Source organism: Olsenella profusa (assembly GCF_016900315.1).
Classification (GTDB): Bacteria; Actinomycetota; Coriobacteriia; order Coriobacteriales; family Atopobiaceae; genus Thermophilibacter; species Thermophilibacter profusus_A.
The window spans coordinates 56,960-114,630 of record NZ_JACSNQ010000004.1 but is presented as its reverse complement, the minus strand read 5'-3'; the positions used below and the strand labels follow the sequence as shown (position 1 = coordinate 114,630).

53 protein-coding genes (2 of these 53 running past the window's edge) are annotated in these 57,671 nt (G+C 65.5%); 35 read left to right on the top strand and 18 right to left on the bottom strand.

Features of this window, described 5'->3' with window-relative positions; genetic code table 11:
- The 16 genes from secY to H9X80_RS03535 form a co-directional block, all read left to right on the top strand.
- A protein-coding gene (secY, locus tag H9X80_RS03610) for a preprotein translocase subunit SecY (RefSeq protein ID WP_204792985.1) crosses the window boundary here: on the top strand, positions 1-654 show its 3' portion. 624 nt of this gene lie to the left of the window's left edge; the window shows 654 of its 1,278 coding nt (coding positions 625-1,278); its start codon lies off the left edge, out of view; its stop codon occupies positions 652-654.
- 49 nt (positions 655-703) lie between these two features.
- On the top strand, positions 704-1,330 hold the full coding sequence (locus H9X80_RS03605; protein WP_204792984.1) for an adenylate kinase: 627 nt from the start codon (positions 704-706) through the stop codon (positions 1,328-1,330).
- The gene (map, locus tag H9X80_RS03600; protein ID WP_204792983.1) at positions 1,327-2,118 is read left to right on the top strand and encodes a type I methionyl aminopeptidase; all 792 of its coding nucleotides are present in this window, start codon (positions 1,327-1,329) and stop codon (positions 2,116-2,118) included. The genes H9X80_RS03605 and map overlap by 4 nt, the downstream gene beginning before the upstream one ends.
- Before the next feature lie 96 nt (positions 2,119-2,214).
- A complete protein-coding gene (infA, locus tag H9X80_RS03595; protein ID WP_075575875.1) occupies positions 2,215-2,433 on the top strand; it encodes a translation initiation factor IF-1 in 219 nt (72 codons plus the stop codon).
- A gap of 91 nt (positions 2,434-2,524) precedes the next feature.
- The gene (gene rpmJ / locus H9X80_RS03590; protein WP_013252436.1) at positions 2,525-2,638 is read left to right on the top strand and encodes a 50S ribosomal protein L36; all 114 of its coding nucleotides are present in this window, start codon (positions 2,525-2,527) and stop codon (positions 2,636-2,638) included.
- 15 nt (positions 2,639-2,653) lie between these two features.
- Positions 2,654-3,025: a 30S ribosomal protein S13 gene (rpsM, locus tag H9X80_RS03585; RefSeq protein WP_204792982.1), complete on the top strand. Its 372-nt coding sequence runs from the start codon at positions 2,654-2,656 to the stop codon at positions 3,023-3,025.
- A gap of 10 nt (positions 3,026-3,035) precedes the next feature.
- Positions 3,036-3,437 (top strand): 30S ribosomal protein S11, encoded by a 402-nt coding sequence (rpsK, locus tag H9X80_RS03580; protein WP_075279274.1) that lies wholly within the window; start codon positions 3,036-3,038, stop codon positions 3,435-3,437.
- A 15-nt stretch (positions 3,438-3,452) separates the two neighbouring features.
- A complete protein-coding gene (gene rpsD, locus H9X80_RS03575; RefSeq protein WP_204792981.1) occupies positions 3,453-4,046 on the top strand; it encodes a 30S ribosomal protein S4 in 594 nt (197 codons plus the stop codon).
- 24 nt (positions 4,047-4,070) lie between these two features.
- The gene (locus tag H9X80_RS03570; RefSeq protein WP_204792980.1) at positions 4,071-5,012 is read left to right on the top strand and encodes a DNA-directed RNA polymerase subunit alpha; all 942 of its coding nucleotides are present in this window, start codon (positions 4,071-4,073) and stop codon (positions 5,010-5,012) included.
- Positions 5,013-5,042: 30 nt separating this feature from the next.
- Complete coding sequence (rplQ, locus tag H9X80_RS03565) at positions 5,043-5,558, top strand: 50S ribosomal protein L17 (protein WP_204792979.1); 516 nt, start codon at positions 5,043-5,045, stop codon at positions 5,556-5,558.
- A 68-nt stretch (positions 5,559-5,626) separates the two neighbouring features.
- On the top strand, positions 5,627-7,225 hold the full coding sequence (locus H9X80_RS03560) for an ATP-binding cassette domain-containing protein (RefSeq protein ID WP_204792978.1): 1,599 nt from the start codon (positions 5,627-5,629) through the stop codon (positions 7,223-7,225).
- Complete coding sequence (locus H9X80_RS03555; RefSeq protein WP_204792977.1) at positions 7,218-7,976, top strand: energy-coupling factor transporter transmembrane component T family protein; 759 nt, start codon at positions 7,218-7,220, stop codon at positions 7,974-7,976. Before H9X80_RS03560 ends, H9X80_RS03555 begins: the two co-directional genes overlap by 8 nt.
- 146 nt (positions 7,977-8,122) lie before the next feature.
- Positions 8,123-8,914 (top strand): tRNA pseudouridine(38-40) synthase TruA, encoded by a 792-nt coding sequence (truA, locus tag H9X80_RS03550; protein ID WP_204792976.1) that lies wholly within the window; start codon positions 8,123-8,125, stop codon positions 8,912-8,914.
- Between the two features lie 32 nt (positions 8,915-8,946).
- Positions 8,947-9,933: a putative manganese transporter gene (locus H9X80_RS03545; protein ID WP_204792975.1), complete on the top strand. Its 987-nt coding sequence runs from the start codon at positions 8,947-8,949 to the stop codon at positions 9,931-9,933.
- A 65-nt stretch (positions 9,934-9,998) separates the two neighbouring features.
- Positions 9,999-10,784, top strand: coding sequence for a hypothetical protein (locus H9X80_RS03540; protein ID WP_204792974.1), 786 nt, complete (start codon positions 9,999-10,001; stop codon positions 10,782-10,784).
- 192 nt (positions 10,785-10,976) lie between these two features.
- Positions 10,977-12,056 (top strand): glycosyltransferase family 2 protein, encoded by a 1,080-nt coding sequence (locus H9X80_RS03535; protein ID WP_204792973.1) that lies wholly within the window; start codon positions 10,977-10,979, stop codon positions 12,054-12,056.
- A gap of 85 nt (positions 12,057-12,141) precedes the next feature.
- Here H9X80_RS03535 and H9X80_RS03530 read toward each other — a convergent pair whose 3' ends face one another.
- Positions 12,142-13,263 (bottom strand): glycosyltransferase, encoded by a 1,122-nt coding sequence (locus tag H9X80_RS03530; protein WP_204792972.1) that lies wholly within the window; start codon positions 13,261-13,263, stop codon positions 12,142-12,144.
- Between the two features lie 174 nt (positions 13,264-13,437).
- Here H9X80_RS03530 and H9X80_RS03525 point away from each other — a divergent pair, with 174 nt between their 5' ends.
- From H9X80_RS03525 to H9X80_RS03510, 4 genes are all read left to right on the top strand, one after another.
- Positions 13,438-14,430, top strand: coding sequence for a glycosyltransferase (locus H9X80_RS03525; RefSeq protein ID WP_204792971.1), 993 nt, complete (start codon positions 13,438-13,440; stop codon positions 14,428-14,430).
- 333 nt (positions 14,431-14,763) lie between these two features.
- Positions 14,764-16,098 (top strand): 4Fe-4S dicluster domain-containing protein, encoded by a 1,335-nt coding sequence (locus H9X80_RS03520; protein ID WP_204792970.1) that lies wholly within the window; start codon positions 14,764-14,766, stop codon positions 16,096-16,098.
- Positions 16,099-16,108: 10 nt separating this feature from the next.
- Positions 16,109-17,185 (top strand): redox-regulated ATPase YchF, encoded by a 1,077-nt coding sequence (gene ychF / locus H9X80_RS03515; RefSeq protein WP_204792969.1) that lies wholly within the window; start codon positions 16,109-16,111, stop codon positions 17,183-17,185.
- 43 nt (positions 17,186-17,228) lie between these two features.
- Positions 17,229-17,906, top strand: a complete 678-nt coding sequence (locus H9X80_RS03510; protein WP_204792968.1) for a YdcF family protein — start codon at positions 17,229-17,231, stop codon at positions 17,904-17,906.
- A 433-nt stretch (positions 17,907-18,339) separates the two neighbouring features.
- Here the strand turns inward: H9X80_RS03510 and H9X80_RS03505 are convergent, their stop codons facing one another.
- Entirely contained in the window at positions 18,340-19,872 is a 1,533-nt protein-coding gene (locus H9X80_RS03505; protein WP_204792967.1) for an LCP family protein, read from the bottom strand.
- Between the two features lie 242 nt (positions 19,873-20,114).
- Here H9X80_RS03505 and guaA point away from each other — a divergent pair, with 242 nt between their 5' ends.
- The 4 genes from guaA to H9X80_RS03485 all read left to right on the top strand — a co-directional run bounded on the left by guaA (position 20,115) and on the right by H9X80_RS03485 (position 27,739).
- Positions 20,115-21,716 carry a glutamine-hydrolyzing GMP synthase gene (guaA, locus tag H9X80_RS03500; protein WP_204792966.1) on the top strand — a complete coding sequence of 534 codons (1,602 nt, stop codon included), beginning with the start codon at positions 20,115-20,117 and terminating at the stop codon, positions 21,714-21,716.
- 98 nt (positions 21,717-21,814) lie between these two features.
- Positions 21,815-23,116: an ATP-binding protein gene (locus H9X80_RS03495; protein ID WP_204792965.1), complete on the top strand. Its 1,302-nt coding sequence runs from the start codon at positions 21,815-21,817 to the stop codon at positions 23,114-23,116.
- A gap of 52 nt (positions 23,117-23,168) precedes the next feature.
- On the top strand, positions 23,169-25,181 hold the full coding sequence (locus H9X80_RS03490) for a hypothetical protein (protein WP_204792964.1): 2,013 nt from the start codon (positions 23,169-23,171) through the stop codon (positions 25,179-25,181).
- A 1,283-nt stretch (positions 25,182-26,464) separates the two neighbouring features.
- The gene (locus tag H9X80_RS03485) at positions 26,465-27,739 is read left to right on the top strand and encodes an AAA family ATPase (protein ID WP_204792963.1); all 1,275 of its coding nucleotides are present in this window, start codon (positions 26,465-26,467) and stop codon (positions 27,737-27,739) included.
- A 381-nt stretch (positions 27,740-28,120) separates the two neighbouring features.
- On the opposite strand, the gene H9X80_RS03480 is transcribed toward H9X80_RS03485, so the two are convergent.
- From H9X80_RS03480 to H9X80_RS03445, 8 genes are all read right to left on the bottom strand, one after another.
- Positions 28,121-30,556 carry a hypothetical protein gene (locus H9X80_RS03480; protein ID WP_204792962.1) on the bottom strand — a complete coding sequence of 812 codons (2,436 nt, stop codon included), beginning with the start codon at positions 30,554-30,556 and terminating at the stop codon, positions 28,121-28,123.
- A gap of 15 nt (positions 30,557-30,571) precedes the next feature.
- Complete coding sequence (locus H9X80_RS03475; RefSeq protein WP_204792961.1) at positions 30,572-32,422, bottom strand: DUF262 domain-containing protein; 1,851 nt, start codon at positions 32,420-32,422, stop codon at positions 30,572-30,574.
- Positions 32,423-32,792: 370 nt separating this feature from the next.
- Positions 32,793-33,188: a hypothetical protein gene (locus H9X80_RS03470; protein ID WP_204792960.1), complete on the bottom strand. Its 396-nt coding sequence runs from the start codon at positions 33,186-33,188 to the stop codon at positions 32,793-32,795.
- 437 nt (positions 33,189-33,625) lie between these two features.
- Positions 33,626-34,921, bottom strand: coding sequence for a hypothetical protein (locus H9X80_RS03465; protein WP_342590862.1), 1,296 nt, complete (start codon positions 34,919-34,921; stop codon positions 33,626-33,628).
- 92 nt (positions 34,922-35,013) lie between these two features.
- Positions 35,014-35,883: a GIY-YIG nuclease family protein gene (locus tag H9X80_RS03460; protein ID WP_204792959.1), complete on the bottom strand. Its 870-nt coding sequence runs from the start codon at positions 35,881-35,883 to the stop codon at positions 35,014-35,016.
- Positions 35,884-36,017: 134 nt separating this feature from the next.
- Positions 36,018-37,289: a PBSX family phage terminase large subunit gene (locus tag H9X80_RS03455; RefSeq protein ID WP_204792958.1), complete on the bottom strand. Its 1,272-nt coding sequence runs from the start codon at positions 37,287-37,289 to the stop codon at positions 36,018-36,020.
- Entirely contained in the window at positions 37,282-37,704 is a 423-nt protein-coding gene (locus H9X80_RS03450) for a hypothetical protein (protein WP_204792957.1), read from the bottom strand. Before H9X80_RS03450 ends, H9X80_RS03455 begins: the two co-directional genes overlap by 8 nt.
- 69 nt (positions 37,705-37,773) lie before the next feature.
- Complete coding sequence (locus H9X80_RS03445; RefSeq protein WP_204792956.1) at positions 37,774-38,469, bottom strand: metalloregulator ArsR/SmtB family transcription factor; 696 nt, start codon at positions 38,467-38,469, stop codon at positions 37,774-37,776.
- A gap of 115 nt (positions 38,470-38,584) precedes the next feature.
- Between H9X80_RS03445 and H9X80_RS03440 the strand changes: the two genes are divergently transcribed.
- Entirely contained in the window at positions 38,585-39,145 is a 561-nt protein-coding gene (locus H9X80_RS03440) for a DUF5714 domain-containing protein (protein ID WP_143786286.1), read from the top strand.
- Here the strand turns inward: H9X80_RS03440 and H9X80_RS03435 are convergent.
- Positions 39,142-39,810, bottom strand: a complete 669-nt coding sequence (locus tag H9X80_RS03435; RefSeq protein WP_239471543.1) for a hypothetical protein — start codon at positions 39,808-39,810, stop codon at positions 39,142-39,144. The two genes, H9X80_RS03440 and H9X80_RS03435, sit on opposite strands and share 4 nt — an antisense overlap.
- A 102-nt stretch (positions 39,811-39,912) precedes the next feature.
- A complete protein-coding gene (locus tag H9X80_RS03430; protein WP_204792955.1) occupies positions 39,913-40,875 on the bottom strand; it encodes a DMT family transporter in 963 nt (320 codons plus the stop codon).
- A 378-nt stretch (positions 40,876-41,253) separates the two neighbouring features.
- On the opposite strand from H9X80_RS03430, the gene H9X80_RS03425 reads away from it, so the two are divergent.
- Positions 41,254-41,775 carry a nitroreductase family protein gene (locus H9X80_RS03425; RefSeq protein WP_204792954.1) on the top strand — a complete coding sequence of 174 codons (522 nt, stop codon included), beginning with the start codon at positions 41,254-41,256 and terminating at the stop codon, positions 41,773-41,775.
- A gap of 369 nt (positions 41,776-42,144) precedes the next feature.
- Here the strand turns inward: H9X80_RS03425 and H9X80_RS09235 are convergent, their stop codons facing one another.
- Positions 42,145-42,270 carry a hypothetical protein gene (locus tag H9X80_RS09235; protein WP_275100680.1) on the bottom strand — a complete coding sequence of 42 codons (126 nt, stop codon included), beginning with the start codon at positions 42,268-42,270 and terminating at the stop codon, positions 42,145-42,147.
- Positions 42,271-42,428: 158 nt separating this feature from the next.
- Between H9X80_RS09235 and H9X80_RS03420 the strand changes: the two genes are divergently transcribed.
- From H9X80_RS03420 to H9X80_RS03405, 4 genes are all read left to right on the top strand, one after another.
- Entirely contained in the window at positions 42,429-43,634 is a 1,206-nt protein-coding gene (locus H9X80_RS03420; RefSeq protein WP_204792953.1) for an ATP-binding protein, read from the top strand.
- Between the two features lie 813 nt (positions 43,635-44,447).
- Positions 44,448-45,008, top strand: a complete 561-nt coding sequence (locus H9X80_RS03415) for a hypothetical protein (RefSeq protein WP_204792952.1) — start codon at positions 44,448-44,450, stop codon at positions 45,006-45,008.
- Between the two features lie 229 nt (positions 45,009-45,237).
- Positions 45,238-47,385 carry a Tex family protein gene (locus H9X80_RS03410; RefSeq protein ID WP_204792951.1) on the top strand — a complete coding sequence of 716 codons (2,148 nt, stop codon included), beginning with the start codon at positions 45,238-45,240 and terminating at the stop codon, positions 47,383-47,385.
- A gap of 55 nt (positions 47,386-47,440) precedes the next feature.
- On the top strand, positions 47,441-48,073 hold the full coding sequence (locus H9X80_RS03405; protein ID WP_239471541.1) for a DNA-3-methyladenine glycosylase family protein: 633 nt from the start codon (positions 47,441-47,443) through the stop codon (positions 48,071-48,073).
- Positions 48,074-48,181: 108 nt separating this feature from the next.
- On the opposite strand, the gene H9X80_RS03400 is transcribed toward H9X80_RS03405, so the two are convergent.
- The 3 genes from H9X80_RS03400 to H9X80_RS03390 form a co-directional block, all read right to left on the bottom strand.
- Complete coding sequence (locus H9X80_RS03400; RefSeq protein WP_239471539.1) at positions 48,182-49,909, bottom strand: MFS transporter; 1,728 nt, start codon at positions 49,907-49,909, stop codon at positions 48,182-48,184.
- A gap of 69 nt (positions 49,910-49,978) precedes the next feature.
- Entirely contained in the window at positions 49,979-50,944 is a 966-nt protein-coding gene (gene bsh / locus H9X80_RS03395) for a choloylglycine hydrolase (RefSeq protein WP_204792950.1), read from the bottom strand.
- A gap of 199 nt (positions 50,945-51,143) precedes the next feature.
- A complete protein-coding gene (locus H9X80_RS03390) occupies positions 51,144-51,815 on the bottom strand; it encodes a DUF1275 family protein (protein ID WP_204792949.1) in 672 nt (223 codons plus the stop codon).
- Between the two features lie 188 nt (positions 51,816-52,003).
- Between H9X80_RS03390 and H9X80_RS03385 the strand changes: the two genes are divergently transcribed.
- The 5 genes from H9X80_RS03385 (at position 52,004) to H9X80_RS03365 (ending at position 56,561) form a co-directional block, all read left to right on the top strand.
- On the top strand, positions 52,004-52,279 hold the full coding sequence (locus H9X80_RS03385) for a hypothetical protein (RefSeq protein ID WP_204792948.1): 276 nt from the start codon (positions 52,004-52,006) through the stop codon (positions 52,277-52,279).
- 2 nt (positions 52,280-52,281) lie between these two features.
- Positions 52,282-52,887, top strand: a complete 606-nt coding sequence (locus tag H9X80_RS03380) for a LysO family transporter (protein ID WP_204792947.1) — start codon at positions 52,282-52,284, stop codon at positions 52,885-52,887.
- A gap of 9 nt (positions 52,888-52,896) precedes the next feature.
- A complete protein-coding gene (locus H9X80_RS03375; RefSeq protein WP_204792946.1) occupies positions 52,897-53,631 on the top strand; it encodes a class I SAM-dependent methyltransferase in 735 nt (244 codons plus the stop codon).
- Entirely contained in the window at positions 53,628-55,190 is a 1,563-nt protein-coding gene (locus tag H9X80_RS03370; RefSeq protein WP_204792945.1) for an alpha-amylase family glycosyl hydrolase, read from the top strand. The genes H9X80_RS03375 and H9X80_RS03370 overlap by 4 nt, the downstream gene beginning before the upstream one ends.
- 336 nt (positions 55,191-55,526) lie before the next feature.
- Positions 55,527-56,561, top strand: a complete 1,035-nt coding sequence (locus tag H9X80_RS03365; RefSeq protein WP_204792944.1) for a putative sulfate exporter family transporter — start codon at positions 55,527-55,529, stop codon at positions 56,559-56,561.
- A gap of 231 nt (positions 56,562-56,792) precedes the next feature.
- Here the strand turns inward: H9X80_RS03365 and H9X80_RS03360 are convergent, their stop codons facing one another.
- Both H9X80_RS03360 and H9X80_RS03355 read right to left on the bottom strand, forming a co-directional pair.
- Positions 56,793-57,509, bottom strand: a complete 717-nt coding sequence (locus H9X80_RS03360; RefSeq protein ID WP_239471537.1) for a YczE/YyaS/YitT family protein — start codon at positions 57,507-57,509, stop codon at positions 56,793-56,795.
- Positions 57,502-57,671, bottom strand: partial view of a MarR family transcriptional regulator gene (locus H9X80_RS03355; RefSeq protein WP_204792943.1) — the end only. The gene runs 274 nt beyond the window's last position; only the last 170 of its 444 coding nucleotides appear in the window; its start codon lies off the right edge, out of view; the stop codon is at positions 57,502-57,504. Before H9X80_RS03355 ends, H9X80_RS03360 begins: the two co-directional genes overlap by 8 nt.

The following is a 57,671-nucleotide window of genomic DNA, read 5'->3' as shown; positions in this document are numbered from 1 at the left end:
AACATCGTTCTGACGGTGGTGACGCTGGTGGTGATCGTGGCCATCGTCCCGATCATCGTCTTTGTGGAGCGCGGCCAGCGCCGCATCCCGATTCAGTACGCCAAGCGCGTCGTGGGCCGGCGCATGATGGGCGGCCAGTCCACCTACCTGCCGATCAAGGTCAACACCGCTGGCGTGGTGCCGATCATCTTCGCTTCGGCGATTCTGTACCTCCCGGCGCAGCTTGCCGTGTTCTTCCCGACCGTCGGCTGGGTGCAGGCGTTCGCCAACGCGCTTTCTGCCGGCTGGATCAACTGGGTGCTCTCGGTCGTGCTGATCGTGGCGTTTGCCTACTTCTACTCCTCGATGGTGTTCAACCCCACCGAGACGGCAGACCAGCTGCGCAAGCAGGGCGGCTTCATCCCCGGCGTTCGTCCGGGCGCCGCCACCGCTGCCTACATCAAGGCGGCCATCGACCACGTGACGCTGCCGGGCGCGCTCTTCATGGCGATTCTCGCCGTCGTGCCCACCATCATCTTCTGGTTCACGAACAACTCGCTCATCCAGGCGTTTGGCGGCACCTCGGTCCTGATCATGGTCGGCGTGGCCATGGACACGCTCTCCTCCATCGAGAGCCAGCTCAAGATGCACAACTACGACGGCTTCTTCAAGTAGGGAGCGCGTCGCGTCAAGGGTCGGCACGGCTAGGGAAAGGCGGTCATCAATGAACATCGTTCTTCTCGGCGCCCCGGGAGCGGGCAAGGGAACTCAGGCACAGAAGCTCGTCGCTGAGTTCGGCTTTGCCCACATCTCTACCGGTGACCTTCTGAGGGCCGCCATCAAGGAGGGTTCGCGCCTGGGCAAGAAGGCCAAGGGCTACATGGACCAGGGGCAGCTCGTCCCCGATGACCTCGTGGTCGACCTGGTGAAGGAGCGCCTGACCGCCGACGATGCGCAGGCCGGCTTCATCCTGGACGGCTTCCCGCGCAACACCGCGCAGGCCGTCACGCTTGACTCCGAGCTTGCCAACATGGGCCGCACGCTTGACGCCGCGCTGCTCGTGGCCGTTGAGCCCGACGTCATCGTCAAGCGCCTCAGCTCCCGGCGCACCTGCCGCTCCTGCGGCTACACCGCGCCTGCCGGGGTGGACGTGTGCCCGCGCTGTGGCGGTGAGATGTACCAGCGTGACGACGACAAGCCGGAGACCATCCAGCACCGTCTTGACGTCTACCAGACGCAGACCGCGCCGCTCGTGGAGTACTACAAGGGTCACTCAATTCTCAGGGAGGTTGACGGAGACCGTCCGGTCGACGAGGTGTACGCCGACGTCAAGACGCTCCTGGGTCTATGATCATCATCAAGTCACCCGCAGAAATCGAGCAGATGAAGGCCGCCGGGGCTCTGTCCAAGGCGGCCCTTCGTCGTGCCGGGGCACTCGTGCGGCCCGGCGCCACCACCAGGGAGATCGACCAGGTGGTGGAGGGCTTCATCCGCCTGCACGGCGGCGTTCCCACCTTCAAGGGCTATGGCGGCTTCCCGGGCAGCATCTGCTCGTCCGTCAACGAGCAGATCGTCCACGGCATCCCGTCCCCGCAGGTGGTGCTGCAGGAGGGCGACATCATCTCCATCGACACCGGCGCCACCTACCAGGGCTGGGTCGGCGACAACGCGTGGACCTTCTACGTGGGCGAGCCGTCCCGCGAGTGGCAGGCGCTCTGCGAATGCACGCGCGACTGCCTCAAGGCCGGCATCGAGCAGGCCGTGCCTGGCAACCATCTCGGTGACATCGGGGCCGCGGTGCAGGAGCTCGCCGAGTCGAACGGCTACGGCGTGGTGCGCGACTACGTGGGCCACGGCGTCGGCCGCGTGATGCACGAGGACCCCGAGGTCAGAAACTACGGGAAGCGCGGCCGTGGCGTCAAGCTCCAGGCCGGCATGGTTCTTGCCATCGAGCCGATGATAACGCTCGGCGGCTACGACTGCCACACCCTCGCCAACGGCTGGACGGTCGTCACCGACGACGGCACCCCGGCCGCCCACTACGAGAACACCGTCGCCATCACCCAGGACGGCCCGGTCATCCTGACCCAGGACGAGAAGGGCCCCTGGTGCGCGATGCAGGGAGGTACCGAGGACTAGCGGCCGCCCCTGTTGTGTTTGATTGATGCAGCATGGACGAGCCTGTGTGTTTTCGGTATGATTAACAGTCGCTGTCAGCGTGGAGGGAACGAAGATTTGAGTAAGCAGGACGCCATCGAGCTCGAGGGCAAGGTCGTTGAGCCGCTGCCTAACGCCATGTTCAACGTCGAGCTTGAGAACGGTAAGACCATTCTCTGCACCATCTCCGGCAAGATCAGGATGAACTACATCCGCATCCTGCCGGGCGACAAGGTCGTCGTGGAGATCTCCCCGTACGACCTGACCAGGGGGCGCATCACCTACCGCTACAAGTAGGCGGGGGCGGCGCTCCCCTCAGCTGTGGATATTCACGCCAGCGGCTGGGCGAGTAGATAGTTTGTGTTAGAGCTACCGGAAGGAAAGACTCATGAAGGTACGTCCTTCGGTCAAGAAGATGTGCGACAAGTGCAAGATCATCCGTCGCCACGGCAAGGTTTACGTCATTTGCGAGAACCCGCGCCACAAGCAGCGTCAGGGCTAAGGAAGGAGCTCCAAATTGGCCCGTATCAACGGCGTCGATCTGCCGCGCGAGAAGCGCGTTGAGATCGGACTCACCTACATCTACGGCATCGGCCAGACCCGCGCCACCAAGATCTGCGCGGAGACCGGTGTGAACCCGGACACCCGCGTCAAGGATCTGACCGAGGACGAGGTCACCAAGATCCGTGACTACATCGATGCCAACTACACCACCGAGGGCGACCTTCGCCGCGAGGTGCGTCAGAACACCGCCCGTCTGATGGAGATTGGCTGCTACCGTGGCCTCCGTCACCGCAAGGGCCTTCCTGTCCGCGGTCAGCGCACCCACACCAACGCTCGCACCCGCAAGGGCAAGAAGCGTCAGATCGGTGCTAAGAAGAGGGGCTAGGGAGTAGACAATGCCGCAGAAGAAGAACCAGCGCACTACCCGCGTTCGCCGCTCCGAGCGCAAGAACATCGCCGTGGGCCAGGCCCACATCAAGAGCACGTTCAACAACACGATCGTCTCTATCACCGACCCCCAGGGCAACGTGATCTCCTGGCAGTCCGGCGGCACCGTCGGCTTCAAGGGCTCCCGCAAGTCCACGCCGTTCGCCGCCCAGCTCGCCGCCGAGGCTGCCGCCAAGGCGGCCATGGAGCACGGCCTGCACAAGGTTGCCGTGTTCGTCAAGGGCCCCGGCTCCGGCCGCGAGACCGCGATTCGCTCCCTCCAGGCTGCTGGCCTCGAGGTTTCGGGCATCCAGGACAAGACCCCCATCGCGCACAACGGTTGCCGTCTGAGCAAGCGTCGCCGCGTGTAGCTAGGAGGAATATCAATGGCTATCGATAGGACCCCGGTCCTCAAGAGGTGCCGTCAGCTCGGCATCGACCCCGTTGTGATGGGTATTAACAAGACCTCCCACCGCGAGCCCAAGCGCCGTCGCCGTCAGGAGAGCGAGTACGGCATGCAGCTTCGCGAGAAGCAGAAGGCCAAGTTCATCTACGGCGTTCTCGAGAAGCAGTTCCACCACTACTACGACCTCGCCCTCAAGCGCGAGGGCATCACGGGCGACAACCTCATGGGCATCCTCGAGTGCCGCCTCGACAACGTGGTGTTCCGTCTCGGCTTCGCCCGCACCCGCAAGGAGGCCCGCCAGACCGTCCGTCACGGCCACATCACCGTGAACGGCAAGCGCGTCGACATCCCCTCCTACCAGGTGAAGGCCGGCGACGTCGTCGCCGTGGCCGAGAAGGCCAAGGATCTGCTTCCCATCAAGGAGGCCCTCATCTCCTCCGAGCACATGGCCGTGCCGGCCTGGCTCGAGGTTGACATCGAGAAGCTCAAGGGCACTGTCCTCCAGCTCCCCACGCGCGATCAGATCGACCTTGACATTGACGCGCAGCTGATCGTCGAGCTCTACTCCAAGTAGGCCCGACCAGATTTGGAGGTAGCAATGTCCGAATTCATCCGACCCCAGGTGTCGGTCGAGGAGATCAGCGACAACCTCGCCCGCGTGAGCGCCGAGCCGCTCGAGCGTGGCTATGGTGACACGCTGGGCAACTCCCTGCGCCGTGTCCTGCTGTCGTCCCTGTCGGGCGCTGCGGTCGAGGCCATCCAGATCGATGGCGTGCAGCACGAGTTCACCACCGTCCCTGGCGTCTACGAGGACGTCACCGACATCGTGCTCAACGTCAAGGGCCTGGTGTTCCGCTCCATGGGCACCGGCGACGAGGCTGAGGCCTCCATCTCGATTGACGGTCCCGCCACGGTCACCGGCGGCGACTTCGAGATTCCGGCCGAGTTCGAGCTCGTGAACCCCGAGCACGTCATCTGCACGCTTGGCGCGGGCTCCCACCTCACGATGCGCATGCGCATTGGCGTGGGTCGTGGCTACGTCTCTGGCGAGGACAACGAGCGCGAGAACGACCCCATCGGGATCATTCACGTCGACTCGCTCTACTCGCCCGTCCGCCGCTGCGCCAAGGCCGTCGAGGCCTGCCGCGTCGGCCGCCACACCGACTATGACCGTCTCGTGCTTGAGATCGAGACCAACGGCTCCATCTCCCCGCGTGACGCCATCGTCGAGGCCGCCAACATCATCAACCAGCACATGACCGCGTTCATGAGCCTGACCGATGAGGACGAGCCGGTGGAGGACGCCTCGATTTTCGCTGCGGGCACCGTTGAGGACAACGTCGAGCTTGACAAGCAGATCGAGGACCTGGACCTCTCCGTCCGCTCCTACAACTGCCTGAAGCGCGCCGGCATCCACTCCGTGCGCCAGCTGGTCGAGTTCTCCGAGAACGACCTGCTCAACATTAGAAACTTTGGCGTCAAGTCCATCGAGGAAGTCAAGGACAAGCTCGAGACCATGGGCCTGTCCCTCAAGGCCTAGGCGCGCTGCCGGATTTAGGAGAAGCAAGAAATGCGACACAACAAGAAGAAGGGCATGAAGCTCGGCACCGACGCCAGCCACACCAAGGCGATGAAGAAGAGCCTGGTCCGCGCCCTGTTTGAGAACGACCGCATCAAGACCATCGACGTGCGCGCAAAGGCCATTCGTGGCGACGTCGACCGCGTCATCACCTGGGCCAAGAAGGGCGACATCGCCAGCCGTCGCCTGGCCATCGCTAAGGTGGGCGATAAGGATCTCGTCCGTGAGGTCTTCGAGAAGGCCGCCCAGGGCATGTGGGCCGACCGCAATGGTGGCTACACCCGCATCATGAAGCTCGGCCCCCGCAAGGGTGACGCCGCCGAGATCGTGATTATGGAGCTCGTCACCGAGCCGGTCCAGCCGAAGGCCAAGAAGGCCGCGGCCACCGTCACCAAGGTCGAGGAGGCCCCCGTCGAGGAGCCGAAGGCCGAGGAGACCACCGAGGAGGCCATCGCTGAGGAGGCTCCCGCCGAGGAGGCCGAGACGACCGAGGAGAGCGCCGAGTAGTCGGCACTTCTCGCAAGAGACGCATGAGGCCCCGGCCACGCGCTGGGGCCTTTTTCGTGAGGATGGGGGTGAGACGCTTGATCGAGGTGCGTGACGTGCGGTTTGCCTACGCCGGGAGAACGCCCGCCCTGGACGGCGTCTCGCTTGCCGTGCGGCCCGGGGAGCGCGTGGTGCTTCTGGGCGTCAACGGCTCGGGCAAGTCCACCCTCGGCAGGCTGCTCAACGGTGGCCTCGCACCTGCCTCCGGCTCCGTCTCCGTGGACGGCGAGAAGAACCCGCGCCTGCTGGTCCGCCTCGTGGGCTACGTGCGGCAGGACCCGCGTAACCAGATCGTGAGCGCCCTCGTGTCCGACGAGGTGGCCTTTGGGCCGCGTAACCTCGGCCTTACGCGTGATGAGGTGCTCGAGCGGGTGGGGTGGGCGCTCGGCCAGTGCGGCATCGCGGACCTCCGTGACCGCCTCACGACCGAGCTCTCGGGAGGACAGCAGCAGCTCCTGGCCATCGCCGGGGTCCTTGCGATGCGCCCGCGCTACCTCGTGCTCGACGAGGTGGGGGCGCACCTTGACGAGGCCTCGCGCGAGCGCGTCCGCGCCGTCGTCCGAACGCTCGTGGCCGAGGGCGTCGGCGTGGTCGAGGTGGCGCACGGCCCCCAGGACCTGTTTGGCGCGTCTCGCGCGCTGGTGCTTAGGGCGGGCGAGCTGGCCTGGGAGGGCGCGCCCGAGGAGCTCCTTTCCTCCGAGGAGGCGCTTGGCGCGCTTGACTGGCGCGGCGACGCCCTCACGGAGGCGCTGCGGGGAGCCGTCCGGGCGGGCCATGCGCTTGGCGCGCGCCCGGATGTGGACGCGCTCGCCGCGCACCTCCCCGCGCCAGCGTCGAAGCCGGTGCCCCCAGCAGCCTCGGGCGCCGTGCCGCCGTGCCTCGCGCCTGAGCCTCCCATGCTTGCGCTGTCCCGCGTGCGGGTCGACTACGAAGGGCTCGTCGCGCTCGACGACGTGACCCTCTCCGCCTCCGGTCTGACGCTCGTTCTGGGTGCCTCCGGCTCCGGCAAGACCACCGCGGCGCGCGTGCTCGCGGGGGTCCTCCGGCCTGACGCGGGCCAGGCGGAGCTCAACGGCGCGCCGGTGCGCGCCGGACAGGTGGGTCTTGTGTTCCAGCGCCCCGAGGACCAGCTCTTCTGCGACACCGTGCTCGACGAGCTTGCCTACGGCCCGCGAGCGGCGGGCGCCCCGGCTGAGGTGGCGGAGCGCCGGGCCCGTGAGGTGGCCTGCGAGCTGGGCCTTGCGGACGGGCTGCTCTCCCGCTCGCCCTTCGAGCTCTCGGGCGGCCAGATGCGGCGCGTGGCCCTGGCGGCCGTGGTGGCGGCACGTCCCGCGGCCTTCGTCTTTGACGAGCCGACGGCGGGCCTCGACGCCCCGGCGCGCCGCCAGCTGCGTGCGCTCGTACATACGCTCGTCGACTCCGGCGCCCCTGTGGTCGTGATCACCCATGACGCCGGGGACTGGCTCGCCGAGGCGGACGACGTCTACCTCCTGGCGTCCGGCCACGTCGTCGCCCACGAGGACGCCGGGCTCGTCGCCCGCTCGCCCGAGCTCTTCGAGCGCGCCGGGCTCACTCCTCCGCTCACGGTGCGCCTGCGCGCCCGGCAGGAGGCGAGCCTCCATGCGTAGGGCCGTCACGCTCGGCACCTACGTCGACCGGCGAACGCCCCTGCACCGCGTCGACGCGCGGGCAAAGCTCGTCGTGCTGCTACTGGCCTCCGTGGCCTCCTTCGCCGCGCCCGTGCCCATCGGCCTGGCGGTAGTGGCACTCGGGCTCGCCTGCGCCCTCGTGGCGAGCAGAACCTCCCCGTACGAGGTTCTTCTCGGCCTTCGGCCCGCGCTGGTGGTGCTGGGGCTCTCCCTTGTGGCCAACGCCGTGGTGCTCGTGGGGCAGCCGGGGATCTCGTGGGCGGGCCTGGCGCGGGGCGCCACCGCGGTCTGCCGCATCGTGCTTGTGGTGGGGTTCGCGCTCGTGTTCTCCGCGACCACGATGCCGCCCGCCATTGCCGACGCGCTCTCCGCCCTGCTGGCGCCGCTGCGTCGCCTGGGCCTGCCGGTGGGGGACCTCGCGATGATGCTCTCGATGGCGCTGCGCTTCATCCCGCTCACGATGGAGGAGGCCGAGCGCATCCGCAGCGCCCAGCGCGCCCGTGGCGCCCGGCTTGACGAGGGTGGCCCCCTCGCGCGCCTGCGTGGCTGGGGGCAGGTGCTCGTGCCGCTGCTCGTGAGCCTCTTCCGCCGCGCCGACGAGCTGGCCTCCGCCATGACGGACCGCAGCTACACGGGGGAGCAGACCTCGTTTGCGGGGCCGCTGGCCGCCCGCGACGTCGTGGTGCTTGCTGTCGGGGCGGCATGGGCCGTGGCGGCGGTGCTGCTCTAGGCCCGCCTGTTCGGGTGCCCGTGACGCGCGCAAACGTCAAGGCGCTCCCCGCACGCTCTAGGCCCGCCCGGCCGCTCGGTCGGGCGCCATCGCGTATCATCGAGCCGGGCACCTGCGCCCGGCTTACCCAAGGAGAAAGGCACCCCATGTCAGAGGGAACGCTCGTCATCAGGCTCGGTTACCGCGGGGCGGCCTTCGCGGGCTTTGCGGAGCAGCCCGGCGTGCGCACCGTTGCCGGCGAGCTGCGCCGCGCGCTGGAGACGGCCCTGCGCCGCCCGGTGGAGCTCACCTGCGCGGGCCGCACGGACGCCGGGGTGCACGCTCTCGCGCAGCACGTGAGCCTGCCCGTCTTTGACGACGAGCTCGACCTCCCTGCCTGGCGGCTCATGCGGAGCCTCGTGGCGCTCACGCCCGACGACCTCTCCGTCCGCGCCCTGCTACGCGCGCCCGCGGGCTTCTCGGCGCGTTTTGACGCACTGAGCCGCAGCTACCGCTACCGCATCGCGGCGTCCGAGGCGCGCCCGGTGCTGGCGTGGGACCACGCGTGGTGGTACAGGGGCGCCCTTGACGTGGAGGCCATGGACGCCGCGGCACGGCCGCTCATCGGCGAGCACGACTTCAAGAGCTTCTGCAAGGCGTCCTCGGCGGAGGGCAAGCCCACCTGCCGCAACGTCTCCCGCCTGCGCGTGCATCGCGTCGAGGAGGCGGGGGAGGAGCTCGTGGCCATCGACGTCACGGGCAACGCCTTCCTCCACAACATGGTGCGCACCATCGCCGGCACCCTCGTGGAGGTGGGCCGCGGGCACCGCGACCCCTCGTGGGCGGCCGACGTCCTGGCCGCGTGCGACCGCACCGCCGCGGGGCCGTGCGCCCCCGCGAAAGGACTCACCTTCGTCGGGGTAAAATACCCTGAGCTAACTCTTACGCCCTGGGAGTAAATCCCGGCGGTTCAGCCTGGAAGGAACAAAACGTGGAGCTGCTTCTTCACGAGCTCGAGCACAGTCTCTTGGACACGCTCGAGCTGGTACCGCTGCTGTTCTTGACCTACCTGGCCATGGAGGCCATCGAGCACTCCGCCGGCGACCGCGTCCAGCGCGTCGTCGAGCGCTCCGGCAAGGCGGGCCCCGTCGTGGGCGCCCTGCTCGGCGCGCTCCCGCAGTGCGGCTTCTCTGCCATGGCGGCGACCCTCTACGCGGGCCGCGTGGTCACGGTGGGAACGCTCGTCGCCGTGATCCTTTCCACCTCCGACGAGATGGTGCCCGTGTTCCTGGCGCACCAGGCGCCGCTGGGGCGGATGCTCGCCATCATGGCGTTCAAGGTGGCCGTGGGCCTGGTGGTGGGCCTTGCCGTGGACGCCGTGCTGCGCGCCCGGCACCGTGCGGGCGACGGCCGCCCCCACATCAGCGAGCTCTGCGAGCGCGCCCACTGCGGCTGCGAGGACCACGACCACGACGAGCACGGCCATGACCACGACCACGGCGCCGTCGACGCCATCCACGGCGAGAAGGACCCCTCCTGCGGCTGCGCTCACGACCACGGTCACGCCCACGGCCATGGCCGCTGGGCCATCGTGCGCTCCGCGGCAATCCACACGGTGCAGGTGACGCTCTTCATCTTTGTGGTGACCCTCGTCTTTGGCCTGGTGATCGAGGGCGTGGGCCAGGACAGCCTCGGGGCCCTGCTGGCCGACCACCCCGTGCGGGCGACCTTCGTGGCCGCCCTCGTGGGACTGGTTCCCAACTGCGGCGCGAGCGTGGCCATCACGGAGCTCTACCTGGACGGCGTGCTCGCCACCGGCCCGATGGTGGCGGGACTGCTCGCCTCCGGCGGCATGGGCCTGCTCGTGCTGTGGCGCACCAACGCGGGCGCCCGCCTGAACCTCACGATCACCGCGTTCGTCTACGCCGTGGCCGTGGTGGCTGGCCTTGCGGTGGGTGCGTTGGGTATCCTGTTCTAAGACGGGGCGCCGCGGCCACAGACCGGCGCCCAGGCACGGCGAGAAGCCCGATCGGAGGGACTGCCATGGCAAGGAAGCGAGAGAGGTTCGATCGTACCGACGTCCCCAAGGTCGGGCCGTACACCAACGTCATCGGTGCCATCGTCTGCGTGGTGGTGCTCGTTGCGGTGGCCGTCGTCGTGGCGCTGGTGTGGAACCGGGTGAGCCTGGAGAGCCACCTGGGCGATAGGGGCCTTTCCGACGCGCTTGAGGGGCAGGCGTCGGCTGTCGTGCCGGACGGGGGCTACACGGCCTCGACCGACGACGTGGCGTGCACGCTGCTGCTCACCGCCGACTCCCTCGACGCCACGGGCGCCACGCTCACCTCCGCACAGATTCTCTCCGTCAACTCCACGCAGGGGACGGCGACCCTCGTCACCGTGCCCGTCGAGGTCTCCCTGACCGCGGGGGACGCCACCACCACCCTGGGCGAGCTCTTCTCCTCGCAGGGGTACGCCGCCTGCGTGGCGCCGCTGGCCTCCGCCGCCAATGTGAGCTTCTCGCACGTGATCGTGACCACCGGGGACGTCATCGACAGCGCCGCGTCGCTTGCCGGCACGGACCCGGGCAGCCTCGTGCGCTCGGCCTCCGACCTGCTCTCCCGCATGCGGACCGACCTCGACGCGGCGGGGCTCCTCTCGCTGGCCGAGACGCTCTCCGGCATCGGCGTCTCCAACCTCGCCACGGCCGACGCCCCGCTCGCGGCCGGCACCGCCACCGACGAGGCGGGCAACGTCGTGGAGACGGGCACCCAGGTGCTCGACAGCACGCAGCTCGACGTGGCCCTCGGTACGCTGGTTCCGGCGGCGTAGGCGGCGTCGAGGTCCTTCTCGCCGCGCGAGGCGTGCCGGCAGGACCTTGCGGCAGTTCCGTCCCGCCCGTACCAGCCCCGCCTGTGCTCATTTTGCCAAGGACTCTCAGCGTGCCCCCAGCTTGGCTGGGGCGTTGATACTCTTACAGGTGTGCTCTGGCGCGCGGTCCCTTGGGAGGGGAGGGTGCGGGAGTTGCCGCATTACACGTCTACATCACCGACGGTCTCGGTGCTCATGGTTGCCCATGATGCCGAGAGGTCCGTCCGCCGCGCGGTCGAGAGCCTCCAGAACCAAACCCTCACGCGCATCGAGCTCGTGGTCGTGGACGCCGGGTCGGAGGACTCCACGGCACGCCAGCTGGACGCCATCGCGGAGCGCGACCTGCGCGTGGTTGTGGTCCATGCGGACCGCTGCGGGCGCCAGAGGGGGCTCGACCTCGCCCTCGAGCGCTCCCACGGCGCGTGGCTCGCGGTGATGGACACCGACGGCTGGGCGCGTCCGACCATGCTCGCCGACCTTCTCGGACGTGCGGAGGAGCGCTCCGCGGACCTCGTGGTGGGGGGCTACTCCCTGGCCGTTTCCGAGGGCGACGGACGCCCGTCGGAGGTCACGGTCGAGGACGAGGGACGTGACTACCCCACGCAGCACGACTTCCGCTCGGACGCGTGGCGCCTCCTGGGCTCCGGGCAGCTGCTTCCCGCCAGCGCCAAGCTCTTCTCGAGGGAGAGGGCCGAGGCGTGCGGGGCACGCTTCGCGGCGGACGGGGAGGCCGAGGACGACCACTCCTTCGTGCTCTCCTATCTCCGTGAGACGGAGCGCGTGAGCGTGCTTCCCGGGACCTGCTACCACGTGTCACGCCGGCTGTCGGCAAGTCGCCCGGGCACGGAGCGGGCGTGGTATCGGCGTCTTGAGGCCGAGCACGCGGCGCTGCTGGAGCTCTACCGCCACTGGGGCCTCGAGGGCGACGCGGCGAGCATGGAGACCATCCAGGACCGCTACGTGGGCCAGCTCATTGACTGCATCGAGGACGTGTGCCGTGTCGGTGGCCCCGCCGACCTGGCACAGTGCCGCAAGATCGTGGAGGGGATGCTCGGGACCGACCAGGCGCGCGTCGCCGTGAGCGTTGCACACCCCAGCGGGAGCCACGCGCGGTCCCTCATGGCCCCCATCCGGGCGCGCAACACGGCCCTTGTCTGCGCGCAGGCGCGGCTGCTCTCCCTGTTCCGTCGCGGCCGGGTTGCCGAGTCGACGGTCCCCGACGCCTTCATCTAGCACCCTCTTACGCGGGCGAGAAGAACCTGCGGGCTGCCGTGCCGCCTCGCCGCGCCCGGCCCTCCCGCCCCTGGCCCCGACCCGTCTAGCCGAGGCGGTTGCCCTCGCGACGGCTGCGCGCCGTCCTGAGCGCAAACCCCAGGCCGTTCTCCCGCACGCGGTAGAGGGCCTCGCCCGCGAGGTGCGCGAGGTAGCCCAGCCTGCCGCCGCGCGGCGCGGGCAGGCCGCGGGCCTCGGCGAAGAGCCGCTTGCCGGAGGGGCTGATCGTGGGGTCGGCGAGCACGGCCTTGGCGTCGAGGCGCCCCATCGAGCTCGTCACGAGCTCGCGCACGCCCGGGGCGTCGAGCCCGGCCCCCTGGACGGTGATGAGGGCGTAGTTGACCCCGCGCAGGGCGAGCGCGGAGAGGACGCGCGGGTCCTTCTCGCCGGCGCGCTCCGCGGCGTCCATCATGTCGTTCCAGCGCTCGAGCGGGGTGAGCGGGGAGCGGCCCGCGAAGGACTCGGCCTCGTTGAGGTCACGCTCGCGGTAGTCGTAGACGCGCGCGTCGGTGTAGGCGATGCGGTCCGTGTGGCAGAGCGTCTCTGCCAGGAAGGGGTTGTCGGCCCAGCCGGCGCCCGGCACCTCCACAAAGCGGATGCGCTGCTCGAGGAGGTAGCCGCGCCGGTACATGCCCGCCCAGATGGCGGGGTGGTGGCGCAGGAGCTCGACGCCCTCGCCCACGGCGAAGGGCTGGCGGCGCGGCCGGACGCGCCCGTGGTACGGGCAGCTCACGCGGAGCTCGCCCGCGCCGTTCTCGCCGGGGAAGACGCGCCAGTACGCGGCCTTCACCACGTCGACGTTCTTCTCGCCGCCGTAGCGCGCCGCGCAGGCAAGGAGCTCCTCGTAGCAGGTGGGCTCGAGCGTGTCGTCCGGCTCGACTATGGCCACCCACGCCCCGCGGGAGACGTCGATGCCGCGGTTGCAGGAGGCACCGTAGCCCTCGTTGGGCTTGTCCACGATGACGATGCGGGGGTCGCGTGCCGCGTGGGCGCGCATGATCTGGGCCGAGCCGTCCGTTGAGCCGTCGTTGACGCAGACGATCTCAAGGTCGCGGTGGGTCTGCCCCTCGATGCTGTCGAGGCACTCGTCGAGGGTCCCCTCGGCGTTGTAGACCGGGATGACCACCGATACCAGCTGCTTCTGGGCGTCTGTAATGGAAGTGCTCATGTGCTCCCCTGGGGTCGGGCTCCGAGCGGGCTACCCTATAATAGGGCGTCGAGCCAGAGCGGGGCGGCCGGGGGCGCGACGCGCCCGCCTGCCGACCCGTGGGCGGCGAGCGGGCCCGACGGTCTGCCGGGGGCTGGCCGCCAGCCAGAACGTTCGGAGCAGAGAGGGGTGGGGATGAGACGTCCCGCGATCGTCATCGTGACGTACAAGCGTCAGGAGCTGCTGCGGCGGGCGCTTGACTCCATCCTGGGGCTCACGCGCGAGCCGTGGCGCGTGGTGGTGGTGGACAACGAGAACTCCGCCGAGACCGCGCAGATCGTGGGCGACTTCGGCGCCCGCGCCGACGCCCAGTGGGGCCCCACCGCGGATGACCCCGACGCCGAGGGCGGCCTCTCTCACGTGGTCTACGACCCGATGGAGGAGAACACCGGCGGCTCCGGCGGGTTCTCCGAGGGCGTGCGCCGCGCCTTCGATCTTGGCGCCGAGTGGTTCTGGGTGATGGACGACGACGTGGTGGTGGAGCCCGGGGGCCTCGACGTGCTGGCGCGCTGGTCCCGCGAGGCCGAGGCCATCATGGGCCAGCGGCACGACTTCGACGGCGGTCACTTCTTCTGGCAGCACCGCTTCTCCACTGTGCTGGGGATCTACAACCCGTTCTCGCGCGACGCCTGGCGCGAGGGGGAGCGCTACAAGCTCTGCAACGTGCTGTGCTTCGAGGGGTCGTGCTTCTCGCGCCGGGTGGTCGAGAAGATCGGCCTGCCCGACCCGCGCTTCTTCATCTACCTGGACGATGCGCTCTACGGATACCTGGCGAGCAAGGTCACGCCCGTCTACTACGTGCCCGACTACGTGCTCAGCCGCAGCCGCGAGGTCAAGAACCAGGGGATCGGCACGGTGCGCCAGCTCAACTCCACCTCGGACATGACGCGCTACTACATCACGCGCAACCGCGGCTACCTGGCGCGCTACTTCCAGCTCCATGGGGACTACAACCCGATAGGCTTTGCGGCGGGCACGCTGCTCACCTTTGGCAAGGAGCTCGCGCGGATCGTCCTGGTGGACCGCGGCAGCCTCGTCAGCGGTACCAGGCGGCTGTTTGCCGGGTGGCGCGCGCAGCGCCGCATCCAGCACGACCCCACCTGGGAGCCGATGCCCCCGCTGGGGTAGGCGGGCCCGGGGCGCGAGGTTCTTCTCGCCGGGGCGGGGCCGTCCGGCGGACGCGCCTCCCCATGCCGTTCACCGAGTCTTTGGGGCCGTCCCGCTTGAGTGGGCCGTCATGGTTATTGGCCTCTTCTAAGGGCAATAAATCAGTTAAGTTTCAAAGAAACCGCAGGTCGCAGACAGCCGTCGTGCAGTCGTCGGTCAATCATCTACCCGAGTCGGGGTAGATAACGGCGCAACGGGAAAGCCGCGGGCGAGAAGAACCTCCCGCTGCGGCCCGGGGCGGCGGCAAGGCGTACAATGAAGCATCGGTGACGATGACGAGAGGACGGTTTGCCCGTGGCCGAGAAGAGGGACCTGCTCGATGAGCTGATCGACCTGCAGAGCGACTGGCGCTCCCTCAAGGAGCTGCCCAACTCCATGGTCAGCTCGCTCGTCGACGAGAACGGCGAGCGCAAGGTCTTCAACCCCGCGGACTACAAGGAGAAGCCCTTCGCCAACTCCAGCCGCTGCCTGCGCGTGGCGTCCGGCCGTGACGACGTGTGCTCGCGCTGCCTGGAGGTGTGCCCCACGCACGCGATCACCATCCACAACAAGTCGGTGACGCTGAGCGAGGACTGCCGCAAGTGCGGCCTGTGCTGCGCGGTGTGCCCCACGGAGACGTTTGCCACGCGCCGTCACTCGCCGCGCCAGGTCTACGACCAGATCGCCCGTGCCGCCTCGTCCTACGAGCAGTGCTACGTCACCTGCACGCGCGCGCTCAAGCGCCTGCCGCAGGGCAACGAGATCGTACTGGGCTGCGTGGGCTCCATCTCCACCGAGATGTGGTTCTCGCTGCTCGCCGACTATGACAACATCAACGTCTACCTGCCCGTGGGCATCTGTGACCGCTGCCGCACCACCACCGGCGAGCAGACCTACGTGGACGCCATCGGCACCGCCGAGGAGTGGGCTGACGCGGCGCTGGGCCTGGAGGTCGAGCAGTCCGCGATGACACACGAGCTCACGCGCGCCTACAAGCGCAGCCAGTTCGTGAGCGGGGCCATCCACTCCGCCGAGCGCCTGGTCTCGCGTGGCACGCCGGCCCTCGCGGGCGCCAAGGCGGTGGCCAAGAAGCTCTCCGACCACACCCAGCGCCTGAACCGGCTGCAGAAGGAGCTCGAGAACGCCGTGGGCGCCAAGACCTCCGGCAGCCGCCTGCGCACGCTCACGCAGGGCCGCAAGCTCATGATGGGCGCGCTGCAGCACAACGAGGACCTCGCCGCGCTGGTGAAGCTCGAGGTGCCGGTGTGGGACTCCGCGCTCTGCACGGCGTGCGGCGACTGCGCCAAGACGTGCTCCACCCACGCGCTGGACCTGGACAAGGCCGGCAACGTCACGGTGCAGAGCGCCTACTGCGTGAGCTGTGCCGCGTGCGTGAAGGTGTGCCCGGAGGGCGCGCTGGCCATGGAGCCGATGGACGTGAGCGAGCTCGTGATCCCGGACAAGGTGGCCGAGGAGGTCGCGCGCAAGAAGGCCGAGGCCAAGGAGCAGGCAAGCAAGTACCTCGAGCAGGGCAAGAAGCAGCTGAACCGCGCGGCGGACGCGCTGGAGCGGCTTGCGGACGACGACGCGCCGGCATCCGGGGCCGCGTTGTCCCGCCCCGGCGAGAAGAGCGCCAAGCAAGGCAAGTAAGGAGAAGAACGTGTCCCTTTCCATCGGAATCGTGGGCCTGCCCAACGTGGGCAAGTCGACCCTGTTCACCGCGCTCACCAAGAAGGGCGGGCTGGCGGCCAACTACCCCTTCGCCACGATCGACCCCAACGTGGGCATCGTGGACGTGCCGGACGAGCGGCTCGGCAAGCTCGCCGAGATCGTGCACCCGGGGCGGATCGTGCCGGCCACGGTGGAGTTCGTCGACATCGCCGGCCTGGTCAAGGGCGCCAACGAGGGGGAGGGCCTGGGCAACCAGTTCCTGGCCAACATCCGCGAGACCGACGCCATCTGCGAGGTGGTGCGCTACTTCACCGACCCCAACGTCATGCGCGAGGTCGGGCGCGTGGGCGAGTTCGTGGACCCGGCGGCCGACGCCGACACGATCATGACCGAGCTCATCCTGGCTGACATCCAGTCCCTTGAGAAGCAGCTCCCCAAGCTGGAGAAGGACGCCAAGCGCGAGAAGGACCTCGCGGTGAAGGCCGACGTGGCGCGCCGCCTGCTCGACTGGCTGAACGACGGCAGGCGCGCCGCCACGATGGAGATGAGCGACGACGAGCGCGCGGCCGCCAAGGGGCTCTTCCTGCTCACGATGAAGCCGATCCTCTACGTGGCCAACGTGGACGAGGACCAGCTGGGCCAGGAGCTCGCGCCCATCGACGGCGTGACGCCGATCCCCATCTGCGCCAAGGTGGAGGCCGAGCTCTCCGAGCTGGAGCCCGACGAGGCGGCCGAGTACCTGGTCGACCTGGGCCTCGAGCGCAGCGGCCTCGAGACGCTGGCGCAGGCGGCCTACCACCTGCTGGGCCTCCAGAGCTACTTCACGGCCGGCGAGATGGAGGTCAAGGCCTGGACCGTGCGGATTGGCGCCAAGGCCCCCGAGGCGGCGGGCGTGATCCACTCGGACTTCGAGCGTGGCTTCATCAAGGCCGAGGTGGCGAGCTACGAGGACTACGTCGAGCTCGGCGGCGAGGCGGGGTGCCGCGCCGCGGGCAAGCTGCGCATCGAGGGCAAGGACTACGTCGTCCAGGACGGCGACGTGATGCACTTCCGGTTCAACGTGTAGGGCGAGCGGCCGGGTGCCGGCGCCGAGGTGGTGGTGAGGGGCTATGTCCGATAACCGTCTTGACGAGAGCACACTGGCTGCGGCGAGGACGCTCTTTGACTACGAGCGCGTTGACGATCCCCTTGAGCGCAGGGACGTTGCCATCGGGTTTGGCAACCACAGCGAGTACGTGGCGCGTCGGGCTGCGGAGCTCTACCTTGAGGGGCTGGTCGACAAGGTCCTGTTTACGGGAGGGCTCGGCCGCATCACCAGGAAGATATGGAACGTCCCCGAGGCCGAGCGGTTTGCCCGCGTGGCGGAGCGGATGGGCGTCCGCGAGAAGGACATCCTGCTGGACACCACCTCAACCAACACGGGGGAGAACATCTCTCACTCGCGGCGGCTGCTTGCCGAGGCCGGCATGGGGGACGCGCGCGCCATCGTGGTCGAGATTCCGTTTAGGGGGAGAAGGACGCGCTCGGCGCTCGAGGCGCAGTGGCCCGAGCTCGACTTCATCATGGCGTCGCCGACGCTCGACTTTGAGGAGTTTCTCGACGTCTACACAAATGAGGGGCCAATCTCCGTCAAGGAGTTTGTGTCCGTGCTCGTGGGGGACGTCCAGAGAATCGTCGAGTACGGTCGGCGCGGCTGGCAGACCCCGCAGGACGTTCCCGCGGACGTGACGGCTGCCTACGAGCTTCTCGTGGCGCGCGGGTTCACTTCGCAGCTGCTGAGGGATTGAGCGCCACCGCGTGGGGCGTTTGGGCGCTGCGGCGGGGTTTCCTGCGGCTTTGCGCGGCGTGCCCGCGTGTTGCGGGCGAGGGTGCTTACGAAAACGCGGCTGACGTACCGTTTGGGGTGGCGGGTGCTTTCAAAATCGCGACTGACGTAGCGCGGCGAGAAGTACCCTGCCCGTGATTTCCTAAGCGCTCGACGGCTCCTTTGCTGCATCAGTCGCGATTCTCTAAGCAGCTGGTAGCCCTTTTGCTGCATCGACAGCAATTCTGTAAGCGGCGGACGGCTCCCAACGACAAGTCACGATTCCCCAAGCTCCCGAACGCCGCATGCCGGCTTGCGTCTGTCTCTAGTGACGACGACGCCCCGCACGCCATACGGCGTGCGGGGCGCAGGTTCTTCTCGCCGTGTCGCGGGGCTGCGCTGCAGGCCGGCGACCCCTATGCCTGGTCGGCGCCAAGCACGACGATGACGTCGTAACGGGTGGAGTAGCCCTCTGTGTTCTCGGCGACGTTGTCGGCGCTGATGCCGAGGGTCTGGGCCACGCCAAGCGCGGCGCTGCGGTTGTCCGCGTTGTAGTAGACCATGCTCGTGGTGTGGTTGGACGAGCTGGCGGTGTCCGCATAGGGCGAGAAGCCCGCGGACTCCAGCTCGGTGGACTTGGACATGGCCAGGCCGTCCACGCCCGCGCCGTTGAGCACGAGGACCGAGCCGCTGAACGTTGCCCGCCCTCCGGAGGAGGCGCCTGCGCCGTCATCGGAGATCGTGGTGCCGTCGCCGATGGCGATCGCCGCGTCCGAGGTGAAGTCCTGGCTAGCGTCGGAGTAGGGGGACTCGCCGGCGTCCACGCGCCGCATCATCTCCTGCCAGGCGGCCTCGTCGGGCAGCTCGTACCAGATGTTGTTCACGTACTCGGAGATCGTCGGGCACTGGCCGGAGTAGAAGTCATGGTCGACGTCGAGGTTCCTGAACTGCATGGCCAGGCCGACGATGTCGGTGACGCCCATCGTGGTGGTGACGCTGTCGGCAAGCTGCGAGACCGTGGTGGCCATGGTCATCGGGTCCTGCTGCAGAATCTTCCTGACGATGGCGGCGATGACGGCGCGCTGGTTGGCGGCACGGTAGAAGTCACCTCCGCCGTACTCGTCGTAGGCGTGGCGCGTGCGAACGAGGGCGAGTGCGGTGGCGCCGTCAAGCTGGTGGGTTCCGGCGGTGAGGTTGATGCCGGCATAGGTCTCGTCCACCACGTCAACCGGTAGCGTGACCTCGATGCCGCCGATGGTGTCCACGATGGAGGTGAACTGCTCAAAGTCAATCTCCGCGTAGGCGGAGATGTCGACGCCCGCAAAGTCCGAGACCACGTCGACCATGTAGGCGGCACCGCCATAGGAGTAGGCCGCATTGATTTTGTCCTCGCCGTGTTCGCCCATGTCAACGAGGGTGTCGCGTGGGATGGAGACGAGCGTCACCCGCTGGGCGGGCGCGTCGACGCGGGCAAGGATGATGGTGTCTGCGCGGAAGTTGGCCGTGGAGTCGCCCCACTCCTCGGCGCGGCCCTCGCTCTTGTCGACGCCAAGCAGCAGCATGTAGAACGGCTGCTGGGGCTCAACGGCAACGAGCTGCTGGCGGAGCTCGTCAGAGACGCCCTCGTTCAGGCTGCTGTTGATGCGGGAGATGTAGAGCGCCGCGGCGGTGCCCACGCCCACGAGCACGACGAGAAAGGCCACGAGCACGCCGCGCAGAACGCGGCCGCGGCCGTTCTTCTTGCGTCGCGCAGCGTAGGCGCCCGACCCGTCTGCCCTCGAGGCGACGTGACGCGAGGAGGCGCCCGGGCGGCGAGAAGTACGGGGCTGCTCGGCGTCTATGCGCACGTGAGACGGGGCGACCCCCGAGTAGCCGCTTCCGTAGTGGCTCTGCGAGCGGCGAACCTGCTCGGCATGGGTCATGCGCCTATGGGGCTTTCTGTCAGCCACGAGCTCCCCTTCTGATTGTCTGCTTGGTCGTGGCGAGGCGCGGCGGCCCCGTTCTGCTTGTCGTCTTAGTTGCAGAATAATACGTAAAGGAGGTGTAGGGCGCATGAAGGAGCGCCAAAACGCACCCCGTCTTAGGAAAATGTAATAATGGAGCAAAACCTGTTGCCCGCGCGAGCTCGCCCCGTCCGCAGGGAGGGGCACCGCCTGCGTGGCTAGCGACCAACTTCGAAACCGGAGGACACATGAGCGATTCGAGCGCCAAGCCGAGCCCCAAGCAGTTCGTTGCCGTCCTGGACTTTGGTGCCCAGTACGGGCAGCTGATCGCGCGCCGCGTGCGTGACCTGCACGTCTACTCGGAGATCGTCCCGTGCGACATCCCCGCTGACGAGCTCGCCGCGATGGGACCCTCCGCGCTCATCCTCTCCGGCGGCCCGGCGAGCGTCTACGCCGAGGACGCGCCCAAGATCGACCCGGGCGTGCTCGAGCTGGGCGTGCCGGTGCTCGGCTTCTGCTACGGCCACCAGATCATGGCCGTGACGCTGGGCGGCGAGGTGGCTCACTCCGAGGTGGGCGAGTACGGCCCCGCCACGATCGCCCGCTCCGGCGAGTCCGCGCTCTTCGGTGAGACCCCGGCCGAACAGACCGTCTGGATGAGCCACCGCGACGCGGTGAGCCGCGCGCCCGAGGGGTTTGTCGTCACGTCGAGCACCGGGGTGTGCCCCGTTGCCTCCATGGAGTGTCCTTCTCGCCGGCTCTACTCCACGCAGTTCCACCCGGAGGTGCGCCACACCGAGTGCGGCCGTCAGCTGCTCGAGAACTTCCTCTTTGGCATCTGCGGGCTCGAGCCCAACTGGACCATGGACAACATCATCGACGAGAAGGTCGCGGAGATTCGCGCGCAGGTGGGTGACAAGAAGGTCATCCTGGCCCTCTCCGGCGGCGTCGACTCGTCCGTGGTGGCGGCCCTGGTGCACCGCGCGGTGGGCGACCAGCTCACGTGCGTCTTCGTGAACCACGGGATGCTGCGCAAGGGCGAGCCGGAGATGGTCGAGGAGGTCTTCCGTGACCAGTTCCAGGTGCCGCTCGTGCACGTGCACGCCGAGGAGCGCTACGCCAGGCTGCTTGCCGGCGTGACCGACCCCGAGCAGAAGCGCCGGCTCATCGGCACCGAGTTCTGGAAGGTCTTCTTTGACGAGGCCCAGAAGATCGGCGACGTGGAGCTCCTGGCACAGGGCACCATCTATCCCGACATCATCGAGTCCGGGGCGAGAAAGACCGGCGGCAAGGCAGCCACCATCAAGAGCCACCACAACCTGATCCCCTTCCCCGAGGGCGTGCACTTTGACCTGATCGAACCGCTCGACCACTTCTTCAAGGACGAGGTGCGCGAGCTGGGCGTGGCGCTGGGCCTGCCGGACAAGATGGTCTACCGCCAGCCGTTCCCGGGCCCGGGCCTGGCCATCCGCATCATCGGCGAGGTGACCGGCGAGAAGCTCGCGATCCTCAAGGAGGCTGACGCCATCGTGCGCGAGGAGCTCGACGCCTACAACGAGCACCTCTTTGAGGAGACCGGTGAGCGCAACAGCGAGCACAGCTGCTGGCAGTACTTTGCCGTGCTGCCGGATATCCGCTCGGTGGGCGTGATGGGCGACGAGCGCACCTACGCGCGTCCGGTGATCGTGCGCGCCGTTGAGTCGAGCGACGCGATGACTGCGGACTGGGCGAAGCTGCCGTACGACGTGATCGGAAAGATCTCGAGCCGCATTGTGGCGGAGGTCGAGGGCGTCAACCGCGTGGTGTACGACGTCACGCCGAAGCCGCCCGCCACGATAGAGTGGGAATAAATTCCACCTGATTTTCTCCAAAACTTGCTTTATTACGGCCTTATTTTCGCCATTCTGTGCGAAAATAAGGCCGTATCTATTTTAGGAGAGGAGCTTGCATGGAACGATTCCTCATGGATGGGCTTGTTGCCTGGAAAAACGGGCCCCGCCGCAAGCCGCTCATCCTCAACGGTGCGCGCCAGGTGGGCAAGACGTGGCTGCTCAAGGAGTTTGGCAGGACGCAGTTCGAGAACGTCGCGTACGTGAACCTCGACGACAACCCAAGGATGCGCGAGCAGTTCGAGCTGGGCTACGACATCCCGCGCATCGTCTCGGCCATCCAGTTCGAGACGGGGGAGGTCGTGTCCGAGGGCGGCACCCTCATCGTCCTCGACGAGATCCAGGCGTGCCCGAAGGCGCTCACCTCCCTCAAGTACTTCTGCGAGGACGCGCCCGGGTACGTGGTGGCTGCGGCCGGCTCGCTTCTGGGCATCACCGTGCACGAGGGAAGCGGGTACCCCGTTGGGAAGGTGAACACGCTCGATCTCCATCCCCTGAGCTTTCGGGAGTTTCTTGTCGCAACGGGGAACCGGACGCTCTGCGACCTCATCGACACGGGAGACACGAGCCTCATCAACGGCTTCTCAAGCAAGTTCGTTCCGCCCCTTCGTCAGTACTACTACGTCGGGGGGATGCCGGAGGCGGTGAGCGCCTTTCTTGAGCGAGGTCTCTTGGAGGATGCGCGCGAGGTGCAGCTCGATATTCTGCGCGGCTACGAGCGCGACATCTCGAAGCACCTCGGCAGGGTCGAGACTGAGTACGCGCTCGCCGCGTGGCGTTCGATCCCGTCCCATCTTGGGAGGGAGAACAAGAAGTTCGTGTTCAGCCACATCGTGCAAGGCGCGCGGGCGCGGAACTACCGGGCGGGGATCACGTGGCTCACGCAGGCTGGCATCACGACCCTCGTCCGCAGGATCTCGAAGCCCGGTATCCCCCTGGCTCCCTACGCCGACGACGCGGCGTTCAAGCTCTTTCTGGTGGACGTCGGCCTGCTGGGCGCGATGGCGGGGTTGGACAAGGAGACGGTCATCGGGGGCAGCGAGATCTTCGAGGAGTTCAAGGGCTCCCTCACCGAGCAGTACGTTTGCCAGCAGCTCGTTTCCGACTGCGGGCTCATGCCGTACTACTGGTCGGCCGAGAACTCATCGGGTGAGGTCGACTTCCTGGCGCAGGGGCCGAACAGCGTCTACGCCATCGAGGTGAAGGCGGAGGAGAACCTGCGCGCCAAGAGCCTCAGGGCGTTCAAGGAGTCCCACCCGAAGATCAAGTCCGTCCGTTTCAGTCTGTCGGGCTATCGCGAGCAGGACTGGATGAGGAACGTTCCGCTGTACGCGATGTCGAACATGGGATTGTGGGGGTAGCCAGTCGCTCACTTTGGGGTTCTTGCTGCAGACAGCAGAGAGAGGTGATTGTATGCGTGATTTCGATGAAAAGAGGGTTGTTTATTACGGGCGCAATGATTATGCGGCGGGTGTCCATAGAGATAGATGCCTGTCTGTGCTAGCAAGTGCGGAAATCGTCGACCTCACTTCGATAAACGAAGCTATTGAGGCCCATCAAATAAAGCTGACGGTCGAGGGCATCCCCGAGTTATTTCTAGGCCAATCAATCGAGGATCATCCGAGACGAGCGACAATCCTTTTTTCCAAAGCATGCAGGCTTGTGTCTTCTGAGCTGGAGAATAAGAGCATTGGGGAAGTCTACGATCAAGTTGAGCTCCAGTACGGGAAGGAATTCTGGGAGCTTATGGAAGCATGCGGAGCATGGCAGAAGATGAAATCGCCCGACTTTGAGAAGTTGTTGATGGATCATCCGGAATGCCTTGGTATGGTCTTGCAATACAAGAAACCGGTTGAGTGCTTTGCGGACGAGATTAAACGCGCCCTGATCAACAATCCGAGATATTCTGCCGAGCTCATCGTAGGCCGTCTTGCTGCTGAGGAGACAAGTGAGAAGGCTCTCAACTTGCCGCAAAACTTGGGAAATTCGGAAATAGACGGCATCATGCTTAGTTACATCAATAGTGAAACCGCAAATCCGAATTACGTGTCTGCTTTGCGAAATTGGCCGTCAGGTAAGGCGGCTCGGTACAATCCGTCTCCGGAGGTTCGCGTAAAAGCTAAGCGGCAATACGATAAATCTATGGATGATTTGTTCCGGAATGGGACCGGGCTTAGGTACGGCACGGGCGTAGTAATCGATATGAGGCAAAACGCCTGTAAGGGAGTGACGAGAGAAGGTTTTAGCCTAACGCATTCTTTCAGCGGACGCTGGCTGAAAAAGTATATGGATCCCGCAACCGTGATGAACAATCTGATTTATGTATTTGATTTTGTTGATTCGCATGGTCTCATGCAGGCGCCTGCGCGGAAGCATGAGGAGCATGGAATTATGGCGACCTTGGGTATGCACGTAAAAGGGGAGTATCGTGAAACAACTGGATTTCAGATGCGCAGCGGCCTAACGCATCTCGAAACCATGGCGTATGCGAATTTCCTTGAGACAAACGGGGGTCGCCTGGAATCGGCAATCGAATGGGTTTACAACCAATATTTCGCGGAGGAATTCGACATAACCGGTTTTTCGCTTGCCCTGCCTTCGGAAAAGGCAACGTGGCTGGACAAATGCAAGGCGATTGGGCCCGAGATTGAGCGAGCTGTAAAGGCATATTCCCTCTATTCAAAATATGGCGTGATAGATGATGAGTATTTTCCCCATGAGAGCATGAGGTCCTTTTCATCTCTCACGGCTTTGGACGGCAAGAAGTACGCCATTGCAGGATCAAGTTTTGAGCGATTTGGCAGCCTCTTGTTTTCAGATCAGTGCATGCTCTCGTATTTACATGCAGAAAAGATAAGTGAATCGAGTTTTTACGAGATGATGGTGAACCACCATGTGACGCGAGGCGATTACCCAGAGTATTTACAACCGAACCTGAATGAACTCATAAAAAACGAGTTTGTAATTGAACACGATGAAAATGGGAGGTTGGAGCCAACGGATTATGCCGTTTGCCTCAAAATCATATGGGAGCACGATGCGTTGCCCCTGTTTCGACTTGGAAAAAGGGATCTAGAAATTGTCGAGTCATTGGCAAGTCGGCATACTATCAGCTACTGCGATAAACTGTTTGCGCCATTTGAGTCCGACTATCTTGACTACATGTTCAACGATGCGTCTTTTTCGAATTCTGCTGGTCTTCGTAATCGATACGATCATGCCAATTCATCTATTGATGATCCTCAAGCAGATGACATTCGAGCAGACTATTTCAAGCTTCTGTCGTTGCTTATAGCTATTACCCTGAAAATCAACGAAGAATTGATGAGGAAGAGTGGGCTTGGAGGCTTGGATTCATTCGTTGATTGGCCATACTACGATGAAAGCGTGTTTCGCCTGGCGAGAGAGCTTGGGTTGGCGAAGTAGGGAGAGACAGTCGAAGGCAACCTATAGATGGAGGGGGAGATGATTGTATAGGGTCCGTAACGAATCCTTCCGCGGCCATCATTTTGTCGTTTGAGCCTAGGGTTATTTTCGGCTTGAGTTTAGAGCTAACGACAAGCGTCGTTTTGGTGTCTGTAACAGTCGGGTAACGATTGGGTTTAGTTAAATTGGTTGCCATGAAGTATGGATGCGATGGGTGTTGACAGTTTGAGCGGTATGGTGTTTGGAGACTTACGAAGCGCGATCCCATCGAGTGGGAGCGGGATATTTGCGGTTATGGGGCATCGGAGGCATATTCGACGCTAAATGACCCCTTACGAGGATGCGTTATTCTTGACATTTTTCTGGGCAGCAGTGCTGCTATGTCCAAAAAATGACCGGAATGGATCGAGACGCTGGGTTCTGTCTTGGAGGACGGCGATCAGTTCACCGCGCTTGTATTGGCTCTTCCCGTCATAAGCGGGTAACGAGGGCAGCCCAGATGTCTTAGAGGGCCCAAAGAGAACTTGGGCTGCCTGTGGATTCGAATAGAGCCGTGCTCATACGGAAGTCGAAAACTTGGACGATGTTCTCATCGTTCGCCACAGGTCGTTCCCCGCATTGACTGTGAGCGATCGAGTGAAAAATACGGCTGAAGGTACAGGTACCCGCAGCCGCTAAAAGCCCGAGGCTTTTCACATGGCCGAAGTATACACGATTGGGGTGTATCGTCATAACCGTATTAGCCCGCCGGGGCTCCGCTGAAGCAAAAACCGCTCCGGTACACAGGCGCCCCCCGAGTGATAAAAGCGCTACTTGCTTTTGGGTCATAAACAGGGGGATCCCATTCTCCGTGCGAGTTAAGCGTTGCCTCGCGTTTTCGTGTCCTGCACTCATCCCTGCGAGATTCCGAAGACGGCGTCGCCCCCGTCCGACAAATCGGCGTTGAGTTCATTTGAGTTCAGCTCAGGCACCCGGAAACCATCTGATTTCGGTTAATTGGAAGACGACGGTACACCGCGTAGACGAACGGTGATGAGAGTGCACATTTTGATTACTGAGCGGGAATAGCGAACACACGTTCGTATATACGTATAATACCACCTCTCGGAGCCATGGCAACCCCATGGCTCCATTTTTTGAAGAGCCTCTTTGCCAAACTTGCTGGTCTCTTTTGGGCTCCCATTGTCTAATTGTTCAAGTTAGGGGGTATTCATTGAAATTATGTGCTAAATACCCCCTAACTTGGGTACGAATGAAGCAAAGAACGACGATGGAGGTGGAAAGTGGAGCTATTCAGGCGTGAGAATTATCTCAGGAAGATTAGGGGCTTCTATCATGATGACGAGATCATAAAGGTCATCACCGGCGTGCGGCGCTGCGGAAAGTCCTGTCTTATGCAAACCGTTGCCCAAGAGCTCGTCGAGAGTGGCATCAGCTCGGCTTCCATCGTCTACCTCGATCTCGACAGCCGCAAGCTGCGGAAGGTCAAGACTGCCGACGAGCTCGAGGCAGCGATCGATAGTGCTTCCGCCGGCGCACCTGACGGATTGAAATACCTGTTCATTGACGAGGTTCAGAACGTGAGAGGCTACGAGGAGGTTGTGAACGCCTTTCGCACCGATGGGGGTTGGTCCATCTTCATCACCGGCTCTAACAGCTACCTGCTTTCGGGCGAGCTCATGACCAAGCTGACCGGTCGCTACATCGAGTTCGAGATGCAGACGCTCACCTTCAAGGAATACGAGGACATGAAGGTATTTCTCGGCAAGTCGGTCAACCCCAATCCCGTGGTAGAGCTCGATGCTTACATCTTGGAGGGCGGCTTTCCCAAGGCGCTCGGATACGAGGCGCTCGTCGATAAGCGAGCTTACGTCAAGTCCGTTGTCGCGGAGATTCTGGAGAAGGACGTCCGTCGCAGGGTCCAAGTTCGTAACATGCCCGTGTTCGAAACGGTCAGAAAGTACATCACGAACAATTTTGGGGCAACGACAAGCCTGACTAATATCCTTGACGACCTTGCGAAGCAGGGTGTCCATATTAAGCGCGAGACGCTGGACCGCTACCTTCGGATACTCGAGGACGCCAAGATCATACGACGTTGCGAGCGCTTCGATATGAAGTCGCGCAGGTCGCTTCGAGGCGAGCAGAAGTACTATCTCGCCGACCTGAGCTTCTACTTCGCGCTCAACACGGACAACCGCATCAACTACGGGCCCGTGCTGGAGAACATCGTGTACAGCTACGCGCGGAGCTTGGGCTACGAGGTGAGCGTGGGGCGTATCGGCAAGCTCGAGTGCGACTTCGTCATGAGGTCGCCCGAGATGGAGTACGCCTACGTGCAGGTGGCGATGACCATCATGAACAGCCTCTCGACCGAGGACCGCGAGTACCGCCCGCTCGAGCAGATACGGGACAACTGGCCCAAGTTCGTCATCACGCGCAACGACCCCATCCAGCACCGTAGCGGCATCGTGCACGAGAACGTGACGGAGCTGATCGGGGAGGGACGGACGTTCGGGTTGGAACAAGCGAGCGCCTTGCCGGAAGTGGACTACTAGGAAGTTACTCTTATCTGCTCGGCCCTACTCTGACCCGCGCCAATTGCTTAGCAAGCTGCGTGACATGAAGCTGAACTGCGGTCTTCTATTCTGATGATGGTTGGGTTGTTCGCTGGCTACCCTTATCCACTCTAACCTACTCGGACCTACTCTCATCTACTCGGCATGAAGGGCAGGGCAGGTGAGAGACTTAAATACGCTAGAGCTTTCGAACAACGATGACATTCATGCTCCGATATCGCTCGGCGGTGAGCTGCCAGCCGCATTTTGTACAGTTTCGCTTATGGAATTGTCGACAAACCCCTTGCGTTTCTTAGAGCGCATCAGTGCTTATTGTCGGAACAACGTTGTTGGCAGCTGGCGCTTGTCCCTCAATGTCGCTCATGACCCCATCTTACCACCAGCTGGCAAGGCGCTTATCTTCTTGGTCGCCGTCTTCAGAGTCTTGGCGAGCTCATCACTGCTGCGTCGCATGAACTTCCGACTCCGGTTCAGGATCTTAATCATCTTCTTCGGGCTGATCTCATCCTTGTCATCCGCTCCATCGTTATCGTCATCGGGCACCTTATCGTCAGGCACTCCACGCTTTATCGTCTCGATTTCCACCTCAAGCTCGAGTATCCGCTGGTTCAGCACGGTATGGATCTCAGTGACGGAGTTGAGGTCGTCGTACCGCCCGATAAGCACTTCCTTGCAGAAGGCCACGAGCTTGGCGCACTCGTCCAGTACATAGCTCCCGTTCGTCACAAGTGCCATCGACGTCGCGGCAGAGACGCCGGAACCACCGACGGCTCCGAGCAGCGCGCCACCGCCGGCTATGAGCATAGTCCCGCCTGCCATGCCGGTGCCACCGGCGGCGATGGCGCCGCCGCCAAGAAATGCAAGGCTGGCACTCGTGAGAGCGGCTCCGTGCAGCGCGGCCGCCTCAAGCCCCAGAGCCGCTGCCAATGTCGGTGCTATGGCGGGTGCGAAGTAGAACGCGAGACCACCAGTCGCTGCCACGACAACCACGGTTCCTGCAGCTCCAACGACACGTTTGGTAACGGCACCGTCAAGCTTACCGCGTGCGCTGTTAACCGCTTTGTCTAGCTTCGTGAGGTCCTTCTTTTCCACGACGCTTTGGCGCTCGCAGAATACCTCGCCGAGGTAGTCGCTGCCGAGCTTGAGCCCCTTGTAGAGCTTGTCGTTGTCGCCATGTAGCGGAACGTAGGGCTTGAACCGCTTTGCTTCCATCGCGATGAGCCACAGCCAGGAGCTGTTTGCGCGGTTATCGAGTCGTGTCGCGACGGAGTCGTATATGGCATCACTGCCTAGGAAGTACCCGGCGCTTGCTGCCCAAACGAGGTCGACCGTTTCGACGACCATCTCGCTCCATTCCTTGAGCCATGCGCGCTTCCTCTCGGCGCGCTTTGGGTGCTTCTCTTCTGTGATGTCGTGGGCGACGATGGCGTATTCGATCGAGTGCAGCATTCGCGCCTGCATGAAGTCGAGCTTGAGGCAGCCAAGGTCGGAAAGCCCGTGCTCGTATGCCTCCTCTGGGCTCTCGCCCTCTTCCAACTCCCTGTCTTTGAGCGTGGCGTTTACGTCTACGACGCAGGCGATCATGAAAGTCGCCACGCCCACGTAGTTCACACGTAGGAAAAACGTGACGGGGTCCTTGCCCATGATGGCCCTCACGGCGGCGTCGGCGATGTCCACGCCAGTGAAGACGCCGCTCGACACGGTGACCATGCGGCGCATGGCGGGGGTGCCCCAGGGAAGAATGTCCTCGGGGGCGATTCGCTCGAGGTCGCCAATGCAGCGTATCCCAAGGTCCCGGACCTCGCGGGCAAGCCTCCTGCAGAAGTAGAACCCGCGCACGACGCACTGGTTTATGAGCACCGGGATGGTCTGCCTTCCGACCTCGCCGAGTATGCCGACCTCGGTGCGCAGGTCGAACTTCCTGACGCTGTCCTTGATTATCCTGCCGTTCTCGTCGTGGTCGGCAAGCAAGGTTCCGTTGAAGAGCTTGGTCACCCACAGACGGAAGCCCATGTCTCCGTCGCCGGACTCTTTGAAGAACGGGAGCGCCGAGAGCTCCTTCATGAACGATATGAGCGGGCCGGGAATGCCGGTGCCGCCCATGAGCGCACCGCTGGAGCCTGCCATGTCGCTTACCATGTGGAAGAACCAGCCGATGGTTCCGAAGGCGATCTTCTCCTGGAAGTTCTTTCCGATGCAGGCCCTGTGCGACTTGGGGACGGGAACGACGTGCGGCATGCCTGCCTTGTCGGTTCCCACGACAAGCCCGGTGAACTGGGTGAATATCGAGAAGAACAGGCCGCCGATGCTGAAATGGTGTGAGAAGTCGCGAAGGTGGTGCTGCAGTCCTCCGCCGAAGTCGTTGGTGTTGCCATCAGCCGCAAGCGGGTGGTTCTTCTCGAGCGTTTTTATCGCGTCGCTTAAGTCATTCCCGGAGTAGCCTTCCACGCGGGCGACCTTCATCACCACCTTCTCGATCTTGTCCCTGCCCCACTCGCTTGCGTGGTCGAGGGAGAGCTCGCCCATGTAGAAGACATCAATAAGGCCGGAAAGGACGCCGCTGCTCACCGCGACGATGTAGTCGAGCTTGTCCGCCTCGTCTACGTGTGGTTCCCACTTGATGCTGTCCTCAAGTGTCTCGGTCACGCCAGCATAAACCTCTCTGGCACCCGATGAGCTTCCGAAAGAACTGGGTTCAGCCACGAGGAGCTTTGGCTTCTCTTGGAATGCGAGCTCGTATTGGATGAGCGGCCTGTCGTCATCCATGAAGAAAGCAGCTGCGACCGTATTGTTCATTCCAGCTATGTCCCGCTAAAACTCGATGTCGTCGAACGTGAATGCCTTCAATGCGAGCTTCACGAGCTTCTCGGTTCTCGCCTCAATCTGCTCCTTCGTCCAGCTGTCCACGCTCACGAGGTCGTCGTTGAGGTTGAGTCCGTTGCGGTACCCGACGTTCGAGCCGTTTGAGTCTTTGCGGTCGCGTTTCTCGATGAAGGGCATGTTGCTCAGCTTCGAGTTGTAGCCGGTGATGGTCAGGTTGCCGAGGGTGTGGACGTATGCAGCCTGAATCTCCCGGGCCTTCGCCTTGTCGCCACCACCGATCATGTCCACCCAGCTCGCTGGGATGTTCTCGCCTTGGGGGAGCACGTGTTCGATGGTCCACACGTAGTTACCTGACGGGTAGCGCTCCCAGAGCCCCTTCATCTCCTTGGTGACGCTCGGCTCCGCGAGCACGGTGAGGATGTAGCGCGTCATGTCCGGGTTCACGTCGTATATCGGTCCCTCAAGCCGCTCCTTGAAGGTCGCGTCGCTTGACGAAACGTCGACAAGCCTCCGCTTGATGTAGCGGGCGACGTCTACGCCCTTCATCCGCTCGTCCTCGATGCCCTCGCAGATGCTAATGAAAAGGCGCTCCAAATCGCGGGTGGGCGGCGTGTCGGTCACGTTGCGCCTCACAAAGAACCTGACCAGCAGCGCGGCGATTCCGGCGATGAGGCTGTCGTCCAGGTCGAGCTCCGACCTTTTCTTCATGAGGTAGAGGAGCATCAGGTAGGAGGGGACGCCCTGAGCGCGTGCAATCTCCGCGAGCTGGCGTACGAGCCCGGCGTCCATGCCCTCGCGGTCAACCCCGATGATTTGCGAATAGATGGCGGAGTTGCCGATGAGCTCGTCGAGCACCCCAAGCGCGCCGGGGTCTTGGCCGATCCTCATTTCGTAGATCTTGAGCAGGTTTGAGCGGGTGGCCACCGAGCCGAGCGGCAGCTGTGCGCCGCCCTCCTGCACGAAGGGCCTGTTCACGTCGCGGCGGAAGGCGTCGTAGTTCTGGCGGAAGAAGCGCTCCTGGGTGGCGTAGTCGTCGCCGAGGTTGCGAAGCACCTCCTGCCATTGCTCGAAGTAGTAGTCGAGCTCGTCACCATCGGCGTCGACCACCTTCGCAAGCAGGGTGTTCTTGATTAGGTCCACGGCGGAGAGGGGCACGCCTCGGTTGTTCAGCGATGCGAACAGCGTGTAGGCGTCTGCGTGGCTGTCTACGTTGATCTGCACGAGCACGGCCGAGCAGAGCACCCTGCTCTTGTCGAGCAGGGTGCTCACGGCATCGTCATCACCCATGCCGGAGATCTCCTCGCCGAGCCGGTCATAGAAGTACTCGAATGCCTTCGACATCTTGCGCACGCCGTGGTACTTGGGCCGCTGCATCACGACTGCGAGTCCGACGCGTTCCTTGAGGATCCAGCGGTAGTCGTCCTGGTTGTGGTTCTGAACCTGAGGCACCACGCGCGTCATGCCCTTGTTCGACTTGAGGACGAGCCTGTTGCGCAGCGGCCTGATGTCGTCGAGCTGCATGTCCTCGTCTATGGCGTCTGGGTGCTCGTTGATGCGGGCGTACAGCGCTGCGAGTAGCAGGCTGATGGTAGTAAGCCTCTGCTGGCCGTCGATGACCTCGAAGTCCACTATGTTGGTCTTCGGGTCGATCTCGCCCTGGATGACGATGATGGACCCGAGGAAGTAGCCTGGGTCATTGTCGAAGACGTCGTCGTAGAGGTTCGCCCAGTCTCGCTGGCCCCATGTGTACTCACGCTGGTAACGGGGTATGTTGTAGACCTTCAGCGCATCGGTCGATAGGATGTTGGCTACGGAGGGGTCACTTACGTTCTTGATCATCTCATCCCGGCCTTCGTTATACGGCATATGGTTTCGGTTGGTTTGATATGGAGACGGGCTTTCCTTGCCCTTCGAGTTGGATTCGGATTCGACGAGAAGGGGAGACCCAAGATGAATCTTATCGCACCAGGCACCGTAGCTGCGTTCCGATTCGCCTTCCTGGAGCTTCCGAGGGAGGAGCCATCCAACATCGCCGCGCTAGAGGGGGCGGCCGTGGTCCTGGTTCCTGGGTGCGGCCTTCATGCCAAAATTGCTCACATTTTGATACACGCGCTGCTCAGAAGCCGGCGCTCATTTGGACCACTTCCTATTGCACATCAACAGCGCTGCGCGCGGTCCGGCTCCGCCGGTCCCGGTCGCGGCCGCGCCCTCAGCGGTCGCCAGCCCTCCGCCAGGCGTCCGCCTCGTCGTCCCAGGCGAGCTCGACGCCGCCGGCGAGCTCCTCGAGCCTCGCGAGCGCGACCCCGAGCCACTCGACCAGATCGTCGCAGGGGCCCATCGCCCAGTGGGTGATGTAGCGGCACTGCGAGAAGCACGCGTCCCCGAGCGTCTGCACGTCGTCGATGCGCGAGAGTCCGCGCCTGAGGCCGCGCACGTCGTGCAGGGCGATGTCGTAGCGCTCCTCGTACGAGTGCCCGCAGTCCATCCTGAAGCCGAGCCCCCAGAAGCGCTCCGCCCAGTCGAACCTATCAAGCGCGGCGGCGCCCCGCTCCTCGATCATCTCCCTGAGCTCACGCGCGAACCGCGCGACGTCGCGTCCCTCCACGACGTCCTCCCTTCCTCGTCCGAGACGATTGTCCCACAAGGGATGATGAGAGGGACGACGCTTCGTAACACTACGTCTGACCTGCGCCTCGTTTTCGACAGACGATAAAGAATTGTCGACAAGTACAGGGCGAGAAGAACGTCGAGAAGGACGAGAAGGGCGATTGTTTCGCCGCCCACCCGGCATCGCCGCCACCGGCCGCTGCCAACCAGGGGCCGAGCGCGCCGTGACCGCCGCCGCTGCGTCGCGCGCACGGGGCGTACGTGCCGCCGTCGTGCGCGCGGGAGTCCCCCTCACGGCCGCGCCCCGCTCCGGTCGCGTCTTCGCCGCCGGCTCGGGTCAGCCCGCTGCGCGGTCTGCCCTCGCCAGGGGGGCTAAGCCGCTTCCCTCCGCTCTCGCGCGGCCTGCAGCGACCGACGCGGGCGCGCACGCCGTCGTCACGCCCGCCCTGCGGCGCGCGTCTCCGCGCCGAGCCTGCGCTCGGCCGCCAGCAGAGCCCTACAGATTCCCGCCAGAGCGCCCTCGAGCGCGCGCTCGTGACGGCGGATGTTCCTCATGAGGGCCGAGTTGTCGGCCGACACCTCCGTGGCGGTCTTCACGTACCCGACGTTCTCGAGGTCGACGTAGTTGATGCCGAACCCGCAGAGGTCGCCGAGCGTCTGCAGCGCGACCCTGAACGCCCGCGCCTGCGCCTCGGTGCGCAGCGTCGGCGCGAACTCGTGGATCGTGTCCTCTGTGCTCATGACCTTCCTGAACACCGTGCAGTCCGCCTTGCCGAACGGGATGGAGACGCGCCCGCCCTTGCCGTCCCGCTCCGTATCGAACATCACGTCCGAGAGGAACACGCGCATCTTGCCGTTGTCAATTTCCGACATCATCGCGTCGTAGCAGAGGTCGACCGCCTGGATCGCGTCCACCGCGTCCGCGAAGACGCTCTGCCCGTAGGGCGACATGTCCACCCGCGTGTTGTCGATGGCGGGCTTGACTATCGAGAAGGTCGGCCACACGGATCCCGTGTCGTACACCGGGCACACGCCCTCCGGCTCGACCCTGTTGCCGTCTCGGTCGAAGCACGCCGTGACGATCCGGTACGTGCCCTCGCTTGCATCGTCAGTCAGGCGAGAAGAACCCGCGCCCACGCCCTCTCCGAGAGATTCGCCTGGCGAGAAGAACGTCCCGCCCGCGCCCTTGAGATGCAGCTGCACCTGGTCGACGGCCCTGCCCCTCCAGAACGCCCGCGTCACGAACGCGCACTCGGTCACGCCCTCCTCGTCCCACGTGAGGGGCACGACCATGCGAGCGTCGTATCTCCGCACGCGCACCTCGCCCGCGCCCGCGTCCACCCAGAGCGCCCACGCGCCCGTCCCCAGGCCGAACGCCCGCACCACGCACTCCTGCGCCGAGGCGAGAAACCCGGTCCGCGCCATCCACGCCGCGAGCCAGTCCGTGCACGCCTGCTCCTCGCACGCCACCTGCGTCCTGTCGTTCAGCAGCAGCGACCCCCACTCCCGGCACACCCGCATGGCGGGGTGGATCGAGCGCCGGTGCACCTCGTACACCCGCCCCACGCCGTCGGTGTCGCGGTAGTCGTAGAAGTCCCCGAGCGCCCGCATCCACCGGTCCCACGCCCGGATGTGCGGCTCCATGTCCTCCAGCGGCAGCGAGAACCCGAGCGACCTCAGCCACTCCCTCACATGCTCCGGCACCCAGTACTCGTCATCCAGCCCCTGCACAGCGCACCTCCCGCCTCGTCCGAACACGCCCATTGAACCCGCCCGTCACAAAGGGCAAAGAACAAAGAGCGCCAGGCGAGAAGAACGCCCGTCTAGTTATCGTTGTATCCGTGAGCCCGCGTGTCGAGGCAGTCCTTCCACCACTGTTCCCGCTCCAGCACCTTCTGCGGGTCGTAGCTCATGCCGAAGTACTCCAGGAGCGTGAACTCGAAGTTCTCTCGGAAGTACCCCTCGCCCTCGCGATCGTAGAGCTCTCGCAGCTTCTTGTTGCCTCCGTGCCTGGAGTCAAGGTAGCTGCCCCAGCGCGCCGCCACGCCGCCCTCACCGGTGGCAGAGCCTATGTAGAGCTTTCCGGTCCTGGTATCCGTGAGGCAGTAGACCCCGGTCACGCTCTCTAGTGCGTCATGGTAGGAGGACATGATCTCGCGCCTGAAAATCCTGTCGAGCTTCGCGTAGGGCAGGTGCACGCGGTCGTACCCATCGAACGCCTCGCCGGTGTAGAGCGCCGGCAGGATCTCCTTCACCGTCGCCTCGCCGAGGAACTTGTCGAGCCTGAACACGTAGAGCGAGAACTTGTTGCCCTTGTGGAGGTTGATGATGAGCCTCCCGAACAGGGGCGCGTAGGTCTCGAGAATCCGTACCGTCGCATATCCGTTCTCGCTCCCGTACTCAGGTGTGTCCACAATCTCGGCGGCAGACACGAAAAGCCACTCGTCCTGGCGGTAGAGGCGCATGAAGCTGAACACCCAGTTGCCCTCCCGGAAGTTCCTTCGGTCCGGCCTGTACCAGGTCCAGTACGAGCACCTCTTGGCCAGGCCGGCCGCTCTTTCGTCCTCCGGACGGTCGAGCCATCGGTCGATGAACGGCTCCTTGGTCTTTCCGTCGTTCATGTTCAGCTCGATCTTGCTGTTCTCAATCCGCTCTTCCGTGAGGTTGAGGATGCTGTTCAGAGGGATGTTCATGGCACACCTGCCCGCATAGCTGCAATTTACTAGTTCATTTTAGGCGAGAAGAACGCGCGGCGACCATTTCCGGCTATCGCACGTCCATACATACATGCACCATCATTTAGCTGCCGAGAAGAACGCCCGCGCCGCTACCCCCTCAGCGCGTCGTCCATCATCGCGTAGCGCACCGCGTCGATCGAGTGGTCGTTGCCATCGGGAATGTCATCGAGCCACGTCCCGTCACGGTCGTACTCCTTGAGGCGGAACTCCTCGTAGGCGAGCGGCGCCCGCTCCGGGTCGATGCAGATCTCACGCAGCCCCGCCAGCCACTCGTAGCTGAGCCTGCGCATGTTCGACTTCCTCGCAGGGCGCACGCGCAGCCCCGCCTCGCGCCGCCACACGGCCATGCTCTGCTTGCCGTCCGGCGTGTCGTCGCACCAGATCAGCCCGTCGTGCAGGTAGGCGTCCTCGCCGGGTCCGTCCGCGTAGGTGAGCGCCGAGGCCACCATCGCCGCCGTCTCGCTCGGCGTCTTGCGGTTCGCCGAGAGCTCGCCGAAGATCGTGAGCCTGCGCTCGCCGGGCTCCCACCCGCACCTCACGAAGCGCCACGGGTCCGGGAGCCAGCCCCAGTCCACCCCGTTTCGCGTGCGCGAGAAGCCCCGGCACGCCGCGTCGGAGAGCCGCACGCTCACCACGTTGTTGAACACGCTGCCGCCCGTCCCCGTGACCTCGCCCAGGTACTCCGAGAGCCACGCACGCTCGTCCACCTCACGCAGGTACTCCGCCTCCTCGACGAAGGGGGCGCCGAGCCATTCGGGGTGCGAGTCCACCACATCCAGATACGAGCTCTGGCGAACGAGCGTGTCAGCCCGCCGCTCCCGCTCCAGCTCCTCGCGGTTCACCCAGCTCCAGAGCGTCCGGGGAGGGTTGTACGAGTAGAAGATCCAGAAGTCGTCCCCGCCGCGCCGAAGCGAGTTCAGGATGCTCCGCACCGCGTCGATGCCGTCGAACTGGTCCAGCTCTTCGAACCAGACCACCGCCGCGTAGCCGCGCGCGAACTTCACGCCCTTGAGCTTGAGCGGGTCGTCGGCTCCTCTGAACACGATGCGCTGCCCCGTGGGCAGGTACGTGAGCTCCATCGGGGAGATGCGCGCGCGGAACCACGCGTCGAGCCCCAGCGCCGCGATCGCCCACGTCATCTGCGAGAACACGGAGTCGCGCAGCGTGTTCGAGAACCTGCGCACCACCACCGCGTTCGCCTCCGGTCGCGCCAGGAGGAGAAGGACGATGCACACGGAGATGAACGAGCTCTTCGTGGAGCCGCGCCCGCCGTGGAGCCAGTAGTGCGTGTGCCCGTGGGCCATCACGTCGCCCAGCACGTCGTGGAAGCGCGGGATGACGAGCGAGGAGGCGTCAACCATCGGCGCCGTCCCCGTCGAGGCCGGGCAGCCTCTCCTGCACCGGCTGCGCGAGCACGCCGAGCACGATCTTCGGCGCGGCGTCCGCCTTGGCGTCGTCGCGCTGGCGATCCGCCTTGCCGAACTCGTCCGGGTACTTGCGCTCCAGCAGCCACGCCGCCGCCGTCCAGTACTGGTTGCGCGCCAGCGCCGCCGAGCGGATCGTGGTGAGCAGCGTCCGCTTGAACGCCGACTCCTCCTTTTTTAGCCCCTCGCTTAACGCGCGCTGCAGCCTGTTCTTCGGGTCGCCGATCCAGCGGTAGAACGTGGACTCGTGGATCCCCAGGGCGCAGATGATGTCGCCGTTGGAGAGGCCGTCCGCCTTGAGGCTGATTGCCTCGTCCACCATCTCCTGCGTCAGCTTCGGACGCCTCGCCATGCGAATCACCCCCGTGAAACGTCGATAGACTTTCTCACGGTGGATTCTCGCCACGCGTCACAAGAAGGGTCAGCGGGCGAGCTCTTTCAGCGCGTCCCCGAGCGCGGAGATGCGCTCGCGGTCGAGGGTGTAGCGCAGCCAGCGACCGTCTTTTCGGGCGCTGACCAAGCCGCACTCGGTGAGGAGCTTCATGTGGTGCGAGAGGGTCGGCTGCCCGATGCCGAGGCCCTCGAGGAGCTCGCAGGCGCAGGTCTCTCCGCCCTCGGCGAGGGAGGCGACCACAGCGAGCCGCCGCTCGTCGGCGAGCGCCCGAAGGACGTCGGCGCGCACGGGCGCGGTCACGCCGGGAATCTCGCCGCGCTCCACGCGGCATGCCAGGTCGCGCACCCTCGCCTCGATGACGCGGGCGGTCTCCCGGAACGCCTCGGGGCCGCGGCCGGCGGGGTCCTCGAGCCCCCAGTCCTCGCGGTGCGCGCACGGGAACACGGGGCACCGGACCCCGCACCCCATAGTCACCACGATGTCCGCCTCTCCCAGCTCGTCGAGCGTCTTGGGGCGCAGGCCCGTTCCGTCTATGCCGTAGAGCTCCGAGAGCGCCCGCAGCGCACCGGGATCGACCTCGGGCGTGGGGTCGGTGCCCGCGGAATAGGGGTCAAGCACGTCGCCCGCGATTTGGCGTGCTATTGCTTCCGCCATCTGGCTCCGGCACGCGTTGTGCGTGCAGACGAAGGCGACGTGCGGCCGCCCGATGCTCCGTGCTCCCATGTGGCCCTCCCTGTTCTGAAAGCGTGACTCACGCAATTATTCTACTATATATCGACGTTCTTCGATGTATAATATTTCGACATCCATCAATGTGTTTACAGAAAGGGGAGCTATCATGGCTACGAGCAACGACGTCCCTTCCTGGGCTTCCGTCATCTGCGAGAACAGCACCTCGACCAGCCCTGCGGACATCCTGGAGGACCTCATGGCAGCGCCCGAGTGCGCGGCGTTCGGCCCCGTCCACCACTTCCTCGTGGGGGCCGCCCTGCTGGCGTCCGTGCGCAACGCCACGGGTTCGGGCGACCTGAGGGGGCAGCTCCAGGAGCTCTCCGAGCGCTCTGGCGCGGTTCCCGGCGGCGCGTGCGCGCGCTGGGGCGTGTGCGGTGCTGCCGCATCGTGCGGCATGGCGCTCTCGATCCTGCTTGGCAATGCCCCTCTCAAGGCCGAGGGCTGGAGCGAGACGCAGAAGATGGTCGCCGACCTGCTGGGACAGATTGCCCAGGCCGGCTCCCCGCGCTGCTGCAAGCGCGACTCTCGCGTGGCCGTGCGGGGCGCGGTCCGCTGGTTCAACGAGGTGCTGGGCGTTGACCTTCGGCAGCCGACCTCAGAGCCGGTCTGCGCCGTCTCGTCGGACAACGTCGCGTGCATCGGCGCGCGCTGCCCGTACCACGGTTAAGAGTGAGAGCGGCGGAGCGAATCACCCCGCTCCCGCTTCCCCGCAAGCCCGTACTTCCTGCACAGCCGCGAGTTCCGCTGCCGCATCCTGTCCCGCTCCCGCCGCACGTCGTCTATGTCGGCGGCGTCCTCGGCGTGCGCCCGCTCGCGCTCCAGCTGCTCGTTGAAGGCCCGCTCCTGCGCGAGGTGGTACTCCTCGGTGCACCGCCGGCACATGCCCGTCTGGCGGTTGATCTTCACGCCCACCGCCCCGCACTGCGGGCACACCGTCTGCACGGCCAGCGAGCAGTGGATCCTGCTCGCGCGCATCTCCACCGCCCGAACGGAGTGGCGCACGCCGCACCTCCGCTCGATCTCGGCGGCGGCGTAGGCCGCGCCCCGGAAGCTCACCTCGCGCAGGACGTCGAGATGCCGTTCTCTGCCAGGATCTCCGCGATGCCGGTCAGTATCCCGATGAGCGAGAATGTCCAGCACCCCCTGGATGCGGAAGCCCTTCCACCCGTCGTCGCGCTCAACAACGTTCGACGGGACATCGCTGGTGGCGCATACCAGGGAGTCCTCTTCATCCGTCTTGCCGATGAAGCAGTACTCTGCGCCAAGGCCTACCAGCGAGTAGTCCTTCACCTTGCATACCGAGAAATCCTGATCGAGCTTCTTCAGTTCCATGATGCCCGCTCCTGTCACATTCCGATTGAATAACCCCATTATCCTTGCTGACTGCTCCCTCCAGCTGGTCGCTCCGAATCCGCAGCCGTCTCATTGGCTTGGCTATACCGTCGGTCTCTGTGAGCGGGCTCCTCCCAGCGCGGGCACTTGCGCAAGGCACACGCCAGCGAGTATGACGGCCACGCCTAGCCACTCCACGGCGCCGAGGGGCTCGCCGAGCACGATCATGGCGATAAAGAGACCAGCGGGGAGCTCGGCGGCCGCCATGACGGTGGAGAGGCCGGCGGGCAGGTGCGGGGAGCCCAGGCCGAAGAGCAGCACCGGGCACATGAGGCCGAAGAATCCCGCTGCGGCGGCAAAGGACAGGATGCCCTGGAAGACGACGCCGGAGACGAGGTAGTTGGGACACACAGTGAGCGACATGATGCCCGCGCCGAGGCACACGATGACGCCTCGCTGCTCGTTGGAGCAGCTAACCTTGACCTTGCCAGAAAACGTGACGAACAGAGAGCAGGTCACAGCCGCTCCGAGGGCACAGACGAGGGCGACGGGGTCGTAGCCGGCGAGCCCTGTTTTGTAGACGCCGCTTGCGAACACGGTGCCGAACACGATGACCGCGGCCGAGGCGATTTCGAGGGGCTTGGGCGCCCGCCGCGTTATGATGGTCTGCCAGATGAGTCCCATCCAGGTGAACTGGAACAGCAGCGTGAGCGCTACGGGTGCGGGGAGCACGCTCATGGCGTAGCAGTACAGGATCGAGGTGGTGCAGGTTAGGGCGCCAAGCCCCATGAGTTTGAGCGCCTGTGTGCACGTAAGACGAGTCAGATGTCCGCCGCGCGCCAGTTTCACGGCCGTCGCGAACGCGAAGAACAAGCAACCGAACCACGCTTGGCTCGCCACCACCTGCGCGGAGGTGAAGCCCGCTGCGTAGGCAAGCTTGTACGTGGTTGCCATCGCGCCGTAGCAGGCGCCGCCCGCAAACACCTGCAGAGCTGCTACCACCTGGCGATGCCCCGGAGACGATGCGCCCGTAGACGACATCGGAGAATCGATTGCGTTTTCCATATCTACTCCTTCCGTTGTCCCGCTCTGTGCGGGGCTCGGCTCCATAAGTCCCGAGCTTTTGGAGGAGAGGTTGCCCTGCTGACAAGCAGGAAAAACCACGCGACCGATGCTCGGTTGCGTGGCAAAAAGGTGGCTTGCGCCCAGAAAAGTCCACACGTTTTTAGACGGACTAAATTGTCGAGGGTTCTTCGAAAATGTCAAGCAGGAATGGTCGGATCGCCCTCGGCTCTTGACAGCGCTGACGTTGAGGCCATAATGGGTCTCGAAAATCGCAGCGGATTTTTCCGGATACCGTCATCTTTTCGCCGCTCGCCTGCCTCTGGCAGACGGGCGGCCTTTCTATATAGACAGCACCAGCGGGAGAAAGGACATGACATCATGGCGAACGACCTTATCGACCTCATCAAGACGCGTCGCAGCGTGCGATCATACACGGCGGAGCCCGTGCCGGATGAGCTGCTCGATCAGGTGCTCGAGGCGGGCACCTTCGCGCCCACCGGCGGCGGCCATCAGTCTCCGGTGATCGTGGCGGTGACCGACCCCGGGACCCGCGAGCGCCTGCGTCGGCTCAACGCCGCCGTCATGGGCAGGGGCACCGACCCGTACTACGACGCCCCGGTCATCGTGGTCGTGCTCGCCGACGGTGGGCGCGGCACCTTCGTGGAGGACGGCTCCTGCGTGCTTGAGAACCTCATGCTCGCGGCGCACGCCCTGGGGCTCTCCAGCTGCTGGATCCACCGCGAGCGCGAGATCTTCGACGGTGCTGAGGGCAAGGCGCTCCTCAGGGAGTGGGGCCTGCCCGAGACGCTGCGAGGCGTGGGTGCGATCGCCTTGGGATACGCCGCGGGACCCGAGGGCGCGGCCGCCCCGCGCAAAGACGGTTATATCGTGCGCATCTAGCAGGTATCGGTCATGCCGGAGGCGCCTGCTCTCCTCGGGGATGCAAACTGCTCTGAAGCCGCCGACCGATAGAGGTGTTGAGTTCATTTTTGAGTTCAGCTCGGGTGCCCTGAAATCACCTGATTCCGGTGAGAATGGGGAGACGACCGTTACATCATGTGGACGAGAGCCATGGAAAGGAACGATTTGATCGCGAGTGGGAATAGTTGAGGCTCTTCGCGAGGGAGGCCGAAAGCGGTTCCCCTCGTTTTTTCTCGTGTCCTTTCGTTCACGTCGTTGTTGTGATTTCGTGTGGTATTCGCAAGCCAATTGCCAGGTCTACCTGCGGAAATAATGGGTCTTGCTATGTTGCTTTCGGCATAGACGTCTCTAGTATGCGAGGCACGTGCTCGCCAGCGCGGCGCCGTCCAATCCCGAGAAGTCCGACCCGACGAGAGCCGTGACGATGGGCCCCGCTCCGATGCCGGAGGTCATCACCGCTGCAAGGGTTACCACCGCAGTCCCGCACTATGAATTGCGGCACTGTGTGGTAGATGAGGTGCTGCAATTAGTTGCCCTCCTCGTCGACCGCCTCTATCGTGCGAGACGTTGCGTCAGCGGTTTCGAAACTTTAAAATTATGGTTGTTTCGAAACCGGTGAGATTGGAGCTCGTATGCCTTGGGTCGAGCGCGAATCGTACCTCGAGCGACTCCGCTCCGTGGAGGGGACAGGCGACATCAAGGTCATAACCGGCGTTCGCCGCTCGGGCAAGTCCGAGCTCATGAAGGCGTTCTCCGCCGAGCTCAAGAAGCGGGACCCTTTGTCAAACAGCCTCTACATCGATCTGCTCGACCTCGACAACGAAGAGCTGCTCGAGTATCACGCTCTGCACGACAGGATTGCCAAATCCCACAAGGATGGCGTGCGAAACCGTCTATTCATCGATGAGGTGCAACGGTGCGAGGGCTTCGAGAGGGCGATCAACAGTATCCATGCCCGGGGAGGGTGGGACATCTACCTCACCGGGTCGAATGCGTTCCTTCTGAGTTCCGACCTCGCCACGCTCTTCACCGGCAGGCACCGTGAGATTCATGTCCTGCCGTTCAGCTTCAGCGAGTTTCGCGCATACTTCGGCGAACAGGGGGCCATCGACGAAGAGCTGGACCGCTATATCGAACGCGGGGGCCTCGCTGGATCCTATGAGTATCGTGACATGGCAGAGTCATACGGCTACATCAGGGACGTCTACAGGACCATCCTTACGCGAGACCTCGTTCAGAAGTTCCGTCTGCCCGACACGCTGGTGCTCGAGCGGCTCGCCGAGTACATGATGGACAACACCGGAAACCTTAACTCGCCGAACAGCATCGCCAACACCCTCGATGCAAACAAAGTGTCGACCAACCACGTCACGGTTGGGCGCTACATCTCGCACCTGAGGGACGCTTTCGTCTTCTACGAGGCCAAGCGCTATGACATCAAGGGCAAGAAGTACCTGAGCACGCAGGCGAAGCACTACGTGTGCGACACGGGTATGCGCTACGCGGTGCTCGGCACGCGCAACATGGATTGGGGCCGCATGTACGAGAACTCGGTGTTCTTGGAGCTCATTCGCCGCGGATACGAGACCTACGTGGGAAAGCTCTACCAGAAGGAGGTCGACTTCGTCGTCAAGCGAGGGTCGGAGCAGGTCTACATTCAGGTGAGCGATAACGTAGACGCACCCGAGACGCTCGAGCGCGAGCTCGCTCCTCTGCGTGCGATACGCGATGCCTACCCCAAGGTTCTTATCGCGAGGACACGACACGACGACTACACGATTGACGGCATCAGGGTGCTCGATCTGGCCCGTTGGCTCATCGGGGAACAGGGATTCTAATATCGGGGGGGGGCGCTTCTGCGCCATGATTCGCAAAGGGGGGAGGGGTGATGGGGATGGTGACCGCGTGAATCCATCTTGAGTGCATGTGGAATAGGGTAAGTATGTTGGTAAACGGCGAAGCAGAAGATGAAGCAGCCCCCTCACCCGCGCCGACAATTACTGAGCGGGAGTGGCCGATAGGTGCTAAGCCCCCTGCCCCCTTTGGACCGGCAGGAGTACGGTGAGCGTCCTGTGCAGCTCACGGTTTGCCGCAAGCCATTCGGGAGTCTTGGGTGGCGCGGGATGTCCGAGGGCCCTGCACACACGATCCATGAAGCGAACGCTGCTCTCCCAGTCCTCAAGCTCAGCGCATGTCACCTCGAGAACGCGTACGTCTGGATGGGCAAGACGGTCAAACGGCTGCGCCAGAGGGTCGTCTACGATTTCAACCGCGACCTTCTGCTGGGGCCAGTACAAGCTCATGCTCTCTCCCTTCGTTGCCGGACGGTTTGCCCATGCTAGGCAAGATGGGCTTACCGTTGTCTGCTTGGTGTCTTCCGTCTGTCTGACGGAGCAGCTCAGACAGGCGGAGAGTATTTTTATTTAAATTATCTAGTCGGTGAGTGGCGCCGTGGAGGCCGTAGGCGGTCTTTGATGGGCGTCAGGCAATTTCCAGGGGCGCGCTCATCGGTGCGCTGGTTCGGACGCGATGATCGCCCGCCGTGCCGCGGTATGATTGGGCTGGTGTCCGGGCGAGCCCTGCCCGGCCTAGCAAGGTGATGCGGGCCGTAACGACCGTATCGTGACGTCTCTGGCGGAGAGGCAGGCGCCGTGGCCAAGGTCATGCGTGATCACAATCTGGGCTTTGCCCGGCTCAGAGAGATTGACCCGCCCACCGTCCCAAGGGTCAGCGGACGATATCTTGACCGCTGGGTCGGCGTGTGGGAGGACGCCCACAGGCCTTCCTCGGCGTTTGAGGCGATGGCGCGTGACCTGGGTGAGTTCTGGGTCCTCGACCGCTTCTTCAGAGGCGGCATCAGGGGATACGTGATCAGCAAGGCGGGCGTCTGGCTTTCCGAGAGCCCCGTGAGCCTTATGGAGTCGGCGGTGTTTCTTGCCTCGGCGGCACGACATCCGGACCATGTTCGCAGCCTGGGGCTCAGGCGAGAGACGCTCGAGCGGCGCTTGCGCGAGGGAGTGCAGGGGGCTCCGGCAGACGCGATGGAACGTCTGGGTGAGCGCGCGGCGGTATACCGGGCGGACCTCGCCGATGCGCTGTTCGACGTTGCGCACGGCATGCTTGCCGGTGACATTCCCGGCTCCGGAGCGCTTCGCGAGGAGGCGCCCGTTCCGCCGGGGGGCTGGAGAGAGCAGCTCGGCTGGACGGCGTAGAGCCCTCGCTCTCAACCGGCCGGCGGCTTTGTTGGCTCGACTGCCGGTCGAGATGCGGCTACCGGTCTTGAGCCGCTGCTTTCACCAGACTGCCTCGTCGGGTCGCGTTCCGCCCCTGTCGCGGCGCCCCACCTCAACCCATCCCCCGCCACTCTCGCCAGGCTTTGCCCTGCGGGCCCAGGACGGCTATCCTTGTCCCTCCGCATGCAACCGAAGGGGTCGTCACCGCATGGACATCATCGCAACGCTGGCCGAGGAGCTCGGCCTCAGGCCCGCGGCCGTCGAGGCGGCCGTCAAGCTCATCGACGAGGGCAACACCATTCCGTTCATTGCCCGCTATCGCAAGGAAGCCACGGGCGGCATGGACGACGTGGCCCTGCGTGCGCTCGACGAGCGCCTGGCCTACCTGCGCAACCTCGAGCAGCGCAAGAACGACGTCATCCTGCTCATCGACGCGCAGGGCAAGCTCACGCCCGAGCTCGAGGAGGAGATTCGCTCCGCCACGCAGCTCCAGCGCGTGGAGGACCTCTACAGGCCCTATCGCAAGAAGCGTCTGACGCGCGCGCAGAAGGCCCGCGAGGCGGGGCTCGAGCCGCTGGCCAACATGATCATCATGCAGGTCACGCCCAAAGGCTCCGGCGCGCCGCTCGACGTCGCGGCGGAGTACGTCAACGCGGAGGCCGGCTTCGACACGCCGGAGAAGGCGCTCGCCGGGGCGCAGGACATCGTGGCGGAGACGGTGGCCGAGGATGCGGAGAACGTCGCCGACCTGCGTGCCTTCACCGAGAGCACGGCCGACATCGTATCCGAGGCGGTGGATGCCGGCGAGAAGACCCCCTACGAGCCCTACTACGCCTTCAGCGAGCCTGCGCACAAGATCCCCAACCACCGCGTGCTCGCCGTCGACCGCGGCGAGCGCGAGGGGAAGCTCCGCGTGCGCGTGCGGGTGGACGTGGAGGCCGCCGTCGCGCGGCTGGGGAGCCGCTGGCCGCGCCGCCAGGGCCCCTTCGCGCCGATTCTGGACGCGGCCGTGGCGGATGGCTACAAGCGCCTCATGGCTCCCTCGCTCGAGCGCGAGCTGCGCGCCAGGCTCACGCTCCGCGCGCAGACCGACGCCATCAAGGTCTTTGCCAAGAACCTCGAGGGCCTGCTCTCGGCGCGCCCGGTGCGCGGCGCGCGGATTATCGCGCTGGACCCGGGCTACCGCACGGGCTGCAAGGTTGCGGTGCTGGACGAGTACGGCACCCTGCTCGACCACGGCGTGGTCTATCCCACCAAGCCGCGCCACGACGTCGCGGGCACCAAGCGCGAGCTCGCGCGCCTCGTGAGCCGCCACCGCATTAACACCATCGTGATCGGCAACGGCACCGCCAGCCGCGAGACCGAGGAGGTCGTCTCGGAGTTCATCGCCGAGTCCGCCCCGGACCTGCGCTACACCATCGTCAACGAGGCGGGAGCCTCGGTCTACTCGGCCTCCGAGCTCGCCAGCCGAGAGTACCCCGACCTCGACGTCACCACGCGCGGCGCCATGAGCCTGGGCCGCCGCCTGCAGGACCCGCTCGCCGAGCTCGTCAAGATTCCGCCACAGTCCATCGGCGTGGGCCAGTACCAGCACGACCTCGACCAGGCCGAGCTCGCCCGCGCCCTGGGCAACGTGGTCGAGGACGTGGTCAACCGCGTGGGCGTGAACGTCAACACCGCGAGCGCCAGCCTGCTGGGCTACGTCTCCGGCATCACGCCTACGGTGGCGCGCAACATCGTGGCCTGGCGCGAGGAGCACGGCGCCTTCGCGGACCGCCGTCAGCTCAGGGACGTGCCCAAGCTCGGCCCCAAGGCCTTTGAGCAGTGCGCCGGCTTCCTGCGCGTCCCGGGCGGCGCAAATCCGCTCGACGCCACGGCCGTGCACCCGGAGAGCTATGCCGTGGCGCGCGAGCTGCTCCGACGCGCCGGCGTGGGCGAGAAGGACCTTGCACGCGGCGGCGTCCCCGACATACGGCAGCGCGTGGGCAACCCGGCCACGCTCGCCGGCGAGCTGGGATGCGGCCTCATGACCCTTCTCGACATCATGTCCGAGTTGGAGAAGCCTGGCCGTGACCCGCGTGACGACGCCCCGGCGCCCGTCTTCAGCCGCTCCGCGCTCTCCATCGACGACCTTCAGCCGGGCATGGAGCTCGCGGGCACCGTGCGCAACGTGGTGGACTTCGGAGCGTTCGTCGACGTCGGCGTGCACCAGGACGGGCTCGTGCACATCTCCAAGCTCGCACGTCGCTTCGTCAAGCACCCGAGCGACGTGGTGAGCGTCGGCGACACCGTCAAGGTCTGGGTGGAGAAGGTCGACCGAGACCACGGCCGTATCTCGCTCACCATGGTGCGGTGAGACAATGGGGACAGGTTCATTTGTCTCATGCGCGCGATGAGGGAGGAGGCCTTCGATGCCGACGATATCGCTCGACAGCCCGGAGGTTCTCCACCTGCGCGAGCGCGACTGGCGGCTCTCGCGTCTCATCGGGCGAATAGGCCCGCTCGAGCATGGCGTCCCCGCCTCGGCGTTTCACAGCCTGGCGCACTCGATTATCGAGCAGATGCTCTCCATCAGGGCAGCAGCCACCATTGAGCGGCGTGTTTGCTCCCTCTGCGACGACGACTTCCGGCCCGAGACCGTGGCCGCGCTCGGTGAGGGCGACCTGCGCGCGTGCGGGATGTCCGGTCGCAAGGCGCGCAGCCTGGTCGGTTTGGCGGCCTATGCGTGCGAGCACGATCTCGAGGTGCTCCGAGAGCTGTCCGACGACGTGGTGCGCGAGCGGCTCTGCGCGCTCCCGGGCGTGGGGAAGTGGACCGCCGACATGTTCCTGCTCTTCTACCTGGGGCGCCCCGACATCCTGCCGGTGGAGGACGGTGCCTTCCGCCAGGCGTTCCAGTGGCTCTACGGTGCCCCGGTCACCGACGAGGCCGTGCGCACGGTGGTCTGCGACCTCTGGCACCCGTACGCGTCGACGGCGGTGCGCTACCTGTATCGCGCGCTCAACAGCGGCCTGGTGCGGGAGTTGGACGCGCGCGACCTCTGAGGCCAGCGTGCCGCCCCTTCCCGTCTCACGAGTGGGCGGAACGGGCCCCGGGGCCGGGGCCACGTCCCGCCCGTCACGGGGGAGGGAGGTTGGTCTGGGCGCGGCAGCCTAGCCGCGACGATGCTTGGCCCGCGAGGCTGGCGTGGGTACCGGTGCGCCCGATCCCGCGGTGCCGTCGTCCCTCGAGAGGGTCTTGATCGCGGGCGTCGTGAGAAGTCCGAGCAGCACGATGACCGCGCCCACGCCGTAGGCCAGGCGCGTGGAGTCAAAGCGGGCCCTGGCCTCCAGGTCCACCAGCGTGGCGCGCTCGGTGTCGCTCATCTTGATGTCGGCAATCTCGTCCTCGAAGGCCGTGTTGCTGCCGAGGTTGATCGTGAGGTTGGAGACCTGCTGGGCCACGTCGTCGGAGATCGAGGAGTCGGCGGCCATCTCGCCGCGCAGGGTGGAGCTGATGTTGAAGATGAGGATCGCGCCGAGCAGCGCCACGCCCAGGGCCTGGCCCACGTTGCGCATCGTGCTCTGGATGCCGCCCGACTGCGACGCGTCGCGGTCGCTCACCGCGAGCGCGACCACGTTGCTCGCGTGCGAGGACACGGTGCCCGCGCCCACGCCGGCCATGAACGCGCCGAGGTAGACGCCCGCGCGCACCGCGCCGTCCATGGTCACCGAGAGGGCCATGATGCCCAGCGCCACCGCCATGGCCACGTAGCCCAACTGGATCACGTGGCGCGGGTTGGCCCTGGGAAAGAGCTTGGGGATGCCGAGCGCCAGAGCGAAGGTGGGCACGCCGGTCGCGATGGAGATGGTCCCGACCTCGATGGGCGTCCAGTCGGCAACAAGCTGTAGGTAGGGAGCCATGAGGATCGACTGCGCCCCCATGAAGAAGAACATGAGCGCGTTGGTCACGAGCCCGGCGAGCACCTGTGGTGTGGTGATGAACGAGCGCGGGAGCACCACCAGCCCGTAGCGCTTCTCGGCACGCCCCTCCACCACCACGAGCAGGACGAGCACCACGACGCCGAGCGCGATGAGCGGGAGCGCCGGGGAGATGCCGAGGAGGGTGAAGGGCGCGGTGCGCAGCGGCTCGACGAGCCCCCACGTCGAGATGCTCGAGAGGCCGATGAGCACGAGGAAGAACCCCGAGGCCGCCAGCGCCACGCCGACGGCGTCGAAGTGGGACCTCTCGTGCGGCTGGTCGATCTTGGGAAGGCCCAGCGAGAGCGCTGTCACGCCGACGAAGTAGGCGGCGAGCACGAGGAAGGTGACGCGCATCCCCGCCGCCTCCATGACGACGCCCAGGGCCAGCGGCAATATGGCCGAGAGACCGGACGCGGCGCCGATGCAGCCGAAGGCGACGGTGCGGTTGGACCCGTGATAGATGAAGGGGATGATGCCGAGAAGGGAGGGGATGAGGAAGCTCGCCCCCAGCCCCACGAGCACGCGCCCGACCCAGATGAACACGGTCATGTTGGGGGAGAGGGCCAGCGCCACCTCCCCGACCGTCGCGAGCGACGCCCCTATGCGGAAGGTCTTCCGCCAGCCGACGAGCGTGCCGGCGAGCCCGCCCGCGATCATGAACGAGCCGCCCACCAGCGGGTAGATCATGTTGGCGAGCTGGATGTCGGAGGTGGTGGCCCCGAGGTCGCTCGTCAGCGCCGTCGCGGCGAGCGAGAGGGCGCCGTTGTCGCCGGTGGCGCCCATCTGGGCCAGGATGAGGATGACGATCGGCAGCACGAGGAACTTCTCGCCGCGCGTGCTAGGTGCGGGCTTGGCCGTCGGGTCGGCGGAGGGGGCCGCCGACCGGTTGGGCGGGGCCGCAGGGACAGTGCGCTTCATGGGCACTCCCTTCGCCCGGGTTCGGGACCCGGGGGCTTGGCAGGTTGGTTGTGCGGACGTGCGGTCGAACTAGGCCGCGGCGGTCGCGATGAGCGGGGCGGTGCCGGTCAGGTCGCAGGCCGCGAGCGGGTAGGCGCGGATGGCGGGGTCGTCGTAGGTGGCGTGGTAGTAGGTGAGCGAGCCCGCCGAGAAGCAGCTGGTGTAGAGGGTCTTCTCGTAGGCGCCGTCGCCCATCCTGGCCACGCCGTCGGGCACCGCGGCCGCGCCGAGCGTGCGGAAGAGGCGCGTCACGTTGGCCTTCTCGCCGTCCTGCGCGGGATAGTGCGCGTTGACGAACGCCGCGCGCACGAAGCGGGCCGGGCCGCCGTAGTCGCCGGGCAGGCCCTGGACGCCCACGCCCGAGCCAAAGGGCCTGAGCTCCGCGCGGTCCCAGCCGGCCGCCGCGGGCAGGTCGTCGGTGAGCGTGAGATAGTTGCGCAGGTTCTGGCGGTGCCAGCCGAAGTCGGGCTCGTTGGTGAGCACGTCGACGTCATCCTCCCAGACGCGCAGGCCCCCCTCCAGGCACTCCACGACGATACTGCCGGTTCCGTCGCCCACGATCCAGTGGAGGTTGGCCACGGGCAGCTGCTCGTTAACCGGCTTGGCCACCACGGTCACGCGCGCGAGCGCGGCGTGCAGCTCCGCGAGCGTCGAGAAGTTCCGCGCGACCCAATAGGGGAACTCGTAGGCCGCTACGTTGGTGGTGCCGTCCACGGCCGCGGCGGCGTAGCGCGCGCTCTGCGGGAAGTTGAGTCCCGCGACGGCGAGCCCCGCGTCGTTGCCGCAGTCGAAGTAGAGCGGGACGCCCGCCACGACGATGCCCATGCCAATCACGGCGTGCCCGCGCGCGGGGTCCCCGGGGCGCTCGAAGGCCGCCGGGACCTGGGCCGCCGGGGGCGTCGCGACCACCTTCTCCCCGTAGCCCTGGGTCCAGTCCAGGTTTCGTCCGAAGAACATGGCGCCGGTCTTGTCGGTGAAGCGGATGGCGGTGCACATGGGGCCGCTCCCTTCTCGTCGGCGGCGGGGCCGCAGGCGCGCGTGGGGAAGTTGGAGCCGTTGTAGCTGAAATGGAGCTCAAAATTCGGTAGATGGCGCGTCAGGTAGGCGGACGGGGGATAAATGGTCGCCAGCGGGTACCCGGGAGACAATGGGGACAGGTTCATTTGTCTCATGCGCGAGCCGAGCCGTCCGAGCCCTAGTCGTCGAGAATCACGACGCCGCCGCGGTCGGGGTCCTCGTCCAGCAGGGCCAGGTGAATCGAGACCGCCACGAACAGCGCGCTGATGGCCAGGCAGGCGAGCCGCCCCACCGCGCCGATGAGCAGCACGCCGGCGAGCGCGCCCACCACGAAGGCCCCGATCAGCGCCGCGTAGCGCTCCGCGCGGTGCAGCTCGTGCCGGTCGCCGCCAACGAGGCCCTGGTAGAGGGTCTCGGCAAAGGAGCGTAGGTTGCCGGTGCAGAAGACGCTCGCGTAGGTGGACTTGGTGCCGAAGGAACGGAAGTTCTCGAAGGCCAGGGCCGCGCAGAACGAGATGACGCAGTTGACGGGCAGGTCGGGCACGCCGTCGGGCACGAGGGCCAGTGCGGCGAACACCACGGCCTCCAGCGCCGCGACCCAGCGCTGCGTGCGGTAGCGGTTGCCTCCGTGCACGCCGTGCAGCAGGTGCATCGAGAAGAAGATGCCAAGCGCGCACGAGAGCACCGACACCAGACACCCCAGCGCCCCGAGCCAGTCGCCCCCGGCGGAGCGCACGGTGAGCAGCACGATGTTGCCGGTCTGTCCCGTGGCGAAGACGTGGCCGTGCACCAGGTACGAGTAGGCGTCCATGAGGCCGCCTGCGCAGATCACCGTGAGGCCGAGCCTCACGGGGACCTTCGTTTTTGTCCGCTGAGCCTGTCCCATCGTATGTCCCCCCTCTTTCCCGTAATGGTCGGGTGCAATCCTAGTACAGGCGGGCCCGGGTGTGGAGAAGGGGTCATCCCCTGCCCGCGACTTGCGCCACGTGCCGTAACCCGGTAAACCTCTGTGGGAACGACGATCGAAGGGAACGAGGGATGCTGACGATTGCACTGATGTGCGTGGGCGCCGTCGTGGGGCGGTGGGCCTTCCCGCGTGGGTGGGCGCGCGCGAACGCTCGGACGCAGACGGTTCTGACCGCGCTGCTCATCTTCACGATGGGCGTCACCATCGGCTCCAACGACGAGCTTCTCGGCAACCTGGGGAGCTTTGGGCTGGAGAGCGCGCTGTTCTGCCTGGTCCCGACGGCGCTGTCCGTGGCCCTTGTCTACGCGCTCACGCGAGGGTCGGCGTCTCGGCGGGAGGGGGAGTAGCCGTGGTGGTGATTGCCCTCGTCGCCCTGCTCGTGGGCGTCCTCTTCGGTCGGCTGGGAGCCGGCCTGCCGGCGCTTGACGCACTGCTCTCCTCGAGCGACCTCATCCTCAACCTGCTCATGATCTCGGTGGGCATCAGCATCGGCCTTCAGCGGGGAATCCTGGGCCGGCTCCGCGAGCATCGAGCCCATGCGCTCGTCATTCCCGTGGGCGTGACCGTGGGGTCGCTTGCGGGCGGCGTGGTCTGCTCGATCGTGACGGGCTACCCGTTCACCGAGGGCGTCTCTATCGCGGGCTGCATGGGGTGGTACAGCCTGGGCGGCGCCACAATCGGCGCGCTTTCCGGAGGCGCGTACGGAGGCGTTGCCTTTCTGAGCAGCCTCATGCGTGAGATTCTCTCGTTCTTCTGCATCCCCTTCCTGTCGCGGCACCTCAACCCGGCGGCGTGCATCGCCGCCGCGGGCGCCACGAGCGAGGACACCACGCTTCCGATGATGGTCAAGTATGCCGGCGAGGAGAACGTGGTGCTCTCGGTGGTCAACGGGGCCATCTGCTCGGCGCTTGTCCCCATCATCATCTCCGTCTGCTACCAGCTGCTTGGCGCCTAGGGGCCGTCGATGGGCACAGAAGGAAAACGGACGGGAGCGCCCCGGGCGGGGGACGTCGAGCTCGTACGGCGCGCGGACGGCCTTGCGCTCGTGGGGGACGGCATGGAGCTCATGGCCGACCTCACGCGGATGCTGCCGCGTCTCCGTCCCGACCGCCTCGGCCGCGAGCTGCTCGTGCGCGCCGCGCGCGTGCGGGGCGTCGAGTCCCCCACGGCGGTCGACGCCACGGCGGGCCTGGGGGAGGACGCGCTGCTGCTGGCCGCCGCCGGCTTCACCGTCACGCTGTACGAGAGGGACCCGGTGATCGCCGCGCTGCTGCGCGACGCCCTCGCCCGCGCCGCGGACGTGCCGGCGCTTGCCGGCCCGGTCGCGCGCATGGAGCTCGTGGAGGGGGACAGCACCGAGGCCCTGCGTGCCCTAGGCGTCGCTCCCGACGTGGTGTTTCTCGACCCCATGTTCCCCGAGCGCCGCAAGAGCGCGGCGGTGAAGAAGAAGTTTCAGCTCCTGCACCACCTGGAGCGCCCGTGCGAGGACGAGGCCGCGCTGCTGGACGCGGCGCTCGCGGCGCACCCGCGCAAGGTGGTGGTCAAGCGCCCGCCCAAGGGTCCGCACCTCGCAGGGGTCAAGCCGTCCTACGAGTTCACCGGCAAGGCCGTCCGCTATGATGTCATCGTGCCGCCCCCGAGGCAGGCGGCCCCCGACGCGGCCCCGGGGCAACCGGGGGCAAGAGAGGAGCGCCCATGAGCGCGTGGCTCGGAGACGCCGTCTTCTACGAGGTCTACCCCCAGAGCTTCAACGACACCAACGCCGACGGCATCGGTGACCTGCCCGGCGTCATCGAGAAGCTCGACTACGTGCGCGAGCTGGGGTGCAACGCGCTCTGGCTCAACCCGTGCTTCGTCTCGCCCTTCGGTGACGCGGGCTACGACGTGGCCGACTACTGCCGGGTGGCCCCGCGCTACGGGACCAACGCCGACCTCGAGCGACTCTTCGCCGAGGCGCACGCCCGCGGCATGCACGTCCTTCTCGACCTCGTGCCGGGGCACACCTCGATCGAGCACCCCTGGTTCAAGGAGTCCTGCCGCGCCGAACCCAACCAGTTCACCGGGCGCTACGTCTGGACCGACGACGTCTGGACGCCCGTGGGCGACGTCCCGGGCGTGAACGGCGTGCTGCGGGGCATCGCCGAGCGCAACGGCGCGGTGGCCGTCAACTTCTTCGCCTTCCAGCCGGCGCTCAACTACGGCTTCTATCGCGTGACGGAGCCCTGGCAGAGCCCGATGGACTCGCCCGAGGCCCTGGCCACGCGCCAGGCCATGAAGGACGTCATGGCGTTCTGGCTCGAGCATGGCTGCGACGGCTTCCGTGTGGACATGGCCGGCTCGCTCGTGAAGGACGACCCCGACCAGGAGGGCACGATCGCCCTCTGGCAGGACATGCGCGCCTTTCTGGACGAGCGCTTCCCCGAGGCCGTCCTGATCTCGGAGTGGGGCGAGCCGGACAAGACCATCCGCGCGGGCTTCCACATGGACTTCCTGCTGCAGTTTGGCACCTCGCACTACATGGACCTCTTCCGCTGCGAGCACCCGTGGTTCGGCCGCGAGGGCGTGGGCGACGCGAGCGAGTTCGTGGCCACGTACCGCCGCAACCTGGAGCTCACGGACGGCCGCGGCCTCATGTGCATCCCCTCGGGCAACCACGACATGGACCGTCTGCGCGCCTTCCTGGACCCGGGGGAGATGAGGCTGGCCTTTGCCTTCATCATGTCCATGCCGGGGTGCCCCTTCGTCTACGCGGGCGACGAAATCGGCATGCGGAACCTGGACGTGACCTCGGTCGAGGGCGGCTACCGGCGCACGGGCGCGCGCTCCCCGATGCAGTGGGACGCGGCGCTGCCCAACTACGGCTTCTCGGACGCGCCCGCCGAGCGGCTCTACATCCCCCAGGACGCGAGCGACGACGCGCCCACGGTGGCGGCGGAGATGGCGGACGACGCCTCGCTCTGGCGCGAGGTCCAGCGGCTCATCGCGCTGCGCCGTGCGACGCCGGCCCTTGGGACGGGCGCCGCGATCGAGTTCCTGTACTGCGAGAAGAACGCGTACCCGCTGGTCTACCTGCGCTCCGTTCGCGAGAAGGGCGGGCAACGCGTGCTGTGCGCGCTCAACCCCTCCGGCCGTGCGACCGAGGTTCCGTGCGAGTGCGTGCCCGGGCGCACGCTCTATGCGCTCGGTGGCGAGGCGGAGCTGTCGGGCGGCGTCCTGCGCGTTCCCACGGAGAGCGTGACCTTCATCGAGCTGGCCTAGGGCTGCCTGCCCGTCCGTCACCGCCCTCGGCATGGCGGCGAGGACCTCGGTGGCCTGCAGTCCGCGGGCGTCGGTGCGGGCGAGGAGGGCGTTCTTCTCGCCGGCGCTGCCCCTTGCTTCTTGCAAGTTAGCCCGAACTAATCCCACACCTAGGCTGTCTTTTATCTTGCGCATCTGGGGATTTCTTCCAAATGCGCCGAGAAAGACAAACTAGGTGTGGGGTTAGTGTAGGTAAACCCAAATGTTTCGGGGCTGTTGCGGGACCGCGCTCGCAATCTCTCTCCATATGCGGTAGGCTACTCAGCTTGCTGGGTCGACGTGGAGAAGGGCGGGGACGTGGAGCTCATCAGGGACTTTGACAAGACGTGGAGGGGCGTGCTGCTGGCGCTGGTCATTGCGGTGCCGGCCTGGCTGCTGGGCAGGCAGCTCGAGGTGGTGGGCGGCCCGGTCTTTGCCATCCTCATCGGCATGGCTCTCGCCGTGGCGCTGCGGGGGCGCGACACCTCCGCGATCGAGCCGGGTGTGCGGTTCACCTCCAAGAAGGTGCTCCAGTGGGCGGTCGTCCTTCTGGGCTTTGGCCTCAACCTCGCGCAGATCGCGCAGGTGGGTGCCACCTCGCTGCCGATCATCGTGGCGACGATCACCACGTCGCTCGTGGTGGCGTTCGTCCTGTGCCGTGCGCTCAAGATTCCCGGCAAGATCTCCACGCTGGTGGGCGTGGGCTCCTCGATCTGCGGCGGCTCTGCCATTGCGGCCACCGCGCCCGTCATCAAGGCGGACGACGAGGAGGTGGCCCAGGCCATCAGCGTCATCTTCCTCTTCAACGTGATCGCCGCGCTCGTGTTCCCCACGCTCGGCGGCGTGCTCGGCCTCTCCAACGAGGGCTTTGGCCTCTTCGCGGGGACGGCGGTCAACGACACGTCCTCCGTCACGGCGGCCGCCGCTGCCTGGGACGGCATGCACCCGGGCGCCAACACGCTCGACGCGGCCACCATCGTGAAGCTCACGCGCACGCTGGCCATCATCCCCATCACGCTGGCGCTTGCGCTGTGGGGCGTCCGCAAGGAGCGCCGCGCCGGCGGCGAGGGCCAGAGCACGTTCAGCCTGCGCCGCGCGTTTCCCGCCTTCATCCTGTTCTTTGTGCTGGCAAGCGTGATGACCACGGTCCTTGCCCTGCCCGCGACGGTCACGGCGCCCGTCAAGGAGCTCTCCAAGTTCCTCATCGTCATGGCGATGGCGGCCATCGGCCTCAACACGGACGTCGTGAAGCTGGTGCGCACGGGCGGAAAGCCCATCCTCATGGGGTTCTGCTGCTGGGTTGCCATCGCGTGCGTGAGCCTGGGGATGCAGCACGTGCTCGGCATCTGGTAGCGGGCCCGCGCGGCGGCGCGGCCTGGCCTCGCGGAGCCTCGTCTCGCGTCAGGGTACGTACACCCCCGCAATAGGGTACGTACACTCCGCTGTGTCCTTCTCGCCAGCTTATCTGACGTTTCTGCAGGTAGAGAGGCTGGCGAGAAGGACGTTAAAGCCGCAGCAGTGTACGTACCAGAAACATCGGTGTACGTACCCTTGGTTTCGTGACTCGTGAAGAGGCGAGAAGGGCTACTCCTCCGCGCCTTCCGGCACGAGGCCGCGGATCTTCTCGATGAGCGGCACGTGCGCGTTGATGACGTTGCAGATGGGGCCCACGACGAGTGCGGACGCGATCGTGCCGGCGCCGAGGCCGTTGAGGTAGCCGAAGAACGCGATGGAGAGGCAACACGCGATGACGACGAGCGTGGTGTCAAAGCAGAGCTTGCAGGTGCCGAACGGGCGGCCGAGCTTGCCGGCGATCGCGCGCACGATGCCCTCGCCCGGAACCACGATGACGTCCGGCGCCACCTCGACGGCGATTCCGAACGCGAGGATGCAGCAGCCGACGGCAAGGGAGAGGATCTCCGCAGGGAGCCCATGCGGGCTCAGCCACCAGAGCAGGCCCATGCTCACGTCGATGAACGCGCTGAAGATGAGGTTCGCCACGATCTGCAGGAACTGCACCGGCTTGAAGTCGCGGCGCAGCAGCACGATCTGGGCGATGATGTAGAGCATGTTGATCACGAAGGTGGTCTCGCCAAACGTGGGCCAGAACTCGAGGTCAAGCACGTAGGGGATGCTGGAGATGGGGGAGGTGCCGAGCGCCGCCTTGGTGATGAAGGCCACGCCGAAGGAGTTGATGAGCAGACCCGCCACAAAGCAGAGATAGCGCGGGACGATGTTGCCCGTGCGGACGCTCTCCCCAAAGACTCCCGACCAGCGCAGCTTGGCAACCAGCTCACTCATGCGTGCCCTTTCCTTCCTCCTGCTCAAAGTTCTCGTTCACGCGGGCCAGCAGCCGTGCGAGCTCGTCGCGCTCGTCGGCGGTCATGTCCGCGCACGCTATCTCGTCGACTTCGGCCCCGCAGATGGCCACGTGCTCCGCGGCCTCCCAGCCGGCGTCGGTGA

Bases quoted from the DNA above. Each gene is read 5' to 3' on its own strand.
- guaA (WP_204792966.1), top strand. From the start codon at position 20,115: ATGAGCGATTCGAGCGCCAAGCCGAGCCCCAAGCAGTTCGTTGCCGTC.
- H9X80_RS03480 (WP_204792962.1), bottom strand. From the start codon at position 30,556: ATGAACAATACGGTCGCAGCTGCTTTCTTCATGGATGACGACAGGCCG.
- H9X80_RS03525 (WP_204792971.1), top strand. From the start codon at position 13,438: ATGAGACGTCCCGCGATCGTCATCGTGACGTACAAGCGTCAGGAGCTG.
- H9X80_RS03455 (WP_204792958.1), bottom strand. From the start codon at position 37,289: ATGGTTGACGCCTCCTCGCTCGTCATCCCGCGCTTCCACGACGTGCTG.
- H9X80_RS03540 (WP_204792974.1), top strand. From the start codon at position 9,999: ATGGCAAGGAAGCGAGAGAGGTTCGATCGTACCGACGTCCCCAAGGTC.
- H9X80_RS03495 (WP_204792965.1), top strand. From the start codon at position 21,815: ATGGAACGATTCCTCATGGATGGGCTTGTTGCCTGGAAAAACGGGCCC.
- H9X80_RS03510 (WP_204792968.1), top strand. From the start codon at position 17,229: ATGTCCGATAACCGTCTTGACGAGAGCACACTGGCTGCGGCGAGGACG.
- H9X80_RS03445 (WP_204792956.1), bottom strand. From the start codon at position 38,469: ATGGGAGCACGGAGCATCGGGCGGCCGCACGTCGCCTTCGTCTGCACG.
- H9X80_RS03375 (WP_204792946.1), top strand. From the start codon at position 52,897: ATGGGCACAGAAGGAAAACGGACGGGAGCGCCCCGGGCGGGGGACGTC.
- H9X80_RS03410 (WP_204792951.1), top strand. From the start codon at position 45,238: ATGGACATCATCGCAACGCTGGCCGAGGAGCTCGGCCTCAGGCCCGCG.
- rpsK (WP_075279274.1), top strand. From the start codon at position 3,036: ATGCCGCAGAAGAAGAACCAGCGCACTACCCGCGTTCGCCGCTCCGAG.
- H9X80_RS03430 (WP_204792955.1), bottom strand. From the start codon at position 40,875: ATGGAAAACGCAATCGATTCTCCGATGTCGTCTACGGGCGCATCGTCT.
- H9X80_RS03490 (WP_204792964.1), top strand. From the start codon at position 23,169: ATGCGTGATTTCGATGAAAAGAGGGTTGTTTATTACGGGCGCAATGAT.
- rpmJ (WP_013252436.1), top strand. From the start codon at position 2,525: ATGAAGGTACGTCCTTCGGTCAAGAAGATGTGCGACAAGTGCAAGATC.
- H9X80_RS03605 (WP_204792984.1), top strand. From the start codon at position 704: ATGAACATCGTTCTTCTCGGCGCCCCGGGAGCGGGCAAGGGAACTCAG.
- H9X80_RS03570 (WP_204792980.1), top strand. From the start codon at position 4,071: ATGTCCGAATTCATCCGACCCCAGGTGTCGGTCGAGGAGATCAGCGAC.
- H9X80_RS03360 (WP_239471537.1), bottom strand. From the start codon at position 57,509: ATGAGTGAGCTGGTTGCCAAGCTGCGCTGGTCGGGAGTCTTTGGGGAG.
- H9X80_RS03435 (WP_239471543.1), bottom strand. From the start codon at position 39,810: ATGGAACTGAAGAAGCTCGATCAGGATTTCTCGGTATGCAAGGTGAAG.
- H9X80_RS03370 (WP_204792945.1), top strand. From the start codon at position 53,628: ATGAGCGCGTGGCTCGGAGACGCCGTCTTCTACGAGGTCTACCCCCAG.
- H9X80_RS03420 (WP_204792953.1), top strand. From the start codon at position 42,429: ATGCCTTGGGTCGAGCGCGAATCGTACCTCGAGCGACTCCGCTCCGTG.
- map (WP_204792983.1), top strand. From the start codon at position 1,327: ATGATCATCATCAAGTCACCCGCAGAAATCGAGCAGATGAAGGCCGCC.
- H9X80_RS03385 (WP_204792948.1), top strand. From the start codon at position 52,004: ATGCTGACGATTGCACTGATGTGCGTGGGCGCCGTCGTGGGGCGGTGG.
- H9X80_RS03405 (WP_239471541.1), top strand. From the start codon at position 47,441: ATGCCGACGATATCGCTCGACAGCCCGGAGGTTCTCCACCTGCGCGAG.
- H9X80_RS03555 (WP_204792977.1), top strand. From the start codon at position 7,218: ATGCGTAGGGCCGTCACGCTCGGCACCTACGTCGACCGGCGAACGCCC.
- H9X80_RS03400 (WP_239471539.1), bottom strand. From the start codon at position 49,909: ATGAAGCGCACTGTCCCTGCGGCCCCGCCCAACCGGTCGGCGGCCCCC.
- truA (WP_204792976.1), top strand. From the start codon at position 8,123: ATGTCAGAGGGAACGCTCGTCATCAGGCTCGGTTACCGCGGGGCGGCC.
- H9X80_RS03440 (WP_143786286.1), top strand. From the start codon at position 38,585: ATGGCTACGAGCAACGACGTCCCTTCCTGGGCTTCCGTCATCTGCGAG.
- H9X80_RS03530 (WP_204792972.1), bottom strand. From the start codon at position 13,263: ATGAGCACTTCCATTACAGACGCCCAGAAGCAGCTGGTATCGGTGGTC.
- rplQ (WP_204792979.1), top strand. From the start codon at position 5,043: ATGCGACACAACAAGAAGAAGGGCATGAAGCTCGGCACCGACGCCAGC.
- H9X80_RS03475 (WP_204792961.1), bottom strand. From the start codon at position 32,422: ATGATCAAGAACGTAAGTGACCCCTCCGTAGCCAACATCCTATCGACC.
- H9X80_RS03460 (WP_204792959.1), bottom strand. From the start codon at position 35,883: ATGAACATCCCTCTGAACAGCATCCTCAACCTCACGGAAGAGCGGATT.
- bsh (WP_204792950.1), bottom strand. From the start codon at position 50,944: ATGTGCACCGCCATCCGCTTCACCGACAAGACCGGCGCCATGTTCTTC.
- H9X80_RS03425 (WP_204792954.1), top strand. From the start codon at position 41,254: ATGGCGAACGACCTTATCGACCTCATCAAGACGCGTCGCAGCGTGCGA.
- rpsD (WP_204792981.1), top strand. From the start codon at position 3,453: ATGGCTATCGATAGGACCCCGGTCCTCAAGAGGTGCCGTCAGCTCGGC.
- H9X80_RS03450 (WP_204792957.1), bottom strand. From the start codon at position 37,704: ATGGCGAGGCGTCCGAAGCTGACGCAGGAGATGGTGGACGAGGCAATC.